The organism is Flavobacterium pedocola, assembly GCF_053764385.1.
This window is the reverse complement of record NZ_JBSNCR010000006.1, coordinates 57,672-115,342: the sequence shown is the minus strand read 5'-3', so window position 1 is coordinate 115,342 and position 57,671 is coordinate 57,672. Positions and strand designations below refer to the sequence as shown.

35 protein-coding genes (2 of these 35 cut by a window edge) are annotated in these 57,671 nt (G+C 40.0%); 15 read left to right on the top strand and 20 right to left on the bottom strand.

From position 1 onward, the window contains the following. A protein-coding gene (locus tag ACWPKD_RS13745; RefSeq protein WP_455413266.1) for an NADP-dependent isocitrate dehydrogenase crosses the window boundary here: on the top strand, window positions 1-1,210 show its 3' portion. It extends 1,013 nt beyond the left edge of the window; 1,210 of the gene's 2,223 nt are visible here — the last part of the coding sequence; its start codon lies beyond the left edge, outside the window; the stop codon is at window positions 1,208-1,210. 250 nt (window positions 1,211-1,460) lie between these two features. Here ACWPKD_RS13745 and ACWPKD_RS13740 read toward each other — a convergent pair whose 3' ends face one another. From ACWPKD_RS13740 to ACWPKD_RS13710, 7 genes are all read right to left on the bottom strand, one after another. Continuing rightward, window positions 1,461-6,401: an Ig-like domain-containing protein gene (locus tag ACWPKD_RS13740; RefSeq protein ID WP_455413265.1), complete on the bottom strand. Its 4,941-nt coding sequence runs from the start codon at window positions 6,399-6,401 to the stop codon at window positions 1,461-1,463. A 135-nt stretch (window positions 6,402-6,536) separates the two neighbouring features. Continuing rightward, the gene (locus ACWPKD_RS13735; protein ID WP_455413264.1) at window positions 6,537-8,408 is read right to left on the bottom strand and encodes an OmpA family protein; all 1,872 of its coding nucleotides are present in this window, start codon (window positions 8,406-8,408) and stop codon (window positions 6,537-6,539) included. Window positions 8,409-8,425: 17 nt separating this feature from the next. Beyond that, the gene (locus ACWPKD_RS13730) at window positions 8,426-9,361 is read right to left on the bottom strand and encodes a PorP/SprF family type IX secretion system membrane protein (protein WP_455413263.1); all 936 of its coding nucleotides are present in this window, start codon (window positions 9,359-9,361) and stop codon (window positions 8,426-8,428) included. Between the two features lie 68 nt (window positions 9,362-9,429). Next, on the bottom strand, window positions 9,430-16,359 hold the full coding sequence (locus ACWPKD_RS13725; RefSeq protein WP_455413262.1) for a choice-of-anchor J domain-containing protein: 6,930 nt from the start codon (window positions 16,357-16,359) through the stop codon (window positions 9,430-9,432). Between the two features lie 99 nt (window positions 16,360-16,458). Then, entirely contained in the window at window positions 16,459-22,299 is a 5,841-nt protein-coding gene (locus ACWPKD_RS13720) for an Ig-like domain-containing protein (protein ID WP_455413261.1), read from the bottom strand. A gap of 397 nt (window positions 22,300-22,696) precedes the next feature. Further along, window positions 22,697-23,866: a tetratricopeptide repeat protein gene (locus ACWPKD_RS13715; RefSeq protein ID WP_455413260.1), complete on the bottom strand. Its 1,170-nt coding sequence runs from the start codon at window positions 23,864-23,866 to the stop codon at window positions 22,697-22,699. Beyond that, on the bottom strand, window positions 23,863-25,452 hold the full coding sequence (locus tag ACWPKD_RS13710; protein WP_455413259.1) for a helix-turn-helix domain-containing protein: 1,590 nt from the start codon (window positions 25,450-25,452) through the stop codon (window positions 23,863-23,865). Before ACWPKD_RS13710 ends, ACWPKD_RS13715 begins: the two co-directional genes overlap by 4 nt. Before the next feature lie 360 nt (window positions 25,453-25,812). Here ACWPKD_RS13710 and ACWPKD_RS13705 point away from each other — a divergent pair, with 360 nt between their 5' ends. From ACWPKD_RS13705 to ACWPKD_RS13660, 10 genes are all read left to right on the top strand, one after another. Beyond that, on the top strand, window positions 25,813-28,185 hold the full coding sequence (locus tag ACWPKD_RS13705; RefSeq protein WP_455413258.1) for a TonB-dependent receptor: 2,373 nt from the start codon (window positions 25,813-25,815) through the stop codon (window positions 28,183-28,185). 10 nt (window positions 28,186-28,195) lie between these two features. Beyond that, a complete protein-coding gene (locus tag ACWPKD_RS13700; RefSeq protein ID WP_455413257.1) occupies window positions 28,196-29,017 on the top strand; it encodes a DUF4249 domain-containing protein in 822 nt (273 codons plus the stop codon). 213 nt (window positions 29,018-29,230) lie between these two features. Further along, complete coding sequence (locus ACWPKD_RS13695) at window positions 29,231-29,893, top strand: thiamine diphosphokinase (RefSeq protein WP_455413256.1); 663 nt, start codon at window positions 29,231-29,233, stop codon at window positions 29,891-29,893. A gap of 89 nt (window positions 29,894-29,982) precedes the next feature. After that, window positions 29,983-30,417 (top strand): thioredoxin family protein, encoded by a 435-nt coding sequence (locus ACWPKD_RS13690; protein WP_455413255.1) that lies wholly within the window; start codon window positions 29,983-29,985, stop codon window positions 30,415-30,417. Further along, window positions 30,417-31,337 (top strand): FAD:protein FMN transferase, encoded by a 921-nt coding sequence (locus ACWPKD_RS13685; RefSeq protein ID WP_455413254.1) that lies wholly within the window; start codon window positions 30,417-30,419, stop codon window positions 31,335-31,337. The genes ACWPKD_RS13690 and ACWPKD_RS13685 overlap by 1 nt, the downstream gene beginning before the upstream one ends. Window positions 31,338-31,354: 17 nt before the next feature. Further along, complete coding sequence (locus ACWPKD_RS13680; RefSeq protein WP_455413253.1) at window positions 31,355-31,561, top strand: DUF4266 domain-containing protein; 207 nt, start codon at window positions 31,355-31,357, stop codon at window positions 31,559-31,561. A gap of 14 nt (window positions 31,562-31,575) precedes the next feature. After that, window positions 31,576-32,793, top strand: a complete 1,218-nt coding sequence (locus ACWPKD_RS13675) for a DUF3570 domain-containing protein (protein WP_455413252.1) — start codon at window positions 31,576-31,578, stop codon at window positions 32,791-32,793. Window positions 32,794-32,943: 150 nt separating this feature from the next. Next, a complete protein-coding gene (uvrB, locus tag ACWPKD_RS13670; protein ID WP_455413251.1) occupies window positions 32,944-34,932 on the top strand; it encodes an excinuclease ABC subunit UvrB in 1,989 nt (662 codons plus the stop codon). Window positions 34,933-35,011: 79 nt separating this feature from the next. Next, window positions 35,012-35,926 (top strand): hypothetical protein, encoded by a 915-nt coding sequence (locus ACWPKD_RS13665; protein WP_455413250.1) that lies wholly within the window; start codon window positions 35,012-35,014, stop codon window positions 35,924-35,926. Window positions 35,927-36,136: 210 nt separating this feature from the next. Next, window positions 36,137-38,323, top strand: coding sequence for a prolyl oligopeptidase family serine peptidase (locus ACWPKD_RS13660; RefSeq protein ID WP_455413249.1), 2,187 nt, complete (start codon window positions 36,137-36,139; stop codon window positions 38,321-38,323). On the opposite strand, the gene ACWPKD_RS13655 is transcribed toward ACWPKD_RS13660, so the two are convergent. Then, window positions 38,320-38,721: a TerB family tellurite resistance protein gene (locus ACWPKD_RS13655; protein ID WP_455413248.1), complete on the bottom strand. Its 402-nt coding sequence runs from the start codon at window positions 38,719-38,721 to the stop codon at window positions 38,320-38,322. The two genes, ACWPKD_RS13660 and ACWPKD_RS13655, sit on opposite strands and share 4 nt — an antisense overlap. Window positions 38,722-38,798: 77 nt before the next feature. On the opposite strand from ACWPKD_RS13655, the gene ACWPKD_RS13650 reads away from it, so the two are divergent. Next, a complete protein-coding gene (locus ACWPKD_RS13650) occupies window positions 38,799-39,209 on the top strand; it encodes a DUF1456 family protein (RefSeq protein ID WP_455413247.1) in 411 nt (136 codons plus the stop codon). Between the two features lie 9 nt (window positions 39,210-39,218). Further along, window positions 39,219-39,743 carry a DUF4269 domain-containing protein gene (locus ACWPKD_RS13645; RefSeq protein ID WP_455413246.1) on the top strand — a complete coding sequence of 175 codons (525 nt, stop codon included), beginning with the start codon at window positions 39,219-39,221 and terminating at the stop codon, window positions 39,741-39,743. Between the two features lie 52 nt (window positions 39,744-39,795). On the opposite strand, the gene sucC is transcribed toward ACWPKD_RS13645, so the two are convergent. The 3 genes from sucC to ACWPKD_RS13630 all read right to left on the bottom strand — a co-directional run bounded on the left by sucC (window position 39,796) and on the right by ACWPKD_RS13630 (window position 43,475). Then, window positions 39,796-40,989 (bottom strand): ADP-forming succinate--CoA ligase subunit beta, encoded by a 1,194-nt coding sequence (gene sucC, locus ACWPKD_RS13640; RefSeq protein WP_455413245.1) that lies wholly within the window; start codon window positions 40,987-40,989, stop codon window positions 39,796-39,798. A gap of 817 nt (window positions 40,990-41,806) precedes the next feature. Further along, window positions 41,807-42,199 carry a response regulator gene (locus tag ACWPKD_RS13635; RefSeq protein ID WP_455413244.1) on the bottom strand — a complete coding sequence of 131 codons (393 nt, stop codon included), beginning with the start codon at window positions 42,197-42,199 and terminating at the stop codon, window positions 41,807-41,809. Further along, window positions 42,189-43,475 (bottom strand): sensor histidine kinase, encoded by a 1,287-nt coding sequence (locus tag ACWPKD_RS13630; protein ID WP_455413243.1) that lies wholly within the window; start codon window positions 43,473-43,475, stop codon window positions 42,189-42,191. Before ACWPKD_RS13630 ends, ACWPKD_RS13635 begins: the two co-directional genes overlap by 11 nt. A gap of 353 nt (window positions 43,476-43,828) precedes the next feature. Here ACWPKD_RS13630 and lysA point away from each other — a divergent pair, with 353 nt between their 5' ends. Both lysA and ACWPKD_RS13620 read left to right on the top strand, forming a co-directional pair. After that, the gene (lysA, locus tag ACWPKD_RS13625; protein WP_455413242.1) at window positions 43,829-45,034 is read left to right on the top strand and encodes a diaminopimelate decarboxylase; all 1,206 of its coding nucleotides are present in this window, start codon (window positions 43,829-43,831) and stop codon (window positions 45,032-45,034) included. 166 nt (window positions 45,035-45,200) lie between these two features. Continuing rightward, a complete protein-coding gene (locus ACWPKD_RS13620; RefSeq protein ID WP_455413241.1) occupies window positions 45,201-46,490 on the top strand; it encodes a hypothetical protein in 1,290 nt (429 codons plus the stop codon). Window positions 46,491-46,497: 7 nt separating this feature from the next. On the opposite strand, the gene pafA is transcribed toward ACWPKD_RS13620, so the two are convergent. From pafA to ACWPKD_RS13575, 9 genes are all read right to left on the bottom strand, one after another. Then, window positions 46,498-48,111: an alkaline phosphatase PafA gene (gene pafA, locus ACWPKD_RS13615; RefSeq protein ID WP_455413240.1), complete on the bottom strand. Its 1,614-nt coding sequence runs from the start codon at window positions 48,109-48,111 to the stop codon at window positions 46,498-46,500. A gap of 36 nt (window positions 48,112-48,147) precedes the next feature. Beyond that, window positions 48,148-48,558: a hypothetical protein gene (locus ACWPKD_RS13610; protein WP_455413239.1), complete on the bottom strand. Its 411-nt coding sequence runs from the start codon at window positions 48,556-48,558 to the stop codon at window positions 48,148-48,150. A gap of 110 nt (window positions 48,559-48,668) precedes the next feature. Beyond that, entirely contained in the window at window positions 48,669-49,610 is a 942-nt protein-coding gene (locus ACWPKD_RS13605; protein ID WP_455413238.1) for an NAD(P)H-dependent flavin oxidoreductase, read from the bottom strand. Window positions 49,611-49,621: 11 nt separating this feature from the next. After that, on the bottom strand, window positions 49,622-51,232 hold the full coding sequence (locus ACWPKD_RS13600) for a S8 family serine peptidase (RefSeq protein ID WP_455413237.1): 1,611 nt from the start codon (window positions 51,230-51,232) through the stop codon (window positions 49,622-49,624). Window positions 51,233-51,258: 26 nt separating this feature from the next. Continuing rightward, complete coding sequence (gene mnmA / locus ACWPKD_RS13595) at window positions 51,259-52,446, bottom strand: tRNA 2-thiouridine(34) synthase MnmA (RefSeq protein WP_455413236.1); 1,188 nt, start codon at window positions 52,444-52,446, stop codon at window positions 51,259-51,261. A 4-nt stretch (window positions 52,447-52,450) separates the two neighbouring features. Beyond that, window positions 52,451-53,176: a toxin-antitoxin system YwqK family antitoxin gene (locus tag ACWPKD_RS13590; protein ID WP_455413235.1), complete on the bottom strand. Its 726-nt coding sequence runs from the start codon at window positions 53,174-53,176 to the stop codon at window positions 52,451-52,453. Between the two features lie 54 nt (window positions 53,177-53,230). Further along, window positions 53,231-54,031 carry a pyrroline-5-carboxylate reductase gene (gene proC / locus ACWPKD_RS13585; protein ID WP_455413234.1) on the bottom strand — a complete coding sequence of 267 codons (801 nt, stop codon included), beginning with the start codon at window positions 54,029-54,031 and terminating at the stop codon, window positions 53,231-53,233. Window positions 54,032-54,101: 70 nt separating this feature from the next. After that, entirely contained in the window at window positions 54,102-55,988 is a 1,887-nt protein-coding gene (yidC, locus tag ACWPKD_RS13580) for a membrane protein insertase YidC (RefSeq protein WP_455413233.1), read from the bottom strand. Window positions 55,989-56,094: 106 nt separating this feature from the next. Continuing rightward, window positions 56,095-57,671: the 3' portion of a CTP synthase gene (locus ACWPKD_RS13575; RefSeq protein WP_455413232.1), read on the bottom strand. 40 nt of this gene lie beyond the right edge of the window; the window shows 1,577 of its 1,617 coding nt (coding positions 41-1,617); the start codon falls outside the window, past its right edge; its stop codon occupies window positions 56,095-56,097.

Sequence of the window (57,671 nt, the reverse complement as noted above, 5' to 3'; positions counted from 1 at the left end):
CAACTTCCACGTTCCATCCGACATTATCGTAGATGCTTCAATGGCAGCTTTGGCTCGTAGCGGCGGTAAAATGTGGAACAAAGAAGGAAAAGAAGAAGACACTATCTGTATTATCCCGGATCGTTCGTACGCAGGTTTCTACCAGGCGGTTATCGACGATATGAGAAAAAACGGCGCATTAGATCCAAAAACAATGGGTTCTGTACCGAATGTAGGTTTGATGGCACAAAAAGCGGAAGAGTACGGATCACACGATAAGACTTTCCAAATGACAGCTGCCGGAATGGTGAATGTAGAGGACGAAAACGGAAACGTTTTATTGTCTCAGGCTGTAGAAGCCGGTGACATCTTCAGAATGTGTCAAACCAAAGACGCTCCAATCCAAGACTGGGTAAAATTAGCCGTAAACAGAGCACGTTTGTCTGACACTCCAGCTATTTTCTGGTTAGACAAAGACAGAGCACACGATAGAGAAATCATCAAAAAAGTAGAAAAATATTTAAAAGATTTCGACACCACAGGTCTTGACATCCGTATCATGGATGTAAAAGATGCGATGACCGAAACCTTAAGAAGAATCCGCGAAGGAAAAGACACCATCTCGGTTTCCGGAAACGTATTGCGTGACTACTTAACCGACTTATTCCCGATTTTAGAGTTAGGAACTTCCGCAAAAATGTTATCAATTGTTCCGCTTATGAACGGCGGTGGATTGTTCGAAACCGGCGCGGGTGGTTCTGCTCCAAAACACGTTGAGCAATTTACGGAAGAAGGGTATTTACGTTGGGATTCCCTTGGTGAGTTCCTGGCGCTTCAAGCTTCTTTAGAGCATTTGGCACAAACGCAAAACAATACTAAAGCTCAGGTCTTGGCCGATACTTTAGATGAAGCCAATGCAAAATTCTTAGCTACTGATAAATCTCCGGCGCGTAAAGTTGGTGAAATCGACAACAGAGGCTCACACTTCTATCTGGCTTTATATTGGGCTCAGGCTTTGGCCAACCAAACCAAAGATGCGGAACTACAGGCTAAATTTGCTCCAATCGCTGCAGAATTAACTTCAAACGAAGCAAAAATCGATGCGGAATTAATCGGTGCACAAGGAAAAGCCCAAAACATCAACGGTTACTACCAACCTTCTGAAAGCGCTACTGCGGCGGCTATGCGTCCTAGTACAACTTTCAACACGATTTTGGCTAAATTGTCATAAGCAAACAAATCTTTATACTGAAAAGACGATTCGAAAGAGTCGTCTTTTTTTATTCCTTTATTTTTTTTGGGAGCAAGAACTAAAGCTTTTCAGAACACGTTCTGCTCCTGCTGTCCGCTGTATTTTTTGCTCCGATAGAATCGGAACAAAAAGATGCCACTCCCATCAGGGCTATAACCACGAACCGTTTTTCATAAGAACCCAAATAAAAAAAGCCGCTCTTTCGAGTGGCTTTTTTAATGTATGCTATTTATCGTTTCATCGAGAAGTGCGCTTTGAATTCACGCTCCGTCTGTGTGGTCGGATCCACAAATTTCAATGTGAACCAGTAATCGGTTGATGGCATGACTTGTCCGTTGAAGGTTCCGTCCCATCCTCCGCCTGCCGGAGTAATCTGTTTGATCAGTTTACCATAACGGTCAAAGATATGGATTTCAGCATTCGCCTGATCGCTGATATCCCAAATGTTCCAGGTATCATTGTATCCGTCTCCATTTGGTGTAAAGAAGTGCGGATAGTTGATCAGGAAGGTGTTGGCACTTAACTGTGTACAACCGTAGATATCCGTTACGGTTACCTCATGTTCTCCCGGTAATACATTAGTGAACACGTTAGACTCCTGCCATTCCCCACCATCTAGTGAGTACAGGTAATCTCCCGAACCACCTACAACCGTTGCCGAAATCGTACCGCTATCCTGAAAGGCAATACTTGTAGTCAGCACTACTGAAGTACCCACATTGTGTCCTACCACTGTAGCCGTTGCCGGTTGTGAAGTACAACCTGTTGTAATATTAGTGATGATAACACTGTAATCCCCTAACTCATCCGTCTCATCCACCAACACTGAACTGCTTCCCGCAATCGGGTTACCGTTCAAGGTCCAGCTGAACAAATAGTCAGTATCGTTTAATCCTGTATCCAATACTAAAGAAGTGAATGCATCACCGTTAGCATCGATACAAATTGTTCCTCCGGTTAACGTAACTGTCGGAAGCGGGTTAACACGTACTCTGTAATCCGTGCTGGCTCCGTAACAACCGCCCAAAACTGATTTTACTCGGTACGTCACATAACCAATCTGATTTGTAGTATTAAACAATTGCTGCACAATAGGAATTCCAACGGCTCCCGTACCACTTGTAGCGCCTATAACGTTGGTCACGTTCACTACTTCCCACTCAAGGGCAGTACCTGTTATTATTGGAAAGGCGTTCACCACAATATTGGTGGATTCTCCGCTACAAATCTCATAGATCGGTGTTGGTATTGGTGTTCCAGGTGTTGGATTCACCGTTACTATCGCAGTCTGTACTGGTGTTCCCGTACAACCGTTTCTAACTGGTGTAATCTCAAACTGAATGGTTCCGGATGTAGTTGCACTAGTCGCAATCAACACTAAGTTAATATCTCCCGAAGTACTGGTCCCGCTGGTAACACCACCTTGTACCTGTGCATTGCTGGCATTAAGTACTACCCAGTTAAAAACCGTTCCGCTTGGCGTACCGGTAACATCGATGTTAACCGTTTCTCCGGTACACAAATCCGTATCTACCACTACATTGCTGGTAATGGTAGGAACCGGGTTGATGATTACTGTAACTTGTTTAATATCTCCCGGACAGCCGTTAGCACTACTCGAAGCTATACTGAAAGTTATGCTACCGCTAATCAATGGATTTATCAAATGAACAGCCTGATTGATTGTGGTCTCGTCACCACTTGCAGGATACGAAGCGTTAATATTACTTGCTGATGCTGTCCAGGCAAACGTAGCGCTTGGAACTGTACTTGATATGCTAATATTCACACTCTCCCCATCACACAGTGTTGGAGCATTATTGGTTACAGTTAGTAACGGTGCCTGAATAATCTGAATATTTACAGGTGCTGGTGCTACTGCACATTGTCCGGCTGTTGGAGTAAAGGTATAGGTTCCGTTCGCCATATTGTTAAAGGCAGGAGACCACGTTCCTGTTATTCCTTCCAATGATGTAGTGGTCAGTGGCGATGGTGTCACACCTGAACAATAAGTCGTACTAAAATTAAAGGTTGGTGTTATAATCGGATTGACCGTAACCGATGTTGTTGCAGTACATCCGTTAACTGTTGTATAAGTAATCACTGCATTTCCTGCTGCCACTCCGCTAACTAAACCGGTATTCGATACAGTTGCAACAGAAGTATCTGATGATGCCCATGGATTAACTGCTGCCGGTGTACCTGAACCTGTTAACTGAGTGGTACTTCCGTCACATAGCGTAGCAGAACCACTTATAGTAGGAACTGCATAATTTGAAACCGTTCCCGAAGCACTCAAACTAGAACAAGTTCCACTTGAAATTACAACACTGTACGTTCCTGCAACTGATGTAGTGAAACTTGCCACGTTACCCGGATTGGCAACCCCTGTAGGCACTGTCCAAACATAAGTATAGATGCCCGCCACACCCGGTGTCGCAGTAACCGTAGCCAAATCACCGGTACATACCGTAACATTATTTACGCTTACAATAGGAGTTGTAATGACTGTAAAACTTGAAGTAGTTACACATCCATTATTGTTGGTATAAGTAATCGTTACTGTTCCAGGTGCAAAAGCCGTAACCAATCCATTGTTCGAAACACTTGCAATACCGTTATTGGAAGAACTCCAAGGACTTGATGCAGCAGGTGTACCGGATCCGGTCAATTGAGAAGTCGTTCCCACACAAGCGTTTAATCGGCCACTAATTACTGGTAAGGCATTAACAACAACAGTAGCTATTATTGTACATCCATTAGTATTTGTATAAGTAATCAAAGTTGTTCCTGTCGCTATAGCACTTACTAGACCTGTAGCATTTACTGTCGCAACCGCAGTATTAGAAGACACCCAAGGATTCACCGCTGCAGGAGCAGGAGAGCCTGTTAATTGCGTTGTTGCACCTTCACAAACGGATAACGTTCCATTGATTGTTGGTAAAGCGTTTACCGTAACATTTCTCGTATTGGAACAACCGTTGCTGTCTGTAAAAGTAATCGTTGTTGTTCCCGCAGAAATACCTGTTACCAATCCAGTTGGAGTAACCACCGCAACAGCTGCATTGGAAGTTGTCCAGGCATTGGAAGCTGCAGACGAACCTGAACCGGTAAATTGAGTAATCCCGTTAACACAGATTGTATTAGTTCCGCTTACAACCGGTAATGCATTTACAGTGAATACTACTGTATTTGAACACCCGTTGGCGTCGTTATAGGTTATTGTAGTTGTTCCCGCCGATAATGAGGTAACCATACCGCTTGCACTTACCGTAGCCACTGCCGGATTTGAAGAAGCCCACGGAGAAATGACTGCCGGTGTTCCGGTTCCGATTAATTGAGAACTTGTACCAATACATCCTGAAAGTGATCCGGATATCGTCGGTAAAGCATTAATGGTAACAACTGTTGTAGCGGAACAACCACCATTGCTTGTATACGTTATTGTTGAAGTACCTCCTGAAAGCCCTGTTACCAAACCTATTGCTGTAACTGTAGCCACAGCTGGGTTGGATGATGTCCAGGCATTGGAAGTTGCAGGAGTACCGGACCCTGTCAGTTGGGTTGTAGCATTCTGACAAAGCGATGTTGTTCCACTGATTGTCGGAATAGGATCAATCGTAATTGGCATTGAAGCAGAACATCCGTTAGCATCGGTATAAATAATTGTAACAGTTCCCGCAGCTACACCACTCACCAATCCGCCTGCATTAACCGTAGCAATTGCAGTATTTGAAGAAACCCACGGATTAACTGAAGCAGGAGTTCCCGAACCGGTCAACTGTGTTGTCGCATTAGCACAAATAGTAGCTGTACCTGTTACTGTTGGTAAAGCATTAACAGTCACTGTTGTTGTATTTGAGCAACCATTACTGTCCATATAAGTAATAACTGAAGTTCCTACCCCAACAGCAGTAACCAATCCTGTTCCGTTTACTGTGGCTACACCTGTATTAGACGATGTCCACGGAGAAACAGCTGCCGGTGTTCCCGAACCGGTTAATTGTGAAGTTCCATTGACACAAATTGATAAGTTCCCGCTGATAGTTGGTAAAGGATTTACCGTTACGGTTTCTGTTTCATTTAAATTTTGTGAACAAACTATGGCATTACTACTGTTCAAAACCTTAGCAGAAACTAAAGAATACGTTCGGTTGGCGGTAACTGTTTCCGTTAACTGATAACTTCCGGCTGAATCTAATATAACCGTTTGTATAGCTCCCCCATTGATCCTGTATTCGACTGTCACTCCAGGAGATCCTGTAAAAGTTACTGTAACATTCTCACCGGTACACACCTGAGTTCTTGACAAGGAAATGGTTGCCGTTGGTAATTGAACCACTCTTAAATTAAACTCAGTTATTGTAAAACATTTTCCAACATTGTTAGTAACCCTGGCATAAATACGCTGCGGATTAGAAACATTACCATAAATATCCGGTAACGGAGAAACTCCGTCAACAGCGTTGGCATACGTTGCATGAAAAGTAATTGTGTTATTGGTCAGATCGGAATTTATTTGACTTCTAACAGAATAAAGAGGGAAAATCCCTGAGTTTGGCAAACTACTACAAGTAATTAAATCCGGTATTTGGTTCGCAGTCGGAGGAGTAGGAAAAGCACCTAAACCATTCATGGCTGTTCCGTTCCATCGAATTTCGAATCCTCCGTCACCATGCGGTCTGTCTATTGCAATGTAATAGAATTGCCCTGCAATCACATCGAGCCTGTATACATAACCGTTCCCATTTGCTCCAGGTCCGGCTGTAGTGGATGTATTTATATGATTCAAACCGGTATGGTTATCAGGCAATCCAGCCAATGCAGGGTTAGTCGTATTGCATCGGATAGGGCTTCCTAAACTGTTACAAGGTCTGTTAGCGCCAAAAATCCAAAAATCATAATCCACATTAATATCAGTATCATTGGGAATAATGTCGAATCCCAACGTACCCGATTGTACAATATTAATTCTCAGCCAGATTGTATTATGTTCAAAACTACTACATGATCCGCTAATTTCCTGTATGCTCCCTATCCCATCGGCATTTGAACTGAAAGTACCGTTTCCGCATACTGTGATGGCATTCACACAGTCATTCGGTTGATTCTGGGAATAAACTGAATTGGCAAAAATTAGTACAACTAGTAATGATAAAATCTTTTTCATTGAATCAGGTTTGTTTAAGACTTATAGCTAATCCCTGTAAAAACAGAGATTAGCCATTTTGGGGTTTTTATTAAAACACTCAGCGGAACAATCTCACACTAAGGTATATAGTCCTAAAAATATCTTTTAAAAAGTCTATTTTTTTACAATCATAAATTCAGAACGTCTGTTTTGAGCGTGTTGCTCCTCTGTACAATCTGAACCGCAAGGCACTTTCGGAACAGAACTTCCGAATCCTTTACCACTAATTCTCTCTCTTGCAATTCCTTTTGAAATAACATACTCAACGGTTGCCTGTGCTCTCTGATCAGACAATTTAAGATTATACGAAGCCTTTCCTTTTGAATCGGTATGGGCTTTGACAAAAATCACCATCGTCGGGTTGTCCTTCATCACCATTACCAACTTGTTCAGTTCTTCGGCGCCTCTTGTGGTTATGTTACTTTTGTTGAAATCAAAATACACATCGTTCAAGATCACTTCGGTATCGGTAATAATTACTTCAACCGGTGATAGTTTTGCGTCAACTACAGCCAGACCTGATTTGATTTTGCTAACCGGGAAAACAGCTGACTCGAAATTTTCAGCTTTCACCTGGAAAGCATAGTCGGTTTCGCAAGCTACAGTATACGATACTTTACCGCTGGCATCCGTTTGTTTTGTTTGAATTACATTGCCTCTTTCATCAGTGATGGCCACAGAAGCATTTGCTAAAACAGCACCTGTCTTCTTATTGGTCACTACGGCAATTGCTTCGGCTTCGCATACTTCTTTCGCTTCAAAAATGGCATCGGCACCTTTTCTGTCTGAAGAAAAATAACCTACTTTGGAAGTTGTGTTATAACTGAAGGCGAAATCATCCTTTTCTGTATTTACCGGTTTCCCGACATTTTGCGGCTGACCGGAAGTGTTCAAATCCATTCTAAAAACATCTAATCCGCCAAAGCCCTGTTTACCGGATGAGGCAAAATACAATACGTTGTCTTCTGTAATGAAAGGAAAATTTTCTTTACCCGGTGTGTTAACAGCAGCGCCCATGTTTTCCGGTTTCCCGTAACTGTTTCCGTCTACTGCCACTTTCCAGATATCCGATTCGCCGAAACCTCCCGGCATGTTGGAAGCAAAATAAAGCGTTTTCCCGTCATTGCTCAAACTCGGATTGGTTACCGAATAGCTTGTGCTGTTAAAAGGTAACGCTTCAATTTGCGACCACTTACCCCCTACTTTTGTGGCTTTGTAAAGCCCCTGCTGACCAATTTTTGTGTTGTTGTTTTTGTTCTTCTGAAACTGACCTTCACTATGGCCGTCCCGTGCGAAAAACATAGTAGTTCCATCGTTGCTGATGGTTATTGGACCGTCATGAAAAGCAGTATTTAATTCTTTTACTTCAGTGGGCTCGGATAAGCTCCCGTCTGTATTTCGGGTTGTCTGAAAAATATCCAGATAGGGTTTGTTGTCCCAATTATCTTTCTTTTTAGAGGTCTGTCTTGTACTTACGAAGTAAACCGTATTATCGTTGGACAAAACCGCTCCGAAATCATTGCTTCCTTTTTTACCGATATTGGTTTCCGCGATGTCGAACATTTTGTCTTTATTGGACAGACTCGGAATATAATCAGGGTTCGCTTTGTGTTCTTTAGCTCTTGAATCCGAAGGCATTGCTGCGGCAAAAGCATCCATTTGAGTGTTGGCTTCCGCATATTTCCCTAAAACTCTTAATGTTTGTGCATAGCGAAAATAGGTTTCAGCTTCTGCTTTATTTTCTACAGCTTTAGCGTACCATTTAGTTGCTTCAATCATATTGTTGATGTTGTAATAACTGTCCGCCAATTGCTTCGCCACATAAGGAGAGGCCGATTCTTTATCCGTTAATTTCAGATATTCTTCAATTGCGTTGACATACTGATAGCTTTCAAAAAACTGATCGGCTCTTTTGGAATCCTTGTTTTGAGCATAAGCCGTTGTCATTAACAGCAAGAAACTTAGTTGTATATATGTTCTTTTCATTTTTTACCTTCTTTTGATTAGAAATACCTAGGAGAAATCGATGTCTTTTTAGGGAAATTCAAATCGAACAACACCATGATTTCATGAGAAGCATTTGTAGTGGCTTTCAATTCTGACACAATGTGATCGTAGGCATAACCCACACGCAATGACGGTGTTATACGATAATTAACCATAGCACCGTAGGAATCTTCAATTCTGTAAGTAGCCCCGATTTCAAACTTATCGAAGAACAAAAAGTTAGCCGATGCATCTAAAGAAGTTGGCGCTTTAAATGCCGATTTCAACATGAATGATGGCTTAAATCTTGTATTTTCTGACAAATCAAACACATAACCTCCTGTTAAAAAATAGTGCTGTACTTCACTTCCAAACTGGTATTGATCACCATTAACCTGTAAATCAAGGTGCTTGGCATCCAACATATTTGGAATTGAAAAAGACAAATAGTATTTCTGGGTATAGTAAAACAATCCGCTCCCGATATTAAAATAAGTATTGCTGATGTTTTCACTGAACGCGACGTCATTTGGTTGCGGTACATAACCATCACCAATATCGCTGTAAAGACCAACTTTATGGAACGTAAGCCCTGTTTTTAAACCCATTGCCAAACGATGTTCCCCTCCTAAATTCAACGTATAGGAAAAGTCTCCGTAGATGTTATTTTCTTCAACTGGTCCTATTTTATCTGAAACAATCGAAAGTCCTAAACCTACATTTTTCCCAACCGGACTGTGTGCAGCAAATGTTGCTGTCTTTGGTGCTCCGTCTACATTAACCCATTGCTCCCTGTATAACAGTCCTAAAGCTAAATTTTCTTTAGAACCGGCATACGCAGGATTGACCACGTTCATGTTATACATATATTGTGTATAATGCGGGTCTTGCTGTGCCTGCACCTTTGTGGTAATTGCACTCAACACTAGTATTGCAAAATATATTTTTTTCATTTTCAACTTGTATTGCATTAATAATTGCAGTCTGCTTAGCTTAGTAAGCAGACCGCTTTTATTAGTTTTTAATATTGTCTGTTGATGTATACCCAACCGGTAACCGTTGAGTTATCTCCTTTTACGATATTGTAGAAATACGTTCCGTCCGGTAATTTTTCGCCCTTGTTGGACAAACCATTCCATTCGTTTTTATATCCCGCACCGAAAGAATACACTTCCATACCGTATCGGTTGAAAATGATCAATTCTTTTACATTCAATCCTGTAAGATCGAAGCTGTCGTTATCACCGTCCCCGTTCGGAGAAATACCTCTTGGTATAATTCTGCAAGGACTGCTGGTTACCTGGAAATCCTGAGTAGCAATGCATCCCGTTGCATCCACAGTAACTGTAAAAGTTACAGGGAAATCAACTGATGGATTTTGCGCCAGATATTCATCTACATTAAAGATGGCACTGTTTGTCCCAACGGTTAAATTGTTTTCATCTGTCCAGGTATAGTCAACCGCATTTGGATCGAATGAACCGTCTACCGGATTAGCCTCCAACAATAAGGATTGGTTTTCACAATAATCTTCGACAGCAACCTGTGGCGCTTCATTGATCGTAATGATAACATTATCCGTACCTGCCTGATTACAACCTTGTTCCACTACCGAATAAGTCACGGTGTAAACACCCGGTGCGCTCGTGGTAAGATTGATTGCTCCTGTTGCAGCATCGATTGTTAATCCTGTAGGTGTAACTGTAAAAGTACCACCCGTTGTAAATCCTGCATCTGTTGACATTATCGGAGCGGTTCCGCCGGTACAATACATTTCACTGTCATAAGCAAACCCAACTACCGGGATCACCAATTCGTTTACGTTCACAACAATTGGAATTCTTGGTCCAACACATCCTCCTGCATCCTGTAAAGCAACATAGTAAGTTGTTGTTCCTGCTGTAACGGTTGATGGAACCGGAGCATTTGTATCTCCTGTACCTGTTACCGGATCCGTAAACCATACTAGTGTATAGCCTGAAGGCGCTGTGGCTGTTAAGGCCGTAGCTGTTTGACTGGTACAATACGTAACCGGTGAGGTCACCGAAGGAGTTCCGCTGAAACCTTCATATGTAATTGTTATTGCTTTTTCACAGTAGCGTGTTTTCCAGTAATAAGTATACACGCCCGGTGTATTGTATCCTGAAATAGCCGTTGTGGAAGCAGTAGGTGTCTCGATTATAGTTACTGCCGGGTTATTTGCATCAGCAACCCATTCTCCCTGTCCTGAAGCGGTAACATTTACCGAAGTTCTGTCACAGGTTAAAGTCTGATCAGGTGTAACAATATCAGTATCAACAACAAATTTAGCAGCATCCAATAAGTGACCATTTATATGGCCTCTTGTTCTGAAAATAAATCTTGTTACGGTTTGTGCTGCAGGAACAGTATACGTTCCCGTTCTTAAGCTCCAAATCAATGAAGCTGAAAAATGCTCTGTTACCATCGTAAACGGACCTGATGGCGGCCCTGCCCACAATTCTACAGTTGTACCGGTTGCAGTACTTCTGGTTGCCGAAGCAAAACTATATTTCACTTTTTGAACCTCAGCAGGCGTTTGAATATCGGTATAGGTCCCTTTGATATTAGGATCGGACGGATTCCATGAACCTGTTGAATCGTTCGTTAGCTGAATACACTGAGTCCCATCATAAGGAACTACCGAAGCAGAACCCGATGCCTCCTGGAAGAAAATTGTACCAAAATCAGTATTGGTTCTCCATCCCGGAACCACCTCCGATTCTACAATCGTGGCGACGCTCGTTGTAGACTGCATTGGTAGTTTTTCAAAACTGTAATTGAAATTACTAACATCACAAGTATTTTCCGGAGTGCTTACACAAATATCAAACATCTTAGGAGAGCTAATTGTCTCATTAAGCTTAACTCTTACTTTATAAGTATTACCAACAGTTAGCTCAGATGAATACATCGTAGTTAACGAGTTGTTATCGCTACAAGCTTTCTCTACAAGAGAACCATCCGGTTGTACTTCATATAAAGATAACATAATCTTAGGCCAAACTCCCTGGGTTGCGTTCGTCCACCAGCTACCTGGAGTCCAATTGCTTAATTCAACAGTTTGAATTTTCGAAGTTGCCACGAATTGGTACCAGATATCTCCTCCGTTTACGCCTCCACAAGAGGTCGGCTCACTAGAAGCGTTTGCTCTGGTAAAGGTAGCTTTAGTTCCTTTAACATCACAAGTTCCGTTTGTGTTCACAGGAAGAACGATTGCCGTCTGAGGCTCATCATTTCTAATGAACACGTATGGTCCTGTCCAATAACTCTTATCGGTTGAACTACAAACTGCTCTTACGAAGAATTCGTTAGTTCCTGCTGTAGGGTTAAGAAAATCTGAAGCTGTTGGGGTATAGCTTGGTGTACCCGTTACAAGAACACCTGTCTGAGGAACAGCTCCTAAGCCTAACGGTTGTACAAAAACTTCCCATTGTGTTTCTGAACCACCCGGAGTCCATGAAAGCACACCTAAATTATTAACAGTAACGTTAGTAGGTTGCGCACATGTAACTGCACTACAATTTGAAACTCCTGTATAAACATTGGTATTAATTGCTTGTGCACCAAGTGTAGTGCTATAAACCACAGTTCCTGTATAGTCTCTGATTGTTATCGATGCATTTGGCCATGAAAGTCCGTTACCGGAGCCTCGCCAATACAAGTTCCATTCAATTCCTCTACACAAGAACACATCATAATCAATAACAGTTGGCTGGTTAGGTGCCACTCTCGGGAAAGTAAGAGATTGCTGTACCACACCATTTTGCACCACATCTATAGCCTGGTATGCCTGAGCTCCGCCTCCGTTTGATAACGAAACCGTGTATTGGCATATATTCGACAAATCACACTTAGTAAGTAAATCGATTGGTCCAACCCAAGCACTTTGTGAACTACCGCCACAAATTGCTCTTACATAATATTGGTAACGCGTGGAAGGTGTAAGTCCTGTTAATGTATACGGATGCACAGTCGTTGTACGTAAGTATTGCGGCTGCGTGTTTCCTACCGGAGCAGTCGTTCCGTAAGGCTGAAGGGAAATTTCCCATGACGTCTCAGAACCGGTTGTCTGCCAATCGATTTGCGCTGTCGTATCAGTAATGCTATTAACATTGGTAACAACATTAATTACCGACGGACATGTCGGAATATTTTCAACAATTACATTATCGATTACTACATATGATCCCCTTAAACCTTCAGGACCCGGTGTACCTGGCGGCACCTGAAATGCAATATTAATATTGGTAGGAACTGTAATACCGGTAAGGTTGATTACCATTTCCCTTACTTCCGTATTATTTATGGTTCCGGTAACGTCCGTATCATAAAGAGTGGTCGTAAACTGAGAAATATCCGTTCCGTTTGTTGAAAGTTTAACTTTTAAATCATTCCCGATTACAGGCTCATAATGACTTTTGTAATAAAAGCGTAATCTTTGATTTGGTTGTACTGTTAATGTTGGAGAAATCAACCAATCATTACTGTTACCGTTTGTATAACAATTCAAAGCAGCCGTTTGCTCTCCAAAAATAGGATTCACCGGCAAATTCAAATCCCATTGATTTCCGTCTAAATTACTGTTTACAATTGTCCAGCAAGATTCTGTTGGAGAATTTGTTTCAAACGTTTCAAGGAATGGTGTTGACAATACATTACATGCGGTTTCAAATCTAAATGGACCGATCCATACACTCTGATCAGAACCACAAATAGCCTTAACATAATACTCATATATTGTATCTTGAGCCAAGCCTGTTGCATTATAAGTCGGGGTTGTGTTAACTACTGTTCCCGAACCTGTCGGTATACCGGAATTTACAGGCTGGACAACAATTTGCCATTGTGTTTCCTGATATCCTGGTGTCCAACTCAAAGTTGCAGACGTTGTTAAAATATTAGAAGCTGTTAACACTGAAGGAGCCGGACAAGCGATAGCGTCCTCAATACTGAAATCATCTATAAAAAGTACTCCTGTATTAACAGGCTGAACTACAGTTGACGGGACGTGGAATGCAAAGTAAGCAGGTCCTGTTCCGGTAAAAATCACAAAATCTTCTTCGTATTCACCATTTGTAATATCATGAGCAGGAATCAATACCGTTGGATTGCTCATGTTCGGGGAAGACGACATTAAAACCTCAAAATTACTTCTTTGCTCAGGGTTAAAAATATCGGCACTCACTTTACATTTAAACTTCAACATTTTTGTCCCCACTACGTTCACCTGAGCAGATATCAGGTAATCGTCAAAAGATACAAAAGGATTGAAAGGAAGATCTCTACCTCTTATTGTTGCCTGAGTGGCATCTATAGTCCATTGGGATCTGCCGCCATCATTATTTCTGTTATCAACCGACCAACAGAACTTCTTGGTATTTAAGTCGTTATCATTCAAACTTTCGAAATATGGTACAGGCTGTGCATCACACAATGTATTAAATCGTACTGGTCCAACCCATTCACTCTGAAGTGTTGCAGAACAATAAGCTCTGATGTAATATTCATAGCGAGTAGAAGGTGTTAAACCTGTTTTCAGGAACGGATTGGCACTAACCAATTCTCCGCTTCCTGTAGGAACACCAGAATTTAAAGGTTGTACGGCAATTTCCCACTGCGAGTTATTAATACCGTTTGTCCAGTAAAACTCTGCTTGGGTTTGTGTAATTGAGCCAGCGGTTACGCCTGGATATTGTGGTGGAGAACAAGCCGGTAAATCTTCGATCTTAACATCATCAACATAGAAATTCGTTGATGTTTGAGGATGACCCGGTTCTACATGCCATGCAATGCTGATATCCCCTACTACATCAGCAGGAATAGCCACGATTCTTTCCATCCAGTTGTTTCCTGTTTCGTATGTAGCAAGAGGTATTAACACTCTGGTAAAACTAGGTGCCCCCACTCCTGTTGTAGAAATTTTAACCGAGAAAGAAGATTCTCCTAAAACATAGCCTGTACTGTTGGTATACCCTCCAAATCCTTTAAATTTAAAGCGAAGTTGTTTTTGAACAACCCCATCCAAATGAACCTGAGGCGAGATTAACATATCATTGGTTTGTGTACCTGAATTCATTGTATTAATTCTCGCAAGATTACCTTGTGGAGCTCCTGGTGAAGCATCAGTAGAATAAACGAACTGTGACCCGTCACCATTCAAATCCAATATCGTCCAACATGGCTCCGGATTAGTGGAAGTTGCAGTGTTAAAGTTTGTAGAATATGGTGTTGGAAAAACATTACATAATGTTCGGAACGGAAATGCATTACTCCACGCTCCCGGTGTCCCACTACATACTGATCTCACATACAAATTATAGGCCGTATCCGGTGTAAGCCCACCAGCCAGATTGTTTAAGTTAGTAGTTGTTGGCGTTAAAACATCCGAAGCAATTGGGGCTCCCTGCGAAGCCGGTTTTGCAATATACTCCCAGTTACTCACTAAATTCTGTGGGTTACCCCATGAGAATCTTGCACTGGTTTGTGTTAAGTTATCATAAGAGATTCCTGCCGGAGTAGGACAAGATGGTTGTGATAATGTAAAAGTGAAACAAATACTGGCTCCAGGCTGCGCAGCATTATATTGATAAGGCGAAGAAATTACAAAATAGTAAGTCTGCCCCGCCTGCAAATACACGTTAGGAAGTTGCCCTTGTGTTCCATTATTGGAAGTACTGCCTACGGCAAGCCCCCCTAAACAGTTTGCAGTAGTACCGATACCGGTACAGCTGTCGAAAATAAAAACACTTGCAAGACTGTTATAACATTGAGAAGCTGAATTAACATTCGTCGCCAAACTTACGTTAACCAAACCTGAAGTCGTTGGTGTATAGGATAAAAAGGCATGATCCCCTAACAACAAGTTCTGGGTTTGACCCACAGGCTGACAACTTAACCCCTGAGAATTCATGGGTGTGTAATTTGGTGATGGATGGAACGTGCTTAAGTTCGTACTTAAAGTGTATCCTGTTGTTGTTACCTGAGTGGGTGAAATAACGAGAGGTGTACTACAATCCAAACCTAATCTTGATGTTGTAACCGGGAAAGGACCCGCCCATCCACTTGCTGTTGTAGCATCACAAATTGTTCTGATGTAAACATCGTATGTAGTACCATCGGTTAAACCCGTTGCATTATAGGATAAACCATTTACCGGCGTACCTGAAGCTGCAATACCCGCTCCTTGAGGAACTATCTGAATTTCAAAGTTAGTTGCTGAAGAATGGGGCCAGCCGATCAGTCCACCGTTGGCTGACATTGTCGAAGTGATTCCTGTTACTTGAGAACAGCTTGAAATTACTCTTGCGTTATCTACAAACCAAGTATCTCCGCTGGTAGCAGTAGTCCCGGTTTGTTGTGTTATAGCCACAAAAGCTACATAAACAGGTATTCCTGCAGGAATGGAAGGAACTGTTACTATCTTTTCTTCCCATGTAGTGGCAGAAACGTTTAATTGTGCTTCTGTCCAGGACTGTAAAACCACATTAAAACTGGCAATATCCGGCTGACTTGCAGTGGATAACCTAAGCTGATAAACCGTACCTCTGTTAGTAAAACTCCCTTGCTTGGTAAAGAAGCGAATTTCAGTATCTGTAGGTGTGGTGAATTGTGGTGAAATCAAAAAATATTCTGCTGTTGTACCAACAGTGTTATTTAATGATGGATTTACCATAGCTCCCGGCGTACCCAAATATCCTGCTGCTGGAGCAGTGGGCACCCAGTTATTGGTAAAGGTTTGACTTCCAGTAATTGCCCAAGTAGCTGGTATACCACTATTAAAATCTTCTAATGGCAGCTGTGCAAAAGCAGTATTGGAAAACAATCCAAAGGTTAACATCATTAGGAAGCTAACTTCAAAGCGCATTCCTGAATTCAGGAAGGTTTTAAAAGCAAACATCCAATTTGATAAGGTTGATGGTTCTTTTTGCATTTCTCTAATTTTTTATTGTGAAATATCTGTTGGGGTGTAATCCTTAAATATGAAAAAGTAAGACAACCGTTTCGATTGCCTTACTTTGGCTTCATATCCTTAATTCTTAATTACTTTAAAGGATTGTACTTTGTCTTCTGAATACACTTTAACCAAATAAGTAGATGCGGTTAACGCGCCTAAATTCAATTGAATTGTATCAGTATTCGCTTCTAAAACCCTCACTTGCTGACCTAACATATTGTATAGTTCAACTCTGGTTATCATGTCTTTTGCAGTTATTGTCAATTGATCTGAGGTTGGATTCGGATAATATTTCAATTCCGCAATTTCAAAATCATTAGTTCCTAAACATGGGCCTTGAGCCAAGACCGAAAATCTAGGTCCTTCACAACCATTTAAGGTTTGAGAAACATAATAAGTTGTATTTAAAACCGCTGTTGTTGATGTCGGTAAAACGTTTCCTGCATTTGGAGCATCGTACCAAGTAAAAGTAGCTCCGCTTCCGCCGTTAACCATAAAATCAGCTATAGTTCCGGTTGTACAAGAATCCTGAGATGCGTTTCCGGTTGGTGCTGGAGTATTACCAACAGTTGCCGTAACCGCTACTCTTGGAGCGCTGCAGATATCCGTAACATTCAATTCAAAGAAATTGTTATAATCAAGATTTGGAGTAGCAAACAAACCTGCCACACTACCGGTAACACTTAAGGAACCTATTCCTACAGGAGCATTTTCATTACCGATTTTACCGATTGCATTGGCTGAAGATAATCCGGAAACTACTAAAAGTTTGTATCCGCTACCAGCCGGAATGTTATAATTTAGGTTAACCACATCAAAAATTCCTGCACTGAATGCACCTGTGTTTACCGTCGGTGTATAGGTAACAGCTGCAGTTCCCGGAACCTGATTACCGTTTTTATCAAATAGTTTGATTGTAATCGGTTGTGGAAGATTCGGAGCTGTTTGTTTAGGGTGAATCTTAACGGAATTCAATCTGATGTTTGTTTCTGCATTGAAAATCAAACCGCTGAAATCTGTTGAAGATGAAGTCGTCCCTGAAAATACTCTTCCTGCTGTATAAGCCGTACCTGCAGACTCAGCCCCTACATAGTAAGTTGTTGTTGCAGCCGGAGACGGAGCATAAGTTCCACCGGTTGCCAAAGCTGTTCCACCTGCCGGTAAATCATACCAAGTAATAGTTCCTGAAGAAGCCGATGCATTTAAAGTAACCGGAGTACTTGGAGTACAAGATGTCCCACCTGTAGCAGATGTAATGCTGGCCGAGAATACAACCTGAACCGGTGTTGAAGTTACAGAAACCGGTCCGAAAGGACATGTTACCACACATCTGTAATATAATGATGCCGTAGGATTCGTTGTATAAGTAGCTGAATTGGCTAATGAAATAGCTGTAAAATTCGTACCGTCTACAGAACTTTGCCACTGATACGTAACACCGTTACCAACCGTAGCATTCTGCAATTTCAAGGTTACAGCCTGCGTTCCGCACAATGGGTTCGGAGTCTGAACTGAAGTAAATGTTAAAAGTGTAGTCGATGTACTGGAAACAGTAGCCGCCTGAGACAATGTAAGGGTAGTTCCTGCTGCAGAAACTACAGTAGTCCCTGTCGGAATACCACTTCCGGTTACAGTTAAGCCCGGAACGATTAAAGCGTTTGCTGCAGCACCAAGAGTTACTGTAGCATTTCCGGCTACAATACCTGATGCAGTACTTCTTTGTGTATGAACAATTTGAGTATAAGACTGATCTGCAATTGTATTTCCAGGGTTAACAGTAGTACAGTTTGGATCTGTTCCATAACCAAAGAAGCCTGTGAACGAAGCTCCTGCTAGAGCAACATTTGTAGTAATAGTATTTGGAGTACCCGCTGCAAATGTAGCTGCTCCTAAATTGTTATACGTTCCCTGATCCGTTGAAGCCTGAGCAATAATGTTATTAGCAACAACAGCCGGAGCCCCTACTCTAACATTAAAATCAGCCAACGTTCCTAAACTTCCGTTTCTGGTTACTTTCCATCTTGAAGTAGTGCTTAAGTTAGCCATATTTCCAGCTGCAGTACCTGCATTGGCATCAAAAGCTTCCGCTGTAAAATCACCACCACCGGTAACGGCTAAAGATATTGGCTTGTATGAAGTCTTACCTACTGGATAAAGTACAAAATTTGCATTGGTACCATTTGTTGGAACTCCTTTAGAGAAAGGACCTTCAATATAACAAGTATCACTAAAGTTACCCGTGATTACAGTTCCAAATGACAAATCGGGATTTCCTTGGTATAACGGAGTAGCTGCTGAAGTATGGATAATACCGGCTGTCATCGTAATAGATGAAACCACTCTGAAACCAGGAATAGCAATAGTTACACCCGCTGTACTGGTATTATTAATCGTAAATGATGACACAGCACCTATAGCACTTGTAGTCAATGCATTATAAAAAGCACCAGTACCTGAAATCGTTTGAGCTGAATTGGTAGCCACGGCTGCTCCATTTATAAAGTTACCAAGTGTTACCGATGACGTATTCATGAAGGCAGTACCATTATTAACAATATTTCCTCCAAAATAGTATGAACCGGTTGTTACCGTCTTTTTGAAAACACTTCCTGTAGTGATTGTGAAAGTATCCTGTACGTTTAAAGTATTTACGGTATTGAAAAATCTGTTTACACCGTCTAAAGCATTAACTGTTAATTTTCCTAACGATAATAACCCTCCTCCTTGAGCAAAGTTACATAAGTACCCATTAGTGGTCACAGCTGCTTTATCGGTAGAAACACCATCTCCAATTTGTAATGTATGGTTAGCTCCTGCCGCATAATTGTTAGGAGAGTTATAGGAAACTGCAAAGCTTCCTAAGTTTCCGTCATAGAAATTTAAGGTTACAGGATTTGTAACAAGTGCAGTTGTTGGTAATGATAAATCCAATCTTGTTCCTGAAATTGCACTAACGGTAGTACCTGGTTGAATTCCAGTCCCTCCGATAGCCTGACCAACAGTGATTGCCGGATTAGCTGCACTTAAAATTATAACAGAACAGTTTTGGGATACTCCAGAGAATGCAATTGATTGAGGTGCTGCAATTGGTGAAGTACCCAATCCGGTAACAGCATTTGACAATTTAACACCCGCAAAACCACTTAAATCTGAACCAAAACTTACCACAGTTGTGCCTGCAGGTATACCAGGTCCTGAAACAATCTGACCAATAGCAATATTTCCAAAATTTCCGGACGTTGGGAAATTGATAACATCACAACCATTGCTCATAGAGGAAAAAGTAATAGTAGCCGCACTTGCAATGTCTGCAGTAGTTGGTAATGACAAACCAATATTAATAGGAGAATTACTTGTACCATTTACAGGAGCAACTGAAGTAACTGTAGTTCCTGCAGCAATTCCGGTTCCGGACACTACCTGTCCCACTCCATATATTGCTTGGTTACTGTTAAAACCACTCATCTGAATAACAGTAGCACCTGTAGTAGAAGCTATATTTGTTGTTTTGGTAAAGTTACCGGTAGCTCCGTGTGTATTTACAGTAAAATCAGGTCCTGAAGTTGCAGTTGTAGCCACAGCATTATTGATTAGCGGGTCTACAATTGTAATGGTACCATTAGTTAAGTTTAGCGATGAAGTTTCTATTTTAAGAGAACTTCCTCCTACTCCCACACTATTAGCCGCAACACCACCTGCATTACTGTCGATGATGATGTCACCTCCTGTTTGATTAAAAGTACTTCCCGCTTTATGAGAAAGACCTCCGTTAACCGTTAAAGTTCCTCCAGATACCGTTAAAGTACCATAGTTAGCAAAAACTGCATTATTGTTTGTACATCCAACGGTTAAAGTATTAGATGCTTTAACTAATGTTGCTCCTGCTTCAATAGTCAAGCCTGCAGCGACTGCAGTGTTATTGCTTGTTACGGTATGGCCCGCAGCGATTTTTACAATATCATTACAAGTAGGTGGTAAATTAGTAGACCAAGTTGCAGGAGTATTCCAATCTCCTGAAGCAACTGAAGTAATTCCTGTTGTTCCTAAAACCGAAGTTGTATTTATACCTAAATAAAAAGGCGCTGCAACTAAGTTTGCCAAAGAAATGGTTTTTCTTGAAGCAAACGGAGTTGTAGTCCCGTTAATATGTTCACCTGTAACAGCTGATCCGCTGTACATAATTCTTGAAGTACCGTCGTTAGTTTCATAAGCACCTGTAGCATAAGCTCCGAAAGTAAAAGTTCCGGCAGCATTCGCATAAACAGTACCTGCTCCTGAACCTGCTGCAGTAACTGCCCAGTTTCCGTTATAACGGTCTGTTACAGTATAAGCCCCATCAGCAACAGACAAACCTGTTGTCATGGTGCCGGCATCTGTATAAGCAATTTCAATTTCACCTGCAGTAGTGGCTGCAGTTCCCTGACTGATTATATAAGCCGATCTGTTTTTCCCTGTATTGTTCACGATAGGATAAAAACCATTTGCATTCGGGTTGTGATCTGTTCCCGGATTTACCGCTGTACCTGTATTACTGGTTGGATACCATCTTGAAACGATACCTCCGACAAATCCGTTTCCGAAAGGAGCAACTACCGTATTTAAAGTGCCATAGTTCCCTAAAATGATTTTATTGGTTCCTAATCCAACTCTTGCTTTATTTAAGCGTAAAGCACTTTTAACTCTAACATTGTTTACATTCCAAACCACATTAGGATTAGCGGTACTGTTGTTAGTAATATTCAATTGGTTAATCATTCCGGAAGTATTGGTAGTTCCCGAAGCAATAACAGTTCCTCCGAAAATACCGGTTCCGTCTGATGTAATGGTCTGAACAGTTGAACCTGTTAAATCCAATTGACCTGCACCTATCGAACCTGATCCGACAGATATGTCTAATCTACCGCCTGAAGTTAAGTCAATGTTATGACCTACTTTTAAGGAACGGCCACTGGTTCCGTTATATACATTGAATCTTGCACCGGATCCACTAACCAATAAATCAGTATTAACCGAAAACTCTTCTGTATCTACTCCAAATTGAAGAACCGCGCCGGCCCCTGCAATAAATAAATTTTCAACACCTAAATTTCTGTTATCGATAGTAACCGTATGACCGCCATTGATAACTACATCATCCGTAGGGGAAGGCACATAACCCATATCCCATGTAGCAGGATCTGAATAATTACCTGATGCTATTGAACTCACCGTTTGAGCTCCCATTCTGGAAACCAAAGAAATATTATCGATAGCCAACGGAGGGTTTACTGCTCCAGTATTATTGGACCACATAAAAATCAAACGTACTGTTGTTCCTGCAAAACTGGCCGGAAGGAATCCGGTAGCTTTCTGAACTGTAGTCCCATTGATTACACCAAGAACTACAGGAGTTGCGCCTGCAAGAGGAGCTGTATTAGGAAACCCTGAAAAGGTAGGCATAGTATCACTTCCAACCGGTGTAACGCTGGTTGGTGCAGCATAAACCTGCCATGAGTTAGCACCAGCTCTCCAGTTGAATGTTAAAGCAATGTTTGTTTGACCTGCCGGTATAACCACATCACGATAAAAATACACAGCTCTGTTTTGTGCAGCACCAGCATAAGTGTTATTTACGCCGTTGTCTACAGAAATATAGGCAGAATTTCCGGTGATGGCTCCTGAGTTAACAGCAGACCCAACCACCCATTTAATAATTCCTGTCCCTTCATTGGCGACAGTCCATCCGTTTGCTTCAAATGTTGCTCCCGTATTAAACCCTCCATCCGTTGCCGGATTAATTAATGTAGTTTGGGAAAAACCATCTGTCAAACAAAAAAACGACAAAACAAGAAACGTTGCCTGAAGCAGTCCGTCTCTTTTTTTGGAATCAAAGTAATCTACTACTTTGTTGCGTTGTAATTTTTTTAGCATAATCATATTAATTGGTTTATTGTATGCTCAAAAATAATTACACTATTCCTATATAATTAGGTCATCCCTTTGCAGTTTCCTGAATTTTAAAAGCTAAAAAAACATCGTGAAGCCTTTAAAAACAAGACATTGACACAAAAGTGTGTTTTAAATTTACAATTCCTTTACAGTAGGGTTTTTGTAAGCTTTTTTTGGGAATTGAAGAGGTTTTTAAGGATTTGTTTATGAAAAACTGAAACAAAAAATTAAAATAACAACAAGATTTAAATCTAAAAAAATGTTAGATTTTCATCAAATGAGTTAAAAAAAAGAATGCTTCTTTTGAAGTTTGTATTGAAAAATGAATCGCTAAATTGATCCGATTAAGCTGAAGGAGAAACTACCTATTGAACCCGAAAAAAATCTATTTATCATTTCGCAGCAATTTTTCGCTTTGTAACTTTTGGACTTTTTCGTTGAGCATAGCAATGGTGATTTTAGATTTTGTAATGGATCGGACAAAAAGGGAAACAATCCCAACCAATAATAAAAAAGCAATAATCATACCCCACAATACCATGCTCTTATCCTTATCAAATTTCTGTTCCTCATCTTTGTCTTTCTCGTCCAAAGAATCACAAACCGATTTTCGCTCGTTCTTCTTTATCTGTGTCTGCGTTATTAAATATTTCGAACGGTATTCTTTGTAATTGTCCCATTCGTTCATGGCCAGATAATTCTCCGACAATCCTTTGTAAATTTCCTGATTCAATACCAAATCATTCACATTCTTTGAAATTTCATTGGCTTCTTTCAGCAAAGAAATAGCTTCCTTGTATTTTCCTTCCAGCGTATAGGCCTGGGCCAAACCTTTTTGAGAAAATGCCTGAAGACTGTTTGCATTGATCTTTTTAGCATCTGCAATCGACTCAAGGAAATTTTTTATAGCTAATTTTTGATTTGACAGCACCAGGTAGCAATTCCCTTTATTATACTTGGCAATGCTCAGGCTGCTATAATTGATATTCGGCTCTTTTGATCTCATGATTTCATCAATCCCTCTGTCAAAAAAACTAATGGCTATATCACAATTCAATTTTTCCTTGTAAATAAAACCCCTAACGATGTAGGTAGTCCCCAAAGTCGCATTAACAGAATCCCGCACTGGGTAATCGAGGCATTGACGTTCAACCTGATCCAAATACTGGATCGCTTTGTCATAAATTTTAAGCTGATGGTATTGGATCGCCACTTTGCTGGCCACTTTTATTTTCAGCAGTTCGTTTTTGGATTGCGGTAGAAGCTCATTGGCTTTGATTACATATTGCAGGGATTTTTGGTAGTCTCTTTTTGAAGAATAGCCGTCTGAAATCAATCGGTAGCCTCTTATTTTGATATCAATATCATTTCCGGCTTCATTGACAATTTTTTTACCGGTAGCAATTACCTTATCAGGATTCGTATACATTTCCAGCGTACTGGCCTTTATGATACTGTCTACTTTTTTATTTCCCTGAGCATAGAAAACCGTAGTAAACAGCATAAAGCCCATTACCAGAAAAACAACTGAAAATTGGGTATTGCTTTGTCTCATGACGCTGTCTTATGATTCATGGTTTCGTTTTCCTCCCTTAGCAGTTCGATAAAAGTGATAGGTGCTATTCCTGTTATCGATTTAAAAATGGTTGCAAAACTACTGTGTGAGGAAAAGCCACAGGTTTCTGCCAGATAACTGATCTTATAATTCATAAAATTAGCATCTGATTTTAGTTTTTCAACAATAAAGTTAATCCTAAGCTTATTGATATAGGTATTGAAATTAACGTTATAATTCTTGTTGATAACCTCCGACAAATATTTCGTATTGGTTTCAAACTGACCGGCAAGTAAAGCCAGAGACATATCATTGCTGGTAAATCGTGTTGAACTCTCGAATTTTCTCAACTTCGCCAACAGTACCTGCTCGGTTTCCTGAGGAATAAAAATCTTTTTACCGGTAGTTTCTTTCTTTTCAATAAAACGGGTAAGCAAATTACTTCTGGTGATTTCCAAATAATTGATGATTTCGTTCAATCGTTTCTTTTTGGAATGGTATTGAAACCAAAAGAAGAAGCACACAAGAACCACCAAAAGGAAAAAAGATAAGACCGCATATATTTTCAGATAGTAACTTTTTCTCTTAGCCTCAAAGGAATTTACGCTATCCTGTGCAATAAGATTGTAAGCAGTGTTAACCGATTCTTGCTCAAGATTTTCAAGTTTTCTGACTGTTTTAAAAAAAATAGAATTGTAAATCTTATAATTTGGCCTGTCATTTAAAGCAATGTAATTGGAAACCAACTGATTCGTCACCATTTCCACTAAATACAGATTGCCAAGTGACTGTGCCTTTTTTTCGGCTTTTAAAAGTAAAGCAATAGCTTTAGCATGTTCTTTCTTATGAAAATAAACCGTTGCCGATCCGCTTAAACAGTAAATATCGGCATAATCAAATTTTGCATTTAATTTTTCTAAGGTTTCGGAAGCGGTAGTATAAAAGGATTGTGCTTTCTCAAAATCACCCAGGCCGGCATAAATCCTTCCTTGAATAATGGTATATTTCAAATCCAGCTCAGGGTTTCTGAGTTGGATTTTTTTAAGATCCGCTGCCTGTTGCTGAATGAGTTGCAGGCCTTCTTTGAAATTTTGCCGTTCAAAAAAGATCCTTGATTGCTCCAGGATAATCAAAGAATTAACAAAGACTTTATCATTTTGGTCTTCAACGGTTAACGCCTTTTCTTCGGCTGCAGCCAAATATTTTTTTGCCTGATCGTCAAGATATAATTCTCTGAGGATGTCTGCTTTTTTTACCAATATTTCAATAGCAAGTACCGCTGGTAAATCCGTAGCATTTCTGTCGGCTTCAAATAAATACTTAAGCGAATTGCTGTAATCACCTTTAACCTTATAAATCTTTGCTATCAACAAACGTAATTTGGCCTTCTCCTCATTGGAGGAAGCGTTATTTAATAAATGAAAAGCGACTCTTAAAGCCTCATTAGGTTTAGAGTACAACAAATCTTCCGTTTCATCGAATAAAGACTCTTGTTTTGATAACGTTTGTGCTCCGGCAGCTGTTGCGAACAACATAGCCGTGAAAACAAAAAGAACCAAAAACTTAATCGGATTATAATATTTCATTTATCTCTTGAGTCTTATTAAAAGAATTTCCAAAGTTTTTTAATACCGTAAAGATTTCCGACAGTAATAGCCGAATCAGCACCTAATAAAAATACTATTTATTATTAAAATTACAGCATTTTGAAACTACTTTTTTTGCTTTTTCAATGCATTATTCTTATGGCACTTACTGTTTTAAAATACAAAAATACAACGAATTTTAACAATTTGTTTAATTTTTATATTTTTAACATAAAATTTATTTTTTGTAATTATTAAAAAACATATTGTGTAATTATTTTTCGTCTTGTAATAACATACTTTTTGTAACAAAAAAGCTGTTTTAGCGACCTATTCCTACAAAAAAAAACAAGCTGATTCATGTCTTTTACAAAGTACTTCATCATTCTTTTTCTAATGCTCCTCAGTAATTTTTTAACAGCTCAGGAAAAATTCACCATCAGCGGAACCATCACTGATAAGAGTACAAACGAAACCCTCATCGGCGTAAGCATTTCCATAAAAAACACAAAAGGTATCGCAATTACCAACGAATACGGGTTTTATTCCTTAACACTGCCTAAAGGCAGTTATGAAATCGTCATCAGTTTCTTAGGCTATGAATCGGTTTCTGAGTCCGTACTCCTAAATGAAAATATCACAAAGGATTTCAGTTTGAAAGAAACAGGTAAACAATTGGATGAAGTCATCATCACTCAAAAAAACAAGGCCAACATCCGAAAACCGGAAATGAGCGTCCACAAACTGTCAATAGCCACCATAAAACAAATGCCGGTGGTTTTAGGCGAAGTCGACGTAATCAAATCGCTTTTATTTTTACCTGGGGTTACCAATGCCGGCGAAGGGCAATCAGGTTTCAATGTGCGCGGAGGTGGTGCCGATCAGAATCTGATTCTTTTGGATGAAGCGACCATTTTCAACTCGTCGCACGTTTTTGGATTTTTCTCGGTTTATAATCCCGATGCCATAAAAGATTTAAAATTGTACAAAGGTGGTATCCCATCACGATTCGGAGGCCGCGCTTCCTCTGTTTTGGACATCTATCAAAAAGACGGAAACAGCAACAAGTTCAGCATGAACGGTGGTATCGGATTAATTTCCAGTCGTTTATTGGCGGAAGGTCCTATCGTAAAAGAAAAAGGCTCCTTTCTAATTGGTGGAAGAGCTTCTTATGCGCACCTTTTCCTTAAATTGAGTGACAATGAGAACAAAGCTTATTTTTACGACCTAAACACCAAACTCAACTATAAATTCAACAAAAACAACAATTTGTATTTATCCGGTTATTTCGGAAGAGACGTTTTTACCTTGAGTGAAACTTTCACCAACACCTACGGAAATTCAACCCTAAACCTACGTTGGAACCACCTGTTTTCCGATAAGCTTTTCTCCAATCTTTCCTTGATATACAGCGATTATTATTACGGACTGACATTGAACTTCGTAGGCTTCAACTGGAAATCTGGAATCAGAAACTACAACCTGAAATATGATTTCAAACACTACCTGTCCAATTCCATAAAACTGAATTACGGTGCCAACGCAGTGTATTATGATTTCAATCCGGGTACCATCGAACCTACCGGAGAAGATTCCGGAATCAATTATGAACAATTGGACAAAAAATACGCTTTTGAACCCGCTTTCTATTTGGATGCTGAACAAAAAATCAACGATAAACTAAGCGTTTCATACGGATTGCGCTACAGTTTATTTTACCGTTTGGGGTCTTCAACAGTCAATTTATACGAAAACAACCAACCGGTACATTATGATGAAGAATTAAAAATCTATGAAAAAGCCAGGCCTATCGGAGAGGTTCACTACAGTAAAAATGAAGTTATTGCTAAATTTGACAATCTGGAGCCCCGTATTGCACTTGCCTATGAGCTAAACCAAAACCAATCCGTAAAAGCAAGTTACAACCGAATGGTTCAATACCTTCAATTGGTTTCCAATACAGCTTCTCCTACTCCTTTGGATGTATGGACACCAAGCGATAAATACATTAAACCACAAATTGCCGATCAGGTGGCATTCGGGTATTTCAATAACTTCAAGGAAGACGCTTACACTCTGGAAATCGAAAGTTTTTACAAGGTCATAAAAAACCGCATGGATTATATCGACGGAGCCGATTTAATTGCCAATAAAGCTATAGAACAGGTCATCCTGAACGGTGAAATGCGTTCTTATGGCCTGGAATTCCTAATCCGAAAAAACACCGGAAAACTGAACGGATGGGTAGCTTACACTATTTCACGATCCCAGCAAAGAACTCCCGGACGAACCGAAACAGAAATAGGCATCAACAACGGTGAATGGTATCGTTCCGCTTACGACAAAATGCACAATCTGGCAGTAACAGGTTCATACAAATATTCCAAAAAATGGACTTTCGGAACCAATTTCATCCTGCAAAGTGGCCAGCCGGTCACCTACCCTAACGGTCAGTACATTTACCAGGGAGTTACTGTACCGAGTTACGGCACCAGAAACGCAAATTCCTTACCTTTATATCATCACTTGGATGTATCGGCCACCTTGGTTCCAAAGCCGGATAGCACAAAGCGCTGGAAAAGCGAATGGGTATTCAGTATTTACAATCTGTACGGAAGAAAAAATGCGGCATCCATAAGTTTTAGGGAAAACCCAGATACAGGAAACAATGAAGCCATACGACTGTCAATTTTCGGATTAGTGCCTTCAGTTTCCTATAATTTTAAATTTTAAAAATCTGTCTATGAAAAACTTACTATACACCACAATTCTCTTGCTTGTAGTCGCGTTTGTAAGCTGCGAAGACGCTATTAATGTTCCTTTGGATACCGCAGAGCCAAAACTGGTTATCGATGCCTCAATCAAATGGCAAAAAGGCTCTGCCGGAAACGAACAAAAAATAAAACTTACCACAACTACTGATTATTATAACACTACAATTCCGATAGTTTCCGGAGCAACAGTTTTTGTCACCAATAGCGCCAATGTGGTTTTCACTTTTACTGAAACACCGAACACCGGAGAATACATTTGTACCGATTTCATCCCGGTTATCAATGAAACGTACACTTTAACCGTAATCCACGACGGCCAAACCTATAATGCTACCGATAAACTTTACGCAACGCCTGAAATAGACAGTGTGGAACAAATCACGGTACCCGGAATTGACGGCGATATGATTCAGGTGAAATTCTACTATCAGGATAATGGCACTCAAGATAATTTCTATCTGACAGGCGCCAAAAACAGTACGAAAGTCTTTCCCGAATATGGTGTTATCGACGACGAATTCTTCCAAGGCAATCAGATGTTCGGTTTCTACACCGATGAAGACTTAAAGGCCGGAGACAAGCTCGATTTCAGTCTGCAGGGCATTTCGGAACGTTACTTCAACTACATGGAAAAATTAATCGCCATCTCAGGTACACAGGGCACAAACCCTTTCGCAACGCCACCAGCAACCTTAAGAGGAAACATAGTAAATCAAACCAATCAGGACAATTTCCCTTTTGGCTATTTCAGTTTAACCGAAATCGATACACTTAATTATACGGTTCATTAGAAGCTTGTCCGGCTATACATTACAAGAAATCACTATAAAACCCATTTTTCTAAAATAAAAAAAGAGCTTCCGTTGGGCGCTCTTTTTTTATAAGAAAATTTAGGCTGTACAGCAATTTGCTTTCCATTGCTATCCGGGCTAAAATCAGAATAAGAATCATTATCTTTACTTTCTGAAATTCGAATTTTATAATCCACAACTCATAACCCTATCATGTCCTCACACCATATAGTCCGAGACGATCAGGAACCTGCTTTAATCATTGCAAACGGAGCAGAATGCAGCAACGAACTGCTGGGGCAACTCCTGGAATGGTCGCCATTAGTGATTGTACTAGATTCTGCTATGGATCGTGTTTTGGAGTTGAACATCAAAGTCGATGTGTTGTTAGGGGATTTCGACAGAGGTTTCGAGCCGGACTATTATAAAGAAAAACAATATCCGCTCGAAATCGTTCACACACCGGATCAGGAGAAAACCGATCTGGAAAAAGCCTTCGAGTATCTCATAGAAAAAGGACACAAGGCTGTAAACGTGGTATGGGCCACTGGAAAACGTGCCGATCACACCATCACCAACATCACCAATATCGTTCGCTATCGTGACCAACTGAAAATTGTTATCCTGGACGATCATTCCAAAATATTCTTATTGCCGAAACAGTATCAGAAATGGTATCCGGAAAACAGTATCATTTCCCTTATCCCAATCGGAATCGTTAGCGGCATCCATTCCGAAAACCTTTTTTTTCCCTTAAAGAATGACAGCCTGACTATAGGCTACAGAACCGGAAGCAGTAACCATGTTACTGAAGATGGGCTAGTTACCATTACTCATAAAGAAGGAGATTTAATCTTAATCGAATCTTTAGATTAGAAACATACTTTTGCTTTCAAATATTCGTTATTTTGTTATAAAATATACTGATCATCAGTATTTTACAAATACAACCAATACTATTTGAAATGAAATTAAAAGTAATGACCTTTTTGATGTTCTTCTGTCTGGCTCTCACAGCTCAGGAAACCAAACGCACCACTTTTGAAGAATCTCTTGAGAAATCAAAACAGGAAAACAAAAAGCTACTGCTTTATTTTTCCGGTTCCGATTGGTGTGCTCCCTGCGTAAAATTCAAAAAAAATTTTATTGCAACGGATGCTTTTATACAATACAGCAACGAAAACCTGATTGTTTTCAATGCGGATTTTCCACGATTAAAAAAGAACCAGCTTCCTGAAAACCAAACCCGGGAAAATGAAGAATTAGCTGAGAAATACAACCAAAATGGTTTATTCCCTTTGATTCTTCTGCTCAACGGAAAAGGAGAAATCGTAAAAAAATGGGAACAATACCCAACGGAAAACCTCGATGAATTTATCACCAAATTAAAGGACAACTAATGCTCCAGAAAAAAGTTGAAAAATTAATGGGCAATCGCTTCGAGTTTACCGTTTTGGGACCCGATGAAAATTGGTGCGATCAAAAAATCAATTTGGCCATTGATGAAATCCGAAGAATCGAAAAACTGCTGACTACTTTTTCTACTAGTAGTATCACGCATGAAATAAACGAAAATTCAGGAAGTAAGCCGATTAAAGTCCCGGATGAAGTTTTCAACCTGATTCAACGTTGCCAGATGATTTCCAGAATTACGCAGGGCGCTTTTGACATAAGTTATGGCGGCATTGATAAAAAATTCTGGAACTTCGACTTAAACATGACCAAATTACCCGATGCGGAAACTGCAAAAAAATCAGTAGAACTAATCAATTACGAAAACATCATCCTTAATGAATCCGAAAAAACAGTATTCTTAAAGAAAAAAGGAATGAGGATCGGTTTTGGCGGCATCGGAAAAGGATATGCGGCCGAAATGGCCAAGAAAAAACTCATCGAAAATGGCGTGGAAAGCGGTATAGTTAACGCTTCCGGTGATTTATCAGCCTGGGGCTATCAGGAAAACGGTGAACCTTGGACCATTGGCATTGCAGATCCGAACCTGAAAAACGATATTTTTTCAACTTTCAAAATCACCAATACGGCAGTGGCAACTTCCGGTAATTATGAAAAATTCGTACTAATTGACGGCAAAAAATATTCCCATACTATAGACCCTAAAACCGGTTTTCCGGTAAGCGGTATCAAAAGTGTTACCATTATTGCTGAAAATGCAGAAATTGCAGATGCATTGGCCACTCCGGTAACTGTAATGGGTATAGAAGTTGGTTTGGATTTTATCAATCAGCTGAAGCAAATCGGCTGTATCATCATCGACGACAACGATACTAAATTTTTTTCCCATAACATAAAACTCACTTAACCTCAAAATTGATAATCATGAAAGGAATTGCCTTATTATCTGCACTTATTTTAAGTGCCGGATGCAAACCAGTTAAGGAATATCAGAAATCCAAAATCAACGATTCCGAAATGCAGTTGGCAGCCAAAAAATCTGAAAAATTCGAAAATACGTTTCAACTCTACAGGGAAGGAAGCTCCGGTGCCAACGGTGGCAAAACAGGAGGTGGCTGCGGCTGTAATTAATTTTTGCTTGAATCATGAAAAGAAGGATATTTGCAGCTTCAGTACTGGCTTTTCTATTCGGAAACAATATGAAAGCCCAAGACAACAGGTCTACCACAGACAGTTCGACATATAAAAAGCAAAAACTGAAAATCGAAGAAGTCAATTTCATTTCCAGTTATTACACGCAGGACGGAAACAATTCTGCCGTGACAGGAGGTAAAGGAACCGAAAAACTTAACGACTTGGCCACTACCATCGAAGTAAAAGTTTCCAAAAGAGACCGTTACAACCACAAACACAATCTAGCTTTTGAACTGGGCATAGACACCTATACTTCGGCATCATCGGACAAAATCGATCCGGATACGGTAAGTTCCGCTTCTTATCAGGATGTAAGGGTTTATCCGTCCTTAAATTACAGCTTAGAAAACGAGGCCAAAAACTACATCCTGAACGGAGGACTTTCTTTCTCTGGTGAGTTTGATTATACATCCATAGGAGGAAACTTCGGTTTTACTAAAATCTCAAAGGATAAAAACCGGGAATTTTCAGCTAAAGGAATGGTTTTTTTCGATACCTGGAAAGTAATCCTTCCGGTAGAACTCCGAAATAACCCCTCGGATGATGAAGCAAAACAAGGGGATAAGAAACCAAGAACGTCCTATAATTTAAGTTTAACATTGTCGCAAGTCATTAACCGTAATTTCCAGATGGCCCTACTTACTGACTTAGGCTACCAGCAGGGTTTACTGGCTACAAAATTCAACAGGGTCTATTTTAATGACGTCCCGGCAACTGTAAAATCAGAAAAATTACCCGACACACGTTTTAAAGTTCCCATTGGGGTAAGGGCAAATTATTTCTTGGGAGACAATATTGTTTTAAGAAGTTTTTACCGTTATTATTGGGATAACTGGAATATCAATTCACACACAATAAGTTTTGAACCCAGTTACAAATTATCGGCATTCTCATCAATATCGGTACCATATCGATTTTATACCCAAACCGCTGCCAAATGTTTCCAACCAATTTATTTGCATGGACTGGAAGACGAATTCTATACAAGCGATTACGATTTGTCAAAATTCAGCAGTCATATGATCGGGTTAAGTTATAAAATATCAGATGCCAATAAAGGAATATTCCATATTAAATACATAAACAGTTTAGAGGTTCGGTATGGATTTTACACCCGTAATAACGGATTGGATTCACACATCCTAACCTTGGCAATGAAGTTTAAGTAAAACCATTTCTTCAAAAACCTCTCCGCAGATTCACAGCATATATCCATTTAAGACCTGTGAGTCTGCGGTTTTCTCATCATCGCCCGGTTACTTGCAAAGGACTGAATCTGCACTAAAATTAGTATCTTTGCAACTAAGCTACTAAAAAACATGAAATTCCAGGTCGTATCCAATTTTGCTCCTATGGGAGACCAGCCCCAAGCCATCGACAAACTATCGCATGGCATTGAGAACGGCGAAAAATACCAAACCTTACTTGGGGTAACCGGTTCCGGAAAGACATTTACCGTAGCCAATGTAATCCAGGAAGTCCAACGACCTACCTTGGTTTTAGCACATAACAAAACCCTTGCGGCTCAGTTGTATTCGGAATTCAAGCAGTTTTTCCCGAACAATTCGGTGCAGTATTTTGTGTCCTATTACGACTACTATCAGCCGGAAGCCTTTATTCCGGTAACGGGAACCTATATTGAAAAAGATTTATCCATTAACGACGAACTGGAAAAACTGCGCTTAAGCACCACTTCTGCCCTGCTTTCCGGCCGTCGTGATGTTTTGGTGGTAGCCTCGGTTTCGTGCCTGTACGGTATCGGAAACCCGGTGGAATTCCAGAAAAATGTGATTTCGATTGAACGCGATCAGACCATATCACGTACCAAATTATTACATCGTTTAGTACAAAGTTTATATTCAAGAACCGAAGCGGAATTCACCCCAGGAACTTTCAGAATAAAAGGCGACACCGTGGAAATTTTTCCTAGTTATGCCGATGAACCGTTCCGCGTACACTTCTTCGGCGATGATATTGAAGAAATTGAAGCCTTTGATGCCAAAACCGCTCAAGTGATCGAGAAGTATGAAAAGCTGAACATTTATCCGGCCAATATGTTTGTGACCTCTCCGGATGTCTTGCAGAATGCCATCTGGGAAATTCAGCAGGATCTGGTAAAACAGGTTGATTATTTCAAAGAAATTGGAAAACATTTAGAAGCCAAACGTCTTGAAGAACGCACAAATTTCGACTTGGAAATGATCCGTGAATTGGGTTATTGCTCCGGAATCGAAAACTATTCGAGATACCTTGACGGCAGACTACCCGGCACACGCCCGTTCTGTTTATTGGATTATTTCCCGGATGATTTTTTAATGGTGGTGGATGAAAGTCACGTGACGATTTCACAGGTGCACGCCATGTACGGAGGCGACCGTTCCCGAAAAGAAAATCTGGTGGAATACGGTTTTAGGCTACCTGCCGCGATGGACAACCGCCCGCTGAAGTTTGAAGAATTCGAAAGCCTTCAAAACCAGGTGATTTATGTTTCGGCCACTCCGGCGGATTATGAATTACAGAAATCGGAAGGTATTTATGTCGAACAGGTGATTCGTCCAACCGGATTATTGGATCCTATCATTGAAATTCGCCCGAGTGAAAACCAGATCGACGATTTAATTGAAGAAATACAGCAACGTTGTGAAGCCGACGAACGTGTTTTGGTCACCACCTTAACCAAACGTATGGCGGAAGAACTGACCAAATATTTAACCAAAGTGGCCATCCGTTGCCGCTACATCCATTCCGATGTGGATACTTTGGAACGCGTGGAAATCATGCAGGATTTACGAAAAGGCATATTCGATGTCCTTATTGGGGTAAACCTGTTGCGAGAAGGATTGGATTTACCGGAAGTTTCGCTGGTTGCTATTTTGGATGCCGATAAAGAAGGATTCCTGCGCAGTCATCGTTCGCTGACACAAACGGTTGGGCGTGCCGCGAGAAACGTAAACGGGAAAGCCATCATGTATGCTGATAAAATAACAGCTTCGATGAAGAAAACCATCGACGAAACCAATTACCGTCGTGAAAAACAGATGGCCTACAACAAAGCAAACAATCTGGAACCTAAAGCTTTAAACAAAAGCTTAGGAAATGCTTTGGCCGGAAATTCCGTATCTACCCAATATTTCGAAGACAAGGCATTGAAAGCTTCGGAACCGGAAAGCCTGTACCTGTCCAAACCTGAAATTGAAAAGAAAATCCGTGAACTGCGCAAATCGATGGAAAAAGCCGCAAAGGATTTAGACTTTATGCAGGCCGCCAAATTACGCGACGAAATAAAACATTTACAGGAAAAAATGTGATATTTTTCATACATTATATCTTTTAAAGAAACAACTTTTTTCTATTTGTTACTTTTACCACAAACAATACTCAAATCGTATGATAAAGAAAATTAGCGGATTATTTAGTTTAATCCTTATTATGGGACTTGCTTCCTGTTCAAGTGACAGCAGCAACAGTTCAAACACTCCTTCCGGAACAATTACCGCAACCATTGACGGTCAGGACTGGCGTTCAATAAACGGTGCAGCTGTTGCAAATTTATCCACTGTTAATATAGACGGAGAAACCCAAACAGTTCTTATGATTACAGGAATGAAAGCGGACCAGTCAACCATAGGCATTCAGTTTCCGGTAGACAATTTAACAGAAGGAACATACCATTTTAATGCGGATGAATATGTAGGCTTACTTTCCTACTCCAATGCAGCAATGGACATGTATTCAAGTGATGAACCCGGTGGAAGTTTTACAATTACCATAACCGATATCGATATTAATTCCGGAAGACTCTCGGGTACTTTTTCAGGTACTTTAAAAGATTTTGACGGAAACTCCATGACTATGACCGAAGGAAGAATCAATTCTGTTATGATCATGAATAACGATATGCATACCAACGGAACCATGAGCCTTTCCAAAAATGGAGGTGCTGTTTTCACCATGGATAACTCAATGGAAGACTCAAAATATCTGATGATTATGGAAAGCTCTGCAGCGAATAACGTTTCTATTTTTGGTTACAACGCTACAGACACTGCTGACTTTGGTATTTACAGCATAACAATCCCTGTTACTGCTTCACCTGGAACCTATAATTTAATGACCGCATCCGGTTTTGACGCAGGTATTGGAAATTCAGACACTGAGCCGGAATACAACTTAACCAGCGGAACGTTGACTATTACTTCACACTCCGGAACCAATTTAATCGGTACTTTCAGCTTTACCGCTTCAAATGGTGTAACTACGGTTACAATTACAAACGGTAGTTTCAATGTGAACCACAACTAAGCGTTAGAAACCATAGTATATAAAAAGGAGCTTAAAAGCTCCTTTTTTAATTTCAGCAACTCTTCCGGAGCACAACTTTCGACTTAAAAAACTATCATCCAAAAACTTAACTATCTTAATTTCAAAACCTTGACTTTTTAATTCGTACATTTACATTCTCATTTCTACCAAGTTTTTCACTCGAATATCCATTTAAACTCACAAGGATTTATGAAAACTGGTTCTCCCTTTCTGATTGGACTGCTGTTTTGCTCAGTCAGTGTTTCCTTAGCACAGTTAAAACCCCAACCCGCACCCGAGAAAGTAGTCACCGATGAATATTTTGGTGTAAAACTTGAAGACCCTTACCGTTATCTTGAAAACCTGAACGATCCAAAAGTAGTCGAATGGATGAAATCCAATGCGACTTATGCAAGGGCAAAAATCAACGAAGTTCCCGAACGTCAAAAACTCATTGACAAACTAAATGAACTTGACAAACGCAGAGAAAGTGTGATTTTCAATTTACAGATAACCGAAAACGACAATTATTTCTACTTAAAAAGAAAAGCAAACGAAGAAAACGGTAAGCTCTACCACAGATTAGGCTATAAAGGTGTTGAAAAATTACTTTTTGACCCTGAAACCTATAAAAAAGGGAATGGTTTGAATTACAGCATCAGTTCCATCTCCCCAAATGAAAAAGGTGATAAAGTGGCTTTTGAAATCTCGCCAAGTGGCTCGGAAAGTGCCGAATTGCTAATTGTTGACCGCAACGGAAAATTGTATCCCGAGGTATATGACCGATGCTGGTTCAGCTCACCTTCCTGGATGCCCGACGGTAATTCTTTCACCTACAGCCGGCTGAACTCTTCTGATGTTACTGATGTGAATCGCTTACTGAATTCCAAGGTATTTTATCACAGACTGGGTGAAGACCCTAAAAAAGATGTAGAATTCTTTTCCAATAAAACCAACCCGGAACTTACCATCGGCCCAGAAGAATTTCCATTAAATTTTTATCATAAAAACTCAAACAAAAATTACGGACTGGTGTTAACTGTTGACAAACGCCTTAAAATATATGCCACAGACTTTAAAGACAATTTCAACCCGGACCGATGGAAAACCTTAGTCGAGAAAAAAGACGAAATAGTTAATTTCAGTATCGATAAAGAGTTTATCTATTATCAGACTTTCAAAAATGCACCAAATTATAAAATCATTAAAGTTCCGATTGCAAAACCCAATATTGAAAATGCCATTACCGTTATTGAGGAACCAAAAAACGGAAACATCACCAATTTTTCCCTTACCAAAGACGGCCTTTATTACACGGTTACAGAAAACGGGGTTCAGGCAAAAGTATTTTTTCTGCCGAAAGGAAAATCAGTTCCAACCGAATTAAAATTACCTTTTCAGGCAGGTTCGGCAGACTTGGCAACCGTTAACGAAAACAGAAGCGAAGTATGGGTGACGCTATCCGGTTGGACTTCTCCGGCAAAACGATTCCTCTACAACCCGGCAACCAACGAGTTTGTTTTTCAACCACTCACAAAACAAATTGAATATCCAGAATTCATGAATATTGTCTCAAAAGAAGTGATGATTCCTTCCCATGACGGCACAATGGTTCCGGTTTCCATTATCTATAATAAAAACACAAAACTGAACGGTAATAATTCCGTGCTGATGATGGGTTATGGCGCATACGGGATATCGATACAGCCCAGATTCAGCTCCGGTTTTATACTGTCCTACTGTGCCTATGACGGAATATTTGTTGTCCCGCATGTAAGAGGTGGCGGTGAATTGGGAGATGCCTGGCACAAAGCCGGACAGAAACTGACCAAACCGAATACCTGGAAAGATTTTATTGCTGCGGCGGAATATCTGATTCGTGAAAAATACACCGCTCCGAACAAAATTGCCATTAGCGGCGGAAGTGCCGGCGGAATCCTGATTGGTCGTGCCATGACGGAACGCCCTGATTTATTTGCCGCTGCGATTCCGGAAGTTGGTTGTTTGAATGCGGTTCGTATGGAAACATCTCCAAATGGCCCGGGCAATGTTCCCGAGTTTGGAACAGTAGCAAAAGAAGACGAATTTAAAGCCCTTTTGGAAATGGATTCTTTCCACCACATTAAAAAAGGCACTGCTTATCCGGCAACATTAATAACAGCAGGAATGAATGATCCAAGGGTGATTGCGTGGGAGCCTTCCAAATTTGCGGCATGCCTACAAAATGCCAATACTTCAGGTAAACCAATCCTCTTCCTTACGGATTTTGAAGCAGGCCATGGCATGGGGGACAGTAAATCAAAAGCTTTTGAAGGTATTGGTGATTTGTTGAGCTTTGCTTACCAACACACCGGGCATCCTAAATTCCAGCCTGCAAAAAAAATAGAGAAGCATTAATTATGTTGCACCATAAAAGCATTTAAAAGAAATTCCGGCTCAATCATCTGGTTTGGTGATTGGGCCATTGCTTTTAACGTCCTTTTAATCCCCATAGGATTCAGTCCCATAGTGATCCCAATTTCATTAATGGATTTTATTTCCCTTTCGTGTAAAATACCGTCACAGTGCATCAATAGTGCCAAACGGTAAAATTGCATGATACGGTGGTGCTCGTCTTTGATTACTATAATTGAGTCACGTTTGCCGAACAATTCCAGAAAAACATCTTTTTTGATTCCCAACTCCTGGGCAATAATCCATAAGAAATCGTATTCACGGTCGTGAAGTTCCCCATCTACCACAGCAAAGGCAATCATTTCAGAAAGAAGGCTTATTTTTTCGTCGTACGTGTCCATCGTATATTTTTTGCTAAAGTAAAACTAAATTCCCATTTCTGAAAACTGTATCTTTGTTTCCTGAATTATCCTGAATTATGAACAACAACGATGTACTTAAAAAACTTCGGGTAGCCTTACAGTTGCGCGATGATCAAATTGTAGAAATACTTGAATTGGTAGATTTCCGAATCTCTAAAGGCGAACTGGGCAACTTTTTCCGCAACGAAGACCATCCGAAATACATGGACTGCGGCGATCAGGTGTTGCGTAATTTCTTAAACGGGTTGGTAATTCATCTGCGAGGCACAAAAGAAAACCCTAAAAACCCGAACGAAGTCCTGAAAGGTCATAAAGCGGAAGCAGCAAAAAATGTAGCCGAAAAACCAAAAGCCGAAGGCCCTAAAAAGGAATTCAAAAAGCCGGCTCCAAAAGGAAAAGCACCGGTTAAAAAAGAACCTGTCGTTCAAAACGTGAAATTTAAAAACGGGAAAAACAAAAAGTCATAATTGTAAGCATTGGATAAATTCGATACTCTTCATTACCTTGCTGACGGCAATCCGTTACAACAAAGAAGTTATGAGATTTTAACCCAACATTCGATTTTCGAAACTTTAAAAAAGTATTCCCCAATCCTTATAGGCACAATTCCTATTGATATTGCAATTGAAAACAGTGATTTGGATATTGCCTGTAAATGGGAAGACAAAACTGAATTCATTCAAACGATAGCAAACCGTTTTTCAAAATATCCCGATTTTAAAATTAAGGAAGTGTTTATTGAAAATCTTGAAACGGTAGTGGCCAGCTTTTTTACAGATGGCTTCGAAATAGAAATCTTCGGTCAAAACCTTCCGGTTAAAGAACAAATGGGCTATCGGCACATGATTATCGAAAACAGGATTTTAAAGGAAAAAGACGATAACTTCCGAAGATCTGTAATCGAATTGAAACGCAATGGTATGAAAACGGAACCTGCGTTTGCCTATTTACTCGGCCTTAATGGAGATCCGTATCAAGCACTCCTTTCCTATTATAAATAAAAAATCCCAAGCAAAACTTGGGATTTTTTTATCTTGAAACTAATTATTCAAATTAAGACAAAGCAGCTTTTACCTGATCTGCAGCTTCCTGGAACTGTACCGCAGATAAAATCGGCATACCTGAATTGTCGATCAATTCTTTAGCGATTTCAGCGTTTGTTCCCTGTAAACGTACAATGATCGGCACTTTAATAGCGTCTCCCATGTTTTTGTATGCATCTACAACTCCTTGTGCCACACGGTCACAACGAACGATACCTCCAAAGATGTTAATCAAGATCGCTTTTACGTTAGGATCTTTTAAGATGATACGGAAAGCAGTCTCAACACGTTTTGCATCAGCAGTACCTCCTACGTCAAGGAAGTTAGCCGGCTCGTATCCTGCATATTTAATCAAGTCCATAGTCGCCATTGCTAAACCAGCACCGTTTACCATACATCCTACAGTTCCGTCCAAATCTACGTAGTTTAATCCGGCTTCTTTAGCCTCTACTTCGATTGGGCGCTCTTCTGTAATATCTCTCATCTCCGCTAAATCAGCGTGACGGTATAAAGCGTTGTCATCTAAAGTAACTTTAGCGTCAACTGCCATGATTTTATTGTCTGACGTTTTCAATACCGGGTTGATCTCAAACATAGAAGAATCGGAACCGATATACGCTTTGTACAAAGCATCTACGAATTTCACCATGTCTTTGAAAGCATCACCGGACAAACCTAAGTTAAAGGCAATTCTTCTTGCCTGAAAACCTTGTAATCCTACAGCAGGATCGATTTCTTCCGTGAAGATTTTCTCAGGAGTGTGCTCTGCCACTTCTTCGATATCCATACCGCCTTCCGTAGAATACATGATCATGTTACGACCTTTACCACGGTTTAATAAAACCGACATGTAAAACTCTTTTGTTTCACTTTCTCCCGGGTAATAAACATCCTCAGCCACTAAAACTTTGTGAACTCTTTTTCCAGTTGGAGGTGTTTGAGGCGTAATCAAATCCATACCGATGATCTTACCGGCAATTTCCTGAACCTGATCTAAGTTTTTCGCTAACTTAACTCCGCCACCTTTTCCACGACCACCTGCGTGAATCTGAGCTTTAATTACGTGCCATCCGGTACCTGTTTCTGCAGTTAACTGTTTTGCTTTTGCAACTGCTTCTTCAGCATTATTGGCTACATAACCACGTTGAACACGCACGCCGTAGCTTGCTAATATTTGTTTCCCTTGATATTCGTGTAAATTCATAATAGATTGTGTTTCTTTATTAAAAAGTGTCACAAAAATAAAAAAGTATATTGAATGAGCCTAATGTTTTTTGCTATAAATCATTAACATTTTAAGGAAGGTTTCAATCCGATTTCACAAATCGGTACCTACAAAAAAAAACCTCCGCTAAAAAAGCGGAGGCACCAACAAACATAATACAATTACCTAAGTTTTTTAATTGAAAGCCATCAACCGGAAACTTTCAACTTACTAACTAAAATTCTGAATTGAATTACTCTAAAGTTGTTAATATGAAATTGGCAACAATGCTACCAACTCCATTTTTTACGATTAACAATGCAAATATATTTAGCGAAACAGTCCCGAAAAAATGATTGACTTGTTCAATTACTGAATTTTGAAAGCATAAAAAATACAAATACTTGAAAATCAATGTATTATAATAATTTTTCAAAAATTCATTTCAGGCTTTAACAGGTTTTAATTTCAAGATTTTAAAAGAAAAACCTTCAATACTTTCGAAAGTAACGTTTGTGATTTTCTGAAAATTATGCAATCCCGCAATAAGAAAACTTAAGACTTTGAAGATAACCAATAAAAAAAGCCACTCTTTCAAGTGGCTCTCTATCCGAATAAGGATAATAAATTGTGTTTAGCAAGACAATATTAGACAAAAAGACAATGCGCATCAATCATCAAATTCAGGTATTTTTGCCCTCACCAAATTTGGTGATGCCTGATGCCAAAATCCTATTAAAACCGAAAGTAAAAAAAGGAAAATTCAAAGAAAACAAATTGTATACTCAAGCTGTTCTTTAAAAACATTTAGCCTCGATCACAATTCAATCATCTCTTTAAATTGCTTGACCGGCAAAGGCTTACTGAATATCTTCTTTACATAATGATTCGCATTAGCTCTTCTGATATCGTTGATATCCAAAGTAGAAGAAAGCATAAAAATTTCGGTACCTCTTTTAAGTTCTTCTGAAAGGGCATCAAAACGGGTAAGAAATTCAAAACCATCCATCTCCGGCATTTTAATATCCAACAAGATGATCAAGGGTTCAGTGTCACTGTTTTTGAATTCGTAAAGCCAATCAATCCCTTCTTTCCCATTCCCTACTACATTGATATCATAATCCCCTAATGCATTTTTCAACAACTTGGTCGTGATCAGCTGGTCAATCGCATTATCCTCTATTAGTAAAAATGTATAATCAGGTTTCATGATGGTTAGGTATGATGACTGTAAAGGTTGTCCCTTTCTTAATTTCTGAACTCACGGTAATTGTCCCATTAAGAATTTCAACTGCTTCTTTAGTAATATAAAGTCCAAGTCCTGAACCCAAATTATGATTGGTCCCGAAAAACATTTCAAAAATTCTGGGCTGGACTTCCTTTTTAATACCTATTCCGTTGTCCTTAACCACAATCTTATGGAAATTTTCTTCTTTGGTGGCTTTTATTTCAATTATTTTTTCAGCTTTATCGTAATCGCAATACTTAATGGCATTTGAGACTAAGTTATTCAAAATAATCTTCAATCTCAAATGATCGCTGTGCATTTCATCGATTTTTATTTTCTTTTTTATTTTTATTTCCTTGGTTGCACTGATATGACTGTGTTGCATTAAAACTTCATCCACTACTTTTTGCAGGCTGACCGGTTCTTTTACCATCTCTTTCCTTTTATTTCGGGAATAATCGATAATATCACTGATGAACTGATCCTGTTGGGTGATACTCTGGTTCATCAGATCAAAATAATACCGGAGCTGTTCATAATCTTTTTCTTCTTTAGCCAATTCAATTAAGCCTTTTAAGGAGGTAAGCGGTGAACGTAAATCATGCGAAGCGCTGTAAACAAAATTATCAAGCTCCTTATTAACCAATAACAGATTGTTGTTTTTAGATTTAATCTCCCTGGCCGATTCAAGTAATTTTTTCATCATGGCAGAAAAATAAACACTTACACAACTTATAATCACCAGTATAAAAAATACATTCGCAAAAATCAGGTAACTTTTAATTTTTCCGGAACCGTCCCCCAAAGTATTGACAAAATTCCTTTCGTTAACCGTCAGTTTTTCACTAATACCTCCAATCTGCAGCAATAGCTCTTTCTTTTCTTCAACAGTTAATTCCGAAGTGGAAACTTTATCGCGAACCTCATTTCCGAGTGCAGCCAATTGGTTAACAAGCTGATCGCCCTGGGTCCATTCCTCAATAGCTTTTGCAAAAAAAGGAACGGTTTTGAAATTTTTAAAGAGCCAGATCATGTCGTTCAGATCAGTTTCTTTATTTCTTCCGGCTCTCAGACCAACTTTTGCTGCTTCGTCGTTCATCCCGTTTTCAAGTGCAATACGCGCATGTCCATCCCCCTGAGGCACCTGTATTTCCGTTAAAAAAAGCTCCCATTGCTTTTCTTCATTGGTATACAAATATGTGGTAAGGTAGCGTACCGCATCTTTTTGTGCTTTTGAATAATGGGACTCACCATTCACATAAGCCCGACTCGCCGATAAAATCCTGATAGTAGAATAGTTAATAAAGATTAAGGAGGCACACGACAAAAAGACGACGCCAAAAAGAAAGTACACGCTGGGAAACCTCAATCTATCCTTTATCTTTTTCTTTACCATGAAGACGTAAGTAGTTACATTGCTTTAAAATTACGACTTTTCTTATAATTTAAAAAGTTTAATTTTAAAAAAAAACAACATCCTAAAATATTATTGTTAATTTAAAAACATCCTGTGAGAAAACCGAAAAAACATAACATTTTTTAACCTTAATTACTAACTTATCAAAAAACATATATCAATCTTTACTATTTTTGCGAAAAATTTAATCATTTATGGAATCTAATCAATTACTCTCAGTAGCAGAAGAGTTTGGGTGTCCGCTTTATGTGTACGACGCCGCAAAAATCGAATCACAGTACAACCGTTTAACCAATGCATTTTCCAAGGTGGAGAAGCTGCGCATCAATTATGCAGTCAAGGCATTGTCGAACCTATCTGTTCTTAAGCTACTGAAGAAGATGGGTTCCGGACTTGATACAGTTTCCATCCAGGAAGTACAATTGGGACTGCACGCCGGCTTTACACCGGACAGTATCATTTACACACCCAACGGTGTTTCGATGGATGAAATTGAAGAAGTAGCCGCTTTAGGCGTACAAATCAACATTGACAACCTTTCAATTTTAGAGCAATTCGGGGCCAAACATCCTAAAACACCGGTTTGTATCCGTATCAATCCGCATGTAATGGCTGGTGGAAATTCAAATATTTCCGTGGGGCATATCGACAGTAAATTCGGTATTTCTATTCATCAGTTACCGCATTTGTTGCGAATCGTTGAGAACACCAACATGCACATCAACGGGATCCACATGCATACAGGCTCGGACATTCTGGATATCGAAGTGTTTTTATATGCCGCTGAAATTTTGTTTGATACGGCCAAACATTTCAAAGAACTGGACTTCATCGATTTCGGAAGTGGGTTCAAAGTACCTTACAAAAAAGGTGATATCGAAACCAATGTGGAAGAATTGGGTAAAAAATTAACCAAACGTTTCCTGGCTTTCGAAAAAGAATATGGTCGTGAATTAACACTGGCTTTCGAACCGGGTAAATTCCTTGTAAGCGAAGCTGGTTATTTCTTAGCAAAAGTAAACGTGGTAAAACAGACCACTTCCACGGTTTTTGCGGGCATCGACAGTGGTTTCAACCATTTAATCCGTCCGATGTTTTACGGTTCTCAGCATTTTATTGAGAACGTGAGCCATCCCAAAGGAAAAGAACGTTTCTACTCCGTGGTAGGCTATATCTGTGAAACCGATACGTTTGCCACCAACCGTCAAATTTCCGAAATCAAGGAAGGCGATATCTTAAGTTTCCGCAATGCAGGGGCTTATTGTTTTACTATGGCGTCTAACTACAATTCCCGCTTTAAACCGGCAGAAGTATTGTGGCGCGAAGGCAAAGGACACCTGATTCGTCAACGTGAAACCTTTGAAGATATTTTAAGAAATCAGATTGAAGTGGAATTGTAATACGATTCTCGATTTAAATACTAAAGGTTGACCAACTCTGGTCAGCCTTTTTTTTATGCATTACAGTCTGATTTTTAACAAATTTCTGATTAGTAAAAAATTCATTTGTAACATTTTAAGTACAGAATCGTTTTAATCATACAACCTAACCAAAAAAGAATTCACCATGGCAACATTCAGAAAATTTTCAGGCTTTCTTCTACTTGTTTTGTTGTTCTCCATACAAAAGTCTTTTTCCTGCAGCATGTACAAAATCACCCTAAACGGAAAAACCATTGTAGGCTGCAATGAAGATGCCTGGCGAACCACACCCCGAATCTGGTTTGAAACCGCTAACAGTACTTATCGATATGGAGCCGCTTTTACCGGTTCCCGTTTTGATGGCGCAAATGGTTTTGCACCGCAATCCGGTATGAACGAACACGGGCTTTGCTATTCAAGATTAGCAAGTTCTATTACAAAAAAAGACCGTTCCGGTTTTGAAAATAGGTTAAAAATTACAAACCCAACTGTTTATCTTAAAAACATAATACACAACTGTAAAACCGTTGATGATGTTCAGAAATTCATCAGTCAATATGATCACAGTTATTTCCTTGATGATGTTTTTATTTATGTAGAACCTTCAGGCAAATACCTCGTGGTAGAACCTTATCTGATGACTGTCGGTTATGACCCAAAATATGTTTTAGCAAACTTTTGCCCTTCCGAAACCACTACGGAAAAAGCAATGCGACTAAACCGTTACAAAAACGGGGTTACTTTCTTAAAAGACAAAACGGACATTTCCTTAGCATTTTGTACTGCTTTATCCGATACCATGAGCGTTTGCCGGGAAAAAATCGGGGACGGAACACTATTGACTTCCATCTGGAATCCGAAAGACGGAATCGTAAATCTTTACTTCTATCATAATTATCAGAAGAGTATACAATTCAACATTAAAGAGGAACTCGCAAAAGGCAATCACAGTATCGAAATTCAGAAATTATTTCCGAAAAACGAAGAATTTGAAAAACTGGCAACCTATCAGACACCTCAAAACAATGACAAATTACGATTCTTGTTGATGGGAATTGGTTTTCTTTCTCTAGTTTCAGCTTTCTATTTCGCAGTTACATATATCCGAAACAAAAAACAGTATACTAAATTCATACTGCTCTTTTTACCTTCAGGTATTGTTTTGTTCTATTACATGTTTGTTTTGTGTACCAACATCAATGTTTTTTACTTTAAGGCACCTTATGAGGATTATGGCTCATGGCTTATCACGTTAACATCGTACATCCCTTTTTTATTACTATTGCTTGTAATTCCAATAGGAAAACTGACTTTTAAAACATGTAAAAATAACACCTTCAATACGGTTACAAAATTCATTCTGATTTTAAACCTAACAAGTTACATCACGCTAATCGGATTGTTCTTTTACTGGGGGTTCTACAACGTCTTTTAAAAGAAAACTACTTAGTAAAAATCTCGGTCAGGACATTTGCCTCAGTACCATTCGGAAAGGGTATTTTCAGTTTCTGTGCCAAGGTCGGCGCTATTTGTGTAATCACTTTTTTATCATGCGATTCTCCTTTCGGGATGCCCCATCCGTAGAAAATAAGCGGCACATGCGTATCATAACTGTACGGGCTGCCGTGCGTGGTCCCTGTTCCGGAATATTCCACATAACCCGGTTTAAAGTTCAGCACTAACTCGCCGTTTTGAACTACATCATAGCCTCTCGAAATAGCATTCAGGTAATAATCCGTGGAAGCCACGTTATTGCGTATTTCCTCTTCAGTATACACGTTCTTCACATATTTCTGCTGCAATAAAAAAGTCTTGAATTCCTGTTTTACCTTATTTAAATCCAAACCTTTCTGTTTAATTACTTCCTTGTTCAGAAACACATTGAAATTCGAATAATTCAGTAACAGATTCGCGCCGTACATCGTTTCGGAAAAAGTACTGATAGCATTTTCAATATTTTTCCCCGGAATATTATCCACATCGTATTTATTGTCTTTCAGATAGGTTACATTTTCAGCACCGGCGTGATCGGCTGTTAAAAAAACTATGTAATTATCTTTTCCGACCTGCTTGTCCAAATAAGTCAAAAACTCGCCAATGCTCTCATCAAGACGCAAATAGGTATCTTGTAATTCAATAGAACGTGGCCCTAAAGTATGACCAACATAATCTGTAGACGAGAAACTCACGGCAAGAAAATCAGTGATATTGTCTTTTCCTAATGCTTCCGCTTCTATGGCCTTTCTGGCAAAATCGATAATCAGGTTGTTTCCGAACGGTGTTGAACGCAAAATCCCTGGGTTATTATCAGCCAGCATATCTTTTAAACTGTAAGGAAAGAAAGGTGTTCGTTTGTACAATTTCCCTTCATACGGATTGTTGTCCGTTAAACTTTCATTGTAGGTTTCCTTCGGTCTTAGCAAATCCCAGCCTTTATCAATATATTTCTGAAAATGCTTCTGATTGTTGAATTCCGTTGCCCAAGCCGGCAATTGCTGACCATAATACGTACTGGAGATAAAAGAACCTGTTTGGCTGTACCAGAAAGCCCAATCCGCAAAATGTCCTGCCGGTAAAATAGCGCCGCGGTCTTTCAAACTGATTCCGATTACTTTTCCTTTAAAGTTGGTAGACAGTTTTAATTCATCGGTAATGGTAGTCGTTTGAAGGTTTTTAGGAGACATTTCACCTTCGCTTTTGGTGCCATCCCCTATCGTTTTCACAGAAGCATCATCAGTGCAATACATTTCTTTACCGGTAGCTTTATTGAACCACTCGTTGCCTACAATCCCGTGAACACTTGGCGTTGTTCCTGTATACACCGAAGCATGACCGGGAGCGGTATAAGTCGGCATATAATTGTAATGTGTATTGTGGAACGTATAACCGTTTTGCATCAGTCGTTTAAAACCGTTAGCGGAAAAATCGTCTGAAAAACGGTACAGGTATTCCATTTTCATCTGATCCACCACAATTCCCACCACTAATTTAGGACGTTGTTGCGCCGTTGCAAACAGAGAAGTCAGTCCTATAAATAAACTACTAATTTTCTTCATGCTTTTCGCTATAAAAAAATCCCGAAAATCGGGAATTTATTGTTTTACATATTTCATGTTATAGACCAAAACACGACTGTCTTCTTTGATATACAACTGCTTTTGCTTACTGTCTTTATCGGTTCGGATGACCAAGACACATTTTTCACCGTCATTGTTCACACACTGAAAACTGTCAATGCTTCCGTTCTCGTTGGTTTTCGGATCGTCATAGCCTAAGATGGTATACAACTGAATTACTTCGGAATACACTACAATTCGGTCTTTACTGGTATCTAGGGTAACTACAATTTTCACATCCTGAAATTTGGTATACGGACTCCAAACCCCTTTAGCATTTTTGATGCTCATGCTCACTCCTGTAGTTTCAAAACGATAGGTTTGTGCCGAAGCAGTAATCCCCACAAAAAGCAGGAACAATAAACTGATATTTTTGATAAACTTCATATGCAGATAATTATTTTTTTAATGGTCATATGAAATCCCCTCGTCTTCATTGTTGTTTACTTGCGCAAACTTTTGTTAGTGGTGATTTCATAATTTCTTTTTCTTTAAAATTACAATAATGATGCCACTTGTTGACGGGCCGTTTCAAATTCTTTCATAACGTCGTCCACAATCTGTTGAACCGGCTTGATGTCGTTGATCAATCCCGCAATCTGACCGATTTCCAGTTCGCCTTCGTCTAAATCACCTTCGAACATCCCGCGTTTGGCCCTTGCTCTTCCCAATAATGTTTTCAATTCTTCGGTGGTTGGACATTTGGCATACAAGTCCTGTACATCATTATAGAATTTGTTTTTCACCAAACGTACCGGCGCCAATTCTTTTAAAGTCAAATGGGTATCGCCTTCTTTTACTTCTAAAATAGTCTGCTTGAAATTATCATGCGAAGAACTTTCAAACGATGCAGCAAAACGGCTTCCCATCTGAACCCCATCAGCTCCTAAAACCATGGCTGCCAACATTCCTCTTCCGGTTGCAATTCCTCCGGCGGCAATTAACGGAATACTGATATTTTCCCTAACCATCGGAATTAAGGTTAAAGTCGTGGTTTCTTCTCTTCCGTTGTGTCCTCCGGCTTCAAAACCTTCCGCAACTACAGCATCTACTCCAGCTTCCTGCGCTTTTAAAGCAAATTTGGAACTGCTCACTACATGCACTACTGTGATACCTCTTTCTTTTAAGAAAGCCGTCCATGTTTTTGGGTTTCCTGCAGAAGTAAAAACGATTTTCACGCCTTCTTCCACAATGATGTCCATGATTTCCTCAATGTTCGGATACAGCATCGGCACGTTTACCCCGAAAGGTTTGTCCGTTGCTTTTTTACATTTTTGAATATGCTCGCGCAAAACTTCCGGATACATGGAACCGGCTCCTAAAAGCCCTAATCCACCGGCATTACTCACTGCACTGGCCAGCTTATACCCGCTGTTCCAGATCATTCCACCCTGAACTATCGGGTACTGTATATTGAAAAGTTGTGTTATTTTATTCATATGATGCGATACTACTTCTTAATTAGTTTTCCTGAAGCGGAAAGCGTGTCGGAAGTAATTTTGTAAAGATAAACCCCAGAATTTAAATTATCAAGCGAAACCGTCTGATTGTTTTCAATCGTTTTTTCCAGAACAACTTGTCCCAGACTATTATAAAAGGAAATTTTTACTCTTGAGATTGTTTCAGAAAACGTTATACCAATCTGATTTTGAGCCGGATTCGGATACACCCTAAACCCTTTGCTGTCAAATTCCGCGGTTGACAAAGCATTATTATAAGCAAGCTGGAAATCTGGTATACCATAACCATAATTATTGTCCGGATTGGCAAAACGATCTGCAGAAGCCTTTACCAACTGAACGATTTCCGCATTAGTCTTGTTCGGAAAAGCACTCCAGAAAGAAGCAACAGCGCCTGCCAATATCGGGGAAGCGAAAGAAGTACCGTTGTTACTGGAAATAACACCTGCCTGAGTTGCCACTGTAGCACTAACGCCCATCGCCATTAAATCCGGTTTGATTCTTCCGTCGAAAGAAGGCCCAATAGAACTGAAACCGGCTTTAACTTCCGCATCGTTTACTGCTCCGATTGTAAGTGTTGTAGCCGCATCCGAAGGCACACTGATATGAGGATCAGCGGAATTGCCTGAATTTCCGGCAGAAGTCACCAAAATCATCCCTTTACTGAAAGCGATATTGGCTCCTCTTGAGGAAAAAGCGGTTTGTCCGTCCATATCAGCATAAGTATAACTGTAATCCGGATCCTGATACGCAAAATATCCTAAAGAAGTATTTATCACGTCGACACCTAAACTGTCAGCCATTTCCAGGGCTTCCACCCAATAACTCTCCTCAACAGGGTTTTCGGAACCGGCATCCTCTGTTCGGAACAAATAATAGTGTGCATCCGGGGCTGTTCCTGTCAGTTGACCGTCTACAAATCCGCCCATATTGGAAAGCACTTGAGTACCATGCTGATAGCCTGTATAAGGATTGTTGGTTCTGTTTACAAAATCGTAACCACCCAAAATAAGGTTGTTATCCCGCAATCGCTGAAACGGTGCCTGTGTATCAACACCTGGAAATCCGGCATCAATTACGGCAATGATTTTTCCCGAACCAGTGAAATTCTGCTGGTGAAGCCAATGGGCATTCAACATCTGAACCTGAGCAGCCGAAGCGCCGTAATTAAAATCCGCTTGTGTGTCCTGATATTTGTCTGTATAGGTAACTTTATGAGTCGATGACTGTTTCCCGCCCGGATTTAAACTTCGGTTAGCAAAAAAAACATGATCTACAAATGGTAAGTTTTCTAAATTCTGAATGTCAGTCTGTGTTCCTCTTACGTGCAGAGCATTTAACCATTTCGATTTCGCCATTACAGTAATTCCGGTCGCAGCAGTCACCTGATCGATATACGGCTGATGCACCGGTGCGTCCTGAGCGGTTACGGCAACACCATGAGCGGCTCTTCGATTTAAAGCCCTTTGGGTCAGCATGGTCAGTGGATTATCGATATAGGTTTGCGCAACAGGCTTATCGGAAAAATATACCCAGGCATCCTCTTGTGAAAAAGACAACCAGCCTGACAAAATCGCGATAAGTAAGAAGGCTTTTTTCATGACTTTCTGATTTAGAAAGCGCTAATTTATGAAATTACTCCGGAACCAACTAATTCATCCTCAAGATGCCACGAAACGAATTGTCCTTCGGTAATCGCAGATTGCGGTTCCTCAAAAGACACATATAAACCGTTTTCGAATTTATGCAGTTTCGCTTTTTGCAACGGCTGACGGTAACGGATACGCGCCATGATTTCCATAGATTCTCCGTTTTGCAAGGCTAAATCCTCACGAATCCAATGAATTTCTGACTTCTTAACAAACAAGGCTTTTTTAAATAAACCCGGATGGTTATTGCCCTGTCCTGTGTAGATTGCGTTGGTTTTCACATCCGTCGAAATGATGAACAAAGGCTCTTTCGTTCCGCCCACGTTCAGGCCTTTTCGCTGGCCAATAGTATAGTAATGAGCACCTTGGTGTTTTCCAACCATTTTACCCATTTCCGGTGAATAAGCTATGTTTTTAGCTTCAAAAGCGAGTTCTTCTTCTTTTGAGGAAAATTGTGGCTTTTCTTTTGAATACAAGGCGTTATCGGCTGTGATTTCGTAAATCAACCCTTCTTTGGGCTGAAGTTGCTGTTGTAAAAACTCAGGCAAACGCACTTTCCCTATGAAACAAAGTCCCTGTGAATCCTTTTTCTCGGCAGTTACCAGTTCCATTTTTGAGGCAATTTCACGCACTTGTGGTTTGGTCAACTCTCCAATCGGAAATAAGGCTTTAGCTAATTGTTCCTGTGATAATTGACAAAGAAAATACGACTGATCTTTGTTTCCGTCCACTCCTGCCAATAATTGATAGATTTCTTTTCCGTCTTTTTCAATCGTTCCTTTTCGGCAATAATGACCTGTGGCGACATAATCGGCACCAAGACTTAAAGCAATTTTCATGAAGACGTCGAATTTGATTTCGCGGTTGCACAACACATCCGGATTTGGGGTTCTTCCGTTTTCATATTCATTGAACATATAATCGACAATACGCTCTTTGTACTGTTCGCTTAAATCAACGGTTTGAAATGGAATCCCTAACTTTTCCGCCACAAGAAGTGCATCGTTGCTGTCTTCCAGCCACGGGCATTCGTTTGATATGGTAACCGAATCGTCATGCCAGTTCTTCATGAATAGGCCAATAACTTCGTATCCCTGTTCTTTTAAAAGGTAAGCTGCGACACTCGAATCTACACCGCCGGATAACCCGACAACTACTCGTTTCATTTTATTATTTTCCTCCCTGATAATCTTCAACCGGTTTTGTTCTTTTTTCGAACTTTTTACCCTGAAGATTCATATTTACATTCTTTAATTTTCCGTCTTCCAGCACTTTCCACATCCCAACTTTTTTGCCGTTTTTAAACAAGCCCTGAGAAGCAATTTTCCCTTCAGCCGTTTTGAAAGTGGCTTTACCTTCGTACTGATCGTTTTTATAAATGGCATCTTCCAAAACCACTCCGTTTTCGGCATATTTCTTATAAACACCTTCTTTCTTACCGTTTGCATAAGTCGTTTCTTCTGCAATCTTATCGGTATTGTAATACACTTTTCTAACGCCCTGAAGTTTTCCTTTTACATAATTTTCTTCAGTCATGATTTTTGGGGAATCCAGATGATAATATTTCCAAGGCCCCTCATAGGTATCTTTCCCGAAAACTTTCCCTTCACTTACCTTAAACCCTTTCTGATTGAAGAAAGTAGTATAATGCGATCCGTCGTTAGCAGAAAAATCACGAGTGGCAATTACCACCAACTTTGCAGTATTGTCGAAATATTTGAACACACCTACTTCTTTTCCGTGATCGAAAGTTCCTTCGTAACGCGGACGTTTGGTATCTTCATATATACCTTTCCAAAGACCGTGACGCTTTCCGTTTTCGTCAAATTTATTGGTTTCCTGAGCCGAAACTACTGCGGTGATAACTAAAAAAACTAAGGCAAAAAGTTTGTTCATCGTGAAAATTTGTTTGTCAAAATTAGTTTTTATTCTTCAATTATTGTTCCAAAATTATGAGCCCAGTTCCAAAGCACGCTGATTGGCCGCCATTACAGCCGCTCCTATCACATTTTCCGTAGCATTGACATTGAATACCTCCAGTGCTTTTTCGGTGGTTCCGCCTTTTGAAGCCACCTTGGTAATCCATTCCTGGTTAGACAAAGAACTCCCGTTTTGCAGATTTATTGCCCCGATAAAGGTCTGGTTGACCAACAATTCCGCTTCTGATTGGGAAAAACCCAATTGCTGTGCGGCTTCGATGATCGAATTCATGAAATAAAACACATAAGCCGGCCCGCTTCCGGAAACCGCTGTGGCAGCATCAATCAGTTTTTCATCTTCCACATAAACCGATTTCCCGGTAGTGTTGATTAAGTTCTGAACAATAAACAATTCTTTTCTGTCAATGAATGACGAAGCCGAAAACACCGTCATACCCATACCAATTTGTGTGGCGATATTTGGCATTGAACGGACAATTTTTCCGCAATATGTCAATTTTTCTATGGTTTCGATTTTCACACCGGCCATTACCGACAACAGTATTTGCTTATCCGTAACATATTCTTTCAGACTTGAGGCTACAACTCCGAAATCCTGTGGTTTGACTGACAGTATCACGATATCGACTTCAGAAATCCTGGCATTGACCGCCGTAAAAAAATTGCTTTCGGGGATACCAAAGGCTTCTTTCTCAGCCGGTATGCTTCTGCTGAACACAAAAATATCTTCCGACTTGATAAACCTTGAATTGATAAAACTACCTGCGTACGTTTTACCCATGTTTCCGTAACCTACAATTGCAATTTTCATAACGTTTTCCAACAAAAAACCCTGCTTCAAATTTTTCATTCAAATGCAGGGCTCTTCTATTTTTTAGTGATTATTTTTTCTGGTTAGCCTTTTTCTGTGCTTCGGCCTGTTCCATCATTTCCTGCATTTTTCTCTGGAACTTGCCCTGCGGCTTGTCTTTTGTTTTATTCTCCTGAATCTGAGCATGGATTTTCTTCTCGTTGATGATGTAATTCTTGATTACCAACATGATACCGATTGTAATGGTATTAGAAACGAAATAGTACAAACTCAATCCTGATGCGTAATTGTTAAAGAAGAACAACATCATAATCGGAGATACGTAAATCATAATTTTCATGATTTTACCCATATCCGGCATCCCTTCCTGCGGTGGTGTACTCATCGCCTGATCACCTGTTGTCATTTTCATGTAGAAGAAGATGGCAATTGACGCCAAAATCGGGAACAAACTCACGTGGTCACCGTAAAACGGAATGGTAAACGGTAATTTGAAAATCGAGTCGTACGAAGACAAATCGTCTGCCCATAAGAAACTCTTCTGACGTAAATCGAACATCGACGGGAAGAACTGGAACAAGGCATAAAAAATAGGAATCTGTGCAAAAGCCGGCAAACATCCTGCCATAGGGTTTACTCCTGCTTTCGAATACAGCTTCATGGTTTCCTGCTGCTTCTTCATCGGATCTTTGGCAAATTTGTTATTGATTTCCGCAATTTCCGGACGCAATACTTTCATTTTTGCCTGAGACAAATACGATTTATAAGTAACCGGAGACATCACCAAACGTACCAACATGGTAAAAATAATAATCGCAAGCCCGTGAGGAATGAAACCGCTTAAGAAACCGTACGCCGGGATAAACACATAACGGTTGATCCAACCGAAAATCCCCCAGCCCAAAGGCATTACTTCGTCAAGGTTCTTGTTGTAATTGTTTAAGATTTTATAATCTGCCGGCCCGTAATACCAGTTCATGTTATAGCTCAACTCGCCGCCTTTGAATTCCAACGGTAATTTTGCCGAGAAGTTTTTGGTGAACACCGTATCAACTTCTTCATTGCTCACCAGGTTTTCTGATTTTAACTGTGCTTTTTTAATTGGCGTATCCGTTAATAAAATAGCGGTAAAGAAATCCTGTTTGAAAGCCACATACGTTAAACCTTCAACGGTTTCCTCATCTAATTTACTGGTAACACTTAAGCTGTTGTCTTTTCCGTCTTCATATTCGTAACGCAAATCGGTGTAACGGTTTTCGTAAGAAACACTTTTCTCGTTACGGTAAGCTTTAAGGTTCCAATCCAAATCGATTGGTTTTGTAGTATTCAAAACGCTTGTTAAACCTTGTGTACGGATGGAAAAGTCCATCATGTATTCGTTTGGTTTCAACACATAACGGTATTCCAAAAACTGATTTTCACCCGCTTTAAGACGCATGCTCAAAACCTGGTTCTGACCTTCTTTGGTAAGCGTCGGTTCAAAATACAAATCCTTAGTGTTCAACACACGGTTATCGCGCGTTTGAAACTGTAGGTTCAGGTTAGCATTATTGTTTTTGATCAACTCAATAGGTTTTTTTGAACCTTTGTGAAGACTTTCAAAATTATTTACGACAGCTTCTGTGATATAACCCCCTTTATTGGAGATTTTCAACGTTAGCAATTCATTCTTGATTTCGGTAACATTTTCTTTAGCAGAAGGTAAAGAAGCCGAATAAGCAAAGGCTCCTAAAACACTTTGTAAAGCTTTCGCTTTAGTAGAATCTGCAGCTGCGGCTACTGCCGTTTGTACTTCTTGTGCTTTGGCTTGTTCTACTTTCTCGGTTTTCGCTTTTTTAGCATCATCCGCCATGGATTTTTTTTCATCGGAAATGTTGTTGTACATCATCCAAAGCATTAATCCCGTGATCAATACAAAACCTAAAATGGTTTTACCGTCAAATTTTTTTTCTTCCATTTGTGTTTTGCTTTAAGCATTAGGCTTTAAGCAGTAAGCTTCTTTTATTCGTGTTTTGTAAATAAGAATTATGTCAATTAGTATTTACAATTTCAAGTTGTTACAATTAACAACAAACTTTATTTTTTACCGCGGCTGCCACAAAGTTAACAAACAACGGATGCGGATTGGCTACCGTACTCTTATACTCCGGATGGTATTGCACCCCGATAAAGAACGGATGGTTTTCCAATTCCACCACTTCCACCAAACCGGTATCCGGATTGATTCCCGTAGCTTTTAATCCTGCATTTTCAAGCGCTTCCAAATAATCGCCGTTAAATTCGTAACGGTGACGGTGACGCTCTAAAATATCGGTTTTACCGTAAATAGAGTGTGCCAGGGTGTTTTCTTTCAACTGACATTTCCAGGCTCCTAAACGCATGGTACCTCCTTTATCGGTGATATTTTTCTGCTCTTCCATAATGCTGATTACCGGATGCGCTGTACTTTCGTTCATCTCGGTGGAATTCGCATCGGCAAATCCTAAAACATTTCTGGAGTATTCAATTACTGCCATCTGCATTCCCAAACAGATTCCGAAGAACGGAATGTTGTTTTCTCTTGCATAACGAACGGTTTCAATTTTTCCTTCAATCCCGCGACCGCCAAATCCCGGTGCAACTAATATGCCATCCAGTCCTTTTAACTGATTCTCTGCCGTTTTGGCATCCAGATACTCAGAATGGATACTGATTACGTTCACTTTTGTCTCATTGGCAGCTCCCGCGTGGATGAACGCTTCCAAAATGGATTTATACGAATCCTGTAATTCCACATACTTCCCTACCAATCCGATACTTACTTCGTGTTTCGGGTTTTTCAGTTTGTGTAGAAACTCGTTCCAGTTAGCTAAATCCGGTGTATTTTTTTCAGGTAAATCCAAACGCTTCAACGCTACACGATCCAATCCTTCTTCCAACATTAAATTTGGAACATCGTAAATCGTGGAAGCATCAATCGACTGGATTACCGCTTCTTTCTTCACATTACAGAACAAGGCCAGTTTCTGACGCAAATCCTGTGATATTTCATGCTCGGTTCTGCAAACCAAAATATCGGCTTTGATTCCGCTTTCCATCAAGGTTTTTACGGAATGCTGTGTCGGTTTCGTTTTCAATTCTCCCGCAGCAGCCAAATACGGTACAAGCGTTAAATGGATTACGATACCGTTATTATCTCCCAATTCCCACAACAACTGACGTACGGATTCAATGTAAGGCAACGACTCGATATCACCCACAGTTCCTCCGATTTCGGTAATCACAATATCATAATCACCCGATTTCCCAAGTAACTGCATGCGTTCCTTGATCTCGTTGGTGATATGTGGCACAACCTGAACTGTTTTTCCTAAAAATTCCCCGCGGCGTTCTTTCTCGATAACCGAAAGATAAACTCTTCCCGTGGTTACGTTATTCGCCTGAGATGTCGGCACATTCAAGAATCGCTCGTAATGCCCTAAATCCAAATCGGTTTCTGCACCGTCATCGGTAACATAACATTCTCCGTGTTCGTACGGGTTTAGCGTTCCCGGATCTACGTTGATGTATGGATCGAATTTCTGGATTGTTGTTCTGTACCCCCTTGCCTGCAATAATTTTGCTAAAGAAGCTGCGATAATCCCTTTTCCTAAAGAAGAGG

Bases quoted from the DNA above. Each gene is read 5' to 3' on its own strand.
- ACWPKD_RS13740 (WP_455413265.1), bottom strand. From the start codon at position 6,401: ATGAAAAAGATTTTATCATTACTAGTTGTACTAATTTTTGCCAATTCA.
- ACWPKD_RS13735 (WP_455413264.1), bottom strand. From the start codon at position 8,408: ATGAAAAGAACATATATACAACTAAGTTTCTTGCTGTTAATGACAACG.
- ACWPKD_RS13730 (WP_455413263.1), bottom strand. From the start codon at position 9,361: ATGAAAAAAATATATTTTGCAATACTAGTGTTGAGTGCAATTACCACA.
- ACWPKD_RS13725 (WP_455413262.1), bottom strand. From the start codon at position 16,359: ATGCAAAAAGAACCATCAACCTTATCAAATTGGATGTTTGCTTTTAAA.
- ACWPKD_RS13720 (WP_455413261.1), bottom strand. From the start codon at position 22,299: ATGATTATGCTAAAAAAATTACAACGCAACAAAGTAGTAGATTACTTT.
- ACWPKD_RS13715 (WP_455413260.1), bottom strand. From the start codon at position 23,866: ATGAGACAAAGCAATACCCAATTTTCAGTTGTTTTTCTGGTAATGGGC.
- ACWPKD_RS13710 (WP_455413259.1), bottom strand. From the start codon at position 25,452: ATGAAATATTATAATCCGATTAAGTTTTTGGTTCTTTTTGTTTTCACG.
- ACWPKD_RS13705 (WP_455413258.1), top strand. From the start codon at position 25,813: ATGTCTTTTACAAAGTACTTCATCATTCTTTTTCTAATGCTCCTCAGT.
- ACWPKD_RS13700 (WP_455413257.1), top strand. From the start codon at position 28,196: ATGAAAAACTTACTATACACCACAATTCTCTTGCTTGTAGTCGCGTTT.
- ACWPKD_RS13695 (WP_455413256.1), top strand. From the start codon at position 29,231: ATGTCCTCACACCATATAGTCCGAGACGATCAGGAACCTGCTTTAATC.
- ACWPKD_RS13690 (WP_455413255.1), top strand. From the start codon at position 29,983: ATGAAATTAAAAGTAATGACCTTTTTGATGTTCTTCTGTCTGGCTCTC.
- ACWPKD_RS13685 (WP_455413254.1), top strand. From the start codon at position 30,417: ATGCTCCAGAAAAAAGTTGAAAAATTAATGGGCAATCGCTTCGAGTTT.
- ACWPKD_RS13680 (WP_455413253.1), top strand. From the start codon at position 31,355: ATGAAAGGAATTGCCTTATTATCTGCACTTATTTTAAGTGCCGGATGC.
- ACWPKD_RS13675 (WP_455413252.1), top strand. From the start codon at position 31,576: ATGAAAAGAAGGATATTTGCAGCTTCAGTACTGGCTTTTCTATTCGGA.
- uvrB (WP_455413251.1), top strand. From the start codon at position 32,944: ATGAAATTCCAGGTCGTATCCAATTTTGCTCCTATGGGAGACCAGCCC.
- ACWPKD_RS13665 (WP_455413250.1), top strand. From the start codon at position 35,012: ATGATAAAGAAAATTAGCGGATTATTTAGTTTAATCCTTATTATGGGA.
- ACWPKD_RS13660 (WP_455413249.1), top strand. From the start codon at position 36,137: ATGAAAACTGGTTCTCCCTTTCTGATTGGACTGCTGTTTTGCTCAGTC.
- ACWPKD_RS13655 (WP_455413248.1), bottom strand. From the start codon at position 38,721: ATGGACACGTACGACGAAAAAATAAGCCTTCTTTCTGAAATGATTGCC.
- ACWPKD_RS13650 (WP_455413247.1), top strand. From the start codon at position 38,799: ATGAACAACAACGATGTACTTAAAAAACTTCGGGTAGCCTTACAGTTG.
- sucC (WP_455413245.1), bottom strand. From the start codon at position 40,989: ATGAATTTACACGAATATCAAGGGAAACAAATATTAGCAAGCTACGGC.
- ACWPKD_RS13635 (WP_455413244.1), bottom strand. From the start codon at position 42,199: ATGAAACCTGATTATACATTTTTACTAATAGAGGATAATGCGATTGAC.
- lysA (WP_455413242.1), top strand. From the start codon at position 43,829: ATGGAATCTAATCAATTACTCTCAGTAGCAGAAGAGTTTGGGTGTCCG.
- ACWPKD_RS13620 (WP_455413241.1), top strand. From the start codon at position 45,201: ATGGCAACATTCAGAAAATTTTCAGGCTTTCTTCTACTTGTTTTGTTG.
- pafA (WP_455413240.1), bottom strand. From the start codon at position 48,111: ATGAAGAAAATTAGTAGTTTATTTATAGGACTGACTTCTCTGTTTGCA.
- ACWPKD_RS13610 (WP_455413239.1), bottom strand. From the start codon at position 48,558: ATGAAGTTTATCAAAAATATCAGTTTATTGTTCCTGCTTTTTGTGGGG.
- ACWPKD_RS13605 (WP_455413238.1), bottom strand. From the start codon at position 49,610: ATGAATAAAATAACACAACTTTTCAATATACAGTACCCGATAGTTCAG.
- ACWPKD_RS13600 (WP_455413237.1), bottom strand. From the start codon at position 51,232: ATGAAAAAAGCCTTCTTACTTATCGCGATTTTGTCAGGCTGGTTGTCT.
- mnmA (WP_455413236.1), bottom strand. From the start codon at position 52,446: ATGAAACGAGTAGTTGTCGGGTTATCCGGCGGTGTAGATTCGAGTGTC.
- ACWPKD_RS13590 (WP_455413235.1), bottom strand. From the start codon at position 53,176: ATGAACAAACTTTTTGCCTTAGTTTTTTTAGTTATCACCGCAGTAGTT.
- proC (WP_455413234.1), bottom strand. From the start codon at position 54,031: ATGAAAATTGCAATTGTAGGTTACGGAAACATGGGTAAAACGTACGCA.
- yidC (WP_455413233.1), bottom strand. From the start codon at position 55,988: ATGGAAGAAAAAAAATTTGACGGTAAAACCATTTTAGGTTTTGTATTG.